General features: G+C 61.3%; 55 protein-coding genes (2 of these 55 running past the window's edge). 40 read left to right on the top strand and 15 right to left on the bottom strand.

Annotated features, from left to right (window positions below; translation table 11 throughout):
- The 3 genes from BW978_RS16120 to hemC form a co-directional block, all read right to left on the bottom strand.
- Positions 1-784, bottom strand: partial view of a mitofilin family membrane protein gene (locus BW978_RS16120; protein WP_076396845.1) — the 5' portion only. The gene continues 494 nt to the left of window position 1, outside the view; only the first 784 of its 1,278 coding nucleotides appear in the window; its start codon is at positions 782-784; the stop codon falls past the left edge of the window.
- 90 nt (positions 785-874) lie between these two features.
- Complete coding sequence (locus BW978_RS16115) at positions 875-1,594, bottom strand: uroporphyrinogen-III synthase (RefSeq protein ID WP_076396843.1); 720 nt, start codon at positions 1,592-1,594, stop codon at positions 875-877.
- A 3-nt stretch (positions 1,595-1,597) separates the two neighbouring features.
- Positions 1,598-2,527, bottom strand: a complete 930-nt coding sequence (hemC, locus tag BW978_RS16110; protein ID WP_076396841.1) for a hydroxymethylbilane synthase — start codon at positions 2,525-2,527, stop codon at positions 1,598-1,600.
- Between the two features lie 73 nt (positions 2,528-2,600).
- Here hemC and tsaD point away from each other — a divergent pair, with 73 nt between their 5' ends.
- Genes tsaD through BW978_RS16085 form a run of 5 tightly spaced genes read left to right on the top strand, consistent with a single transcriptional unit; the run spans position 2,601 to position 6,086 of the window.
- Positions 2,601-3,695: a tRNA (adenosine(37)-N6)-threonylcarbamoyltransferase complex transferase subunit TsaD gene (gene tsaD, locus BW978_RS16105; RefSeq protein ID WP_076396839.1), complete on the top strand. Its 1,095-nt coding sequence runs from the start codon at positions 2,601-2,603 to the stop codon at positions 3,693-3,695.
- Complete coding sequence (locus BW978_RS16100; RefSeq protein ID WP_076396838.1) at positions 3,692-4,681, top strand: NAD(P)H-dependent glycerol-3-phosphate dehydrogenase; 990 nt, start codon at positions 3,692-3,694, stop codon at positions 4,679-4,681. The genes tsaD and BW978_RS16100 overlap by 4 nt, the downstream gene beginning before the upstream one ends.
- A 22-nt stretch (positions 4,682-4,703) precedes the next feature.
- Positions 4,704-4,997: a YciI-like protein gene (locus BW978_RS16095; RefSeq protein ID WP_076396836.1), complete on the top strand. Its 294-nt coding sequence runs from the start codon at positions 4,704-4,706 to the stop codon at positions 4,995-4,997.
- Positions 4,998-5,002: 5 nt separating this feature from the next.
- Positions 5,003-5,434, top strand: coding sequence for an EVE domain-containing protein (locus BW978_RS16090; RefSeq protein ID WP_076396834.1), 432 nt, complete (start codon positions 5,003-5,005; stop codon positions 5,432-5,434).
- A 7-nt stretch (positions 5,435-5,441) separates the two neighbouring features.
- Complete coding sequence (locus BW978_RS16085; RefSeq protein WP_076396832.1) at positions 5,442-6,086, top strand: class I SAM-dependent methyltransferase; 645 nt, start codon at positions 5,442-5,444, stop codon at positions 6,084-6,086.
- Here the strand turns inward: BW978_RS16085 and BW978_RS16080 are convergent.
- A complete protein-coding gene (locus BW978_RS16080) occupies positions 6,083-6,421 on the bottom strand; it encodes a hypothetical protein (RefSeq protein WP_244551976.1) in 339 nt (112 codons plus the stop codon). The two genes, BW978_RS16085 and BW978_RS16080, sit on opposite strands and share 4 nt — an antisense overlap.
- A gap of 307 nt (positions 6,422-6,728) precedes the next feature.
- On the opposite strand from BW978_RS16080, the gene sdhC reads away from it, so the two are divergent.
- The 17 genes from sdhC to BW978_RS15995 all read left to right on the top strand — a co-directional run bounded on the left by sdhC (position 6,729) and on the right by BW978_RS15995 (position 24,077).
- Complete coding sequence (gene sdhC, locus BW978_RS16075) at positions 6,729-7,124, top strand: succinate dehydrogenase, cytochrome b556 subunit (RefSeq protein WP_076396829.1); 396 nt, start codon at positions 6,729-6,731, stop codon at positions 7,122-7,124.
- 11 nt (positions 7,125-7,135) lie between these two features.
- Positions 7,136-7,516, top strand: coding sequence for a succinate dehydrogenase, hydrophobic membrane anchor protein (gene sdhD / locus BW978_RS16070; protein WP_076396827.1), 381 nt, complete (start codon positions 7,136-7,138; stop codon positions 7,514-7,516).
- 6 nt (positions 7,517-7,522) lie between these two features.
- On the top strand, positions 7,523-9,367 hold the full coding sequence (gene sdhA / locus BW978_RS16065; protein WP_076396825.1) for a succinate dehydrogenase flavoprotein subunit: 1,845 nt from the start codon (positions 7,523-7,525) through the stop codon (positions 9,365-9,367).
- A gap of 15 nt (positions 9,368-9,382) precedes the next feature.
- Positions 9,383-10,162, top strand: a complete 780-nt coding sequence (locus BW978_RS16060; RefSeq protein WP_076396823.1) for a succinate dehydrogenase iron-sulfur subunit — start codon at positions 9,383-9,385, stop codon at positions 10,160-10,162.
- 182 nt (positions 10,163-10,344) lie between these two features.
- Entirely contained in the window at positions 10,345-10,872 is a 528-nt protein-coding gene (locus BW978_RS16055; RefSeq protein ID WP_076396821.1) for a protease inhibitor Inh/omp19 family protein, read from the top strand.
- 60 nt (positions 10,873-10,932) lie between these two features.
- Complete coding sequence (zapE, locus tag BW978_RS16050) at positions 10,933-12,108, top strand: cell division protein ZapE (RefSeq protein ID WP_076396819.1); 1,176 nt, start codon at positions 10,933-10,935, stop codon at positions 12,106-12,108.
- Positions 12,109-12,269: 161 nt separating this feature from the next.
- The gene (gene mdh, locus BW978_RS16045) at positions 12,270-13,232 is read left to right on the top strand and encodes a malate dehydrogenase (RefSeq protein ID WP_054150409.1); all 963 of its coding nucleotides are present in this window, start codon (positions 12,270-12,272) and stop codon (positions 13,230-13,232) included.
- A 31-nt stretch (positions 13,233-13,263) separates the two neighbouring features.
- The gene (sucC, locus tag BW978_RS16040; protein WP_076396817.1) at positions 13,264-14,457 is read left to right on the top strand and encodes an ADP-forming succinate--CoA ligase subunit beta; all 1,194 of its coding nucleotides are present in this window, start codon (positions 13,264-13,266) and stop codon (positions 14,455-14,457) included.
- A 17-nt stretch (positions 14,458-14,474) separates the two neighbouring features.
- Positions 14,475-15,377 (top strand): succinate--CoA ligase subunit alpha, encoded by a 903-nt coding sequence (gene sucD, locus BW978_RS16035; RefSeq protein ID WP_076396815.1) that lies wholly within the window; start codon positions 14,475-14,477, stop codon positions 15,375-15,377.
- Positions 15,378-15,541: 164 nt separating this feature from the next.
- Complete coding sequence (locus BW978_RS16030; protein ID WP_076396813.1) at positions 15,542-18,538, top strand: 2-oxoglutarate dehydrogenase E1 component; 2,997 nt, start codon at positions 15,542-15,544, stop codon at positions 18,536-18,538.
- A 57-nt stretch (positions 18,539-18,595) separates the two neighbouring features.
- On the top strand, positions 18,596-19,825 hold the full coding sequence (gene odhB / locus BW978_RS16025; RefSeq protein WP_076396811.1) for a 2-oxoglutarate dehydrogenase complex dihydrolipoyllysine-residue succinyltransferase: 1,230 nt from the start codon (positions 18,596-18,598) through the stop codon (positions 19,823-19,825).
- A 12-nt stretch (positions 19,826-19,837) separates the two neighbouring features.
- The gene (locus BW978_RS16020) at positions 19,838-20,251 is read left to right on the top strand and encodes an MAPEG family protein (RefSeq protein ID WP_076396809.1); all 414 of its coding nucleotides are present in this window, start codon (positions 19,838-19,840) and stop codon (positions 20,249-20,251) included.
- A 29-nt stretch (positions 20,252-20,280) separates the two neighbouring features.
- Complete coding sequence (locus tag BW978_RS16015) at positions 20,281-20,754, top strand: hypothetical protein (protein ID WP_244551975.1); 474 nt, start codon at positions 20,281-20,283, stop codon at positions 20,752-20,754.
- Positions 20,751-21,500, top strand: coding sequence for an SDR family oxidoreductase (locus tag BW978_RS16010; RefSeq protein WP_076396805.1), 750 nt, complete (start codon positions 20,751-20,753; stop codon positions 21,498-21,500). The genes BW978_RS16015 and BW978_RS16010 overlap by 4 nt, the downstream gene beginning before the upstream one ends.
- A 25-nt stretch (positions 21,501-21,525) precedes the next feature.
- Positions 21,526-22,932 (top strand): dihydrolipoyl dehydrogenase, encoded by a 1,407-nt coding sequence (gene lpdA, locus BW978_RS16005; RefSeq protein WP_076396803.1) that lies wholly within the window; start codon positions 21,526-21,528, stop codon positions 22,930-22,932.
- Between the two features lie 128 nt (positions 22,933-23,060).
- Positions 23,061-23,387 (top strand): cytochrome b, encoded by a 327-nt coding sequence (locus BW978_RS16000; protein ID WP_348529167.1) that lies wholly within the window; start codon positions 23,061-23,063, stop codon positions 23,385-23,387.
- A gap of 189 nt (positions 23,388-23,576) precedes the next feature.
- Entirely contained in the window at positions 23,577-24,077 is a 501-nt protein-coding gene (locus tag BW978_RS15995) for a DUF2867 domain-containing protein (RefSeq protein ID WP_076397105.1), read from the top strand.
- Here the strand turns inward: BW978_RS15995 and BW978_RS15990 are convergent.
- Positions 24,058-25,149: a TraB/GumN family protein gene (locus BW978_RS15990; RefSeq protein ID WP_076396801.1), complete on the bottom strand. Its 1,092-nt coding sequence runs from the start codon at positions 25,147-25,149 to the stop codon at positions 24,058-24,060. The two genes, BW978_RS15995 and BW978_RS15990, sit on opposite strands and share 20 nt — an antisense overlap.
- A gap of 90 nt (positions 25,150-25,239) precedes the next feature.
- Positions 25,240-26,163, bottom strand: a complete 924-nt coding sequence (locus BW978_RS15985; RefSeq protein WP_076396799.1) for a tyrosine recombinase XerC — start codon at positions 26,161-26,163, stop codon at positions 25,240-25,242.
- A 139-nt stretch (positions 26,164-26,302) separates the two neighbouring features.
- Between BW978_RS15985 and BW978_RS15980 the strand changes: the two genes are divergently transcribed.
- The 8 genes from BW978_RS15980 to BW978_RS15945 all read left to right on the top strand — a co-directional run bounded on the left by BW978_RS15980 (position 26,303) and on the right by BW978_RS15945 (position 35,205).
- Positions 26,303-27,202, top strand: coding sequence for a GNAT family N-acetyltransferase (locus BW978_RS15980; RefSeq protein ID WP_083697613.1), 900 nt, complete (start codon positions 26,303-26,305; stop codon positions 27,200-27,202).
- A 60-nt stretch (positions 27,203-27,262) separates the two neighbouring features.
- Entirely contained in the window at positions 27,263-29,476 is a 2,214-nt protein-coding gene (locus BW978_RS15975; RefSeq protein WP_076396797.1) for a primosomal protein N', read from the top strand.
- 113 nt (positions 29,477-29,589) lie between these two features.
- Positions 29,590-29,973 (top strand): AGROH133_08824 family phage infection protein, encoded by a 384-nt coding sequence (locus tag BW978_RS15970; RefSeq protein WP_076396795.1) that lies wholly within the window; start codon positions 29,590-29,592, stop codon positions 29,971-29,973.
- A 263-nt stretch (positions 29,974-30,236) separates the two neighbouring features.
- On the top strand, positions 30,237-30,803 hold the full coding sequence (locus BW978_RS15965) for a F0F1 ATP synthase subunit delta (RefSeq protein WP_076396793.1): 567 nt from the start codon (positions 30,237-30,239) through the stop codon (positions 30,801-30,803).
- On the top strand, positions 30,803-32,332 hold the full coding sequence (atpA, locus tag BW978_RS15960; protein WP_006724478.1) for a F0F1 ATP synthase subunit alpha: 1,530 nt from the start codon (positions 30,803-30,805) through the stop codon (positions 32,330-32,332). The genes BW978_RS15965 and atpA overlap by 1 nt, the downstream gene beginning before the upstream one ends.
- A gap of 29 nt (positions 32,333-32,361) precedes the next feature.
- A complete protein-coding gene (locus BW978_RS15955) occupies positions 32,362-33,240 on the top strand; it encodes a F0F1 ATP synthase subunit gamma (RefSeq protein ID WP_076396791.1) in 879 nt (292 codons plus the stop codon).
- 24 nt (positions 33,241-33,264) lie between these two features.
- The gene (atpD, locus tag BW978_RS15950; protein WP_076396789.1) at positions 33,265-34,728 is read left to right on the top strand and encodes a F0F1 ATP synthase subunit beta; all 1,464 of its coding nucleotides are present in this window, start codon (positions 33,265-33,267) and stop codon (positions 34,726-34,728) included.
- Between the two features lie 69 nt (positions 34,729-34,797).
- Positions 34,798-35,205 (top strand): F0F1 ATP synthase subunit epsilon, encoded by a 408-nt coding sequence (locus BW978_RS15945; RefSeq protein WP_076396787.1) that lies wholly within the window; start codon positions 34,798-34,800, stop codon positions 35,203-35,205.
- 67 nt (positions 35,206-35,272) lie between these two features.
- Here BW978_RS15945 and BW978_RS15940 read toward each other — a convergent pair whose 3' ends face one another.
- The 4 genes from BW978_RS15940 to BW978_RS15925 form a co-directional block, all read right to left on the bottom strand.
- Complete coding sequence (locus BW978_RS15940; protein WP_076396785.1) at positions 35,273-36,892, bottom strand: GMC family oxidoreductase; 1,620 nt, start codon at positions 36,890-36,892, stop codon at positions 35,273-35,275.
- A 10-nt stretch (positions 36,893-36,902) separates the two neighbouring features.
- Positions 36,903-38,120 (bottom strand): mandelate racemase/muconate lactonizing enzyme family protein, encoded by a 1,218-nt coding sequence (locus tag BW978_RS15935; RefSeq protein ID WP_076396783.1) that lies wholly within the window; start codon positions 38,118-38,120, stop codon positions 36,903-36,905.
- 42 nt (positions 38,121-38,162) lie between these two features.
- Complete coding sequence (gene aldA, locus BW978_RS15930) at positions 38,163-39,587, bottom strand: aldehyde dehydrogenase (protein WP_076396781.1); 1,425 nt, start codon at positions 39,585-39,587, stop codon at positions 38,163-38,165.
- A 101-nt stretch (positions 39,588-39,688) separates the two neighbouring features.
- The gene (locus BW978_RS15925; RefSeq protein ID WP_175616895.1) at positions 39,689-40,612 is read right to left on the bottom strand and encodes a LysR substrate-binding domain-containing protein; all 924 of its coding nucleotides are present in this window, start codon (positions 40,610-40,612) and stop codon (positions 39,689-39,691) included.
- A gap of 168 nt (positions 40,613-40,780) precedes the next feature.
- Here BW978_RS15925 and BW978_RS15920 point away from each other — a divergent pair, with 168 nt between their 5' ends.
- From BW978_RS15920 to BW978_RS15880, 9 genes are all read left to right on the top strand, one after another.
- Positions 40,781-41,731 carry an L-lactate dehydrogenase gene (locus tag BW978_RS15920; protein ID WP_076396779.1) on the top strand — a complete coding sequence of 317 codons (951 nt, stop codon included), beginning with the start codon at positions 40,781-40,783 and terminating at the stop codon, positions 41,729-41,731.
- Positions 41,732-41,798: 67 nt separating this feature from the next.
- Positions 41,799-42,164, top strand: a complete 366-nt coding sequence (locus tag BW978_RS15915) for an ArsR/SmtB family transcription factor (RefSeq protein ID WP_076396777.1) — start codon at positions 41,799-41,801, stop codon at positions 42,162-42,164.
- Between the two features lie 28 nt (positions 42,165-42,192).
- Positions 42,193-43,128 carry a LysR family transcriptional regulator gene (locus BW978_RS15910; protein WP_076396775.1) on the top strand — a complete coding sequence of 312 codons (936 nt, stop codon included), beginning with the start codon at positions 42,193-42,195 and terminating at the stop codon, positions 43,126-43,128.
- A 138-nt stretch (positions 43,129-43,266) separates the two neighbouring features.
- Positions 43,267-43,746 (top strand): formate dehydrogenase subunit gamma, encoded by a 480-nt coding sequence (locus tag BW978_RS15905; protein WP_076396773.1) that lies wholly within the window; start codon positions 43,267-43,269, stop codon positions 43,744-43,746.
- Complete coding sequence (locus BW978_RS15900; protein ID WP_076396771.1) at positions 43,743-45,299, top strand: formate dehydrogenase beta subunit; 1,557 nt, start codon at positions 43,743-43,745, stop codon at positions 45,297-45,299. Before BW978_RS15905 ends, BW978_RS15900 begins: the two co-directional genes overlap by 4 nt.
- Positions 45,300-45,521: 222 nt before the next feature.
- A complete protein-coding gene (gene fdhF, locus BW978_RS15895) occupies positions 45,522-48,404 on the top strand; it encodes a formate dehydrogenase subunit alpha (protein WP_076396769.1) in 2,883 nt (960 codons plus the stop codon).
- A 33-nt stretch (positions 48,405-48,437) separates the two neighbouring features.
- Positions 48,438-49,244, top strand: a complete 807-nt coding sequence (fdhD, locus tag BW978_RS15890; RefSeq protein ID WP_076397102.1) for a formate dehydrogenase accessory sulfurtransferase FdhD — start codon at positions 48,438-48,440, stop codon at positions 49,242-49,244.
- Positions 49,234-49,572, top strand: a complete 339-nt coding sequence (locus BW978_RS15885; protein WP_076396767.1) for a formate dehydrogenase subunit delta — start codon at positions 49,234-49,236, stop codon at positions 49,570-49,572. The genes fdhD and BW978_RS15885 overlap by 11 nt, the downstream gene beginning before the upstream one ends.
- Positions 49,573-49,650: 78 nt before the next feature.
- Entirely contained in the window at positions 49,651-51,303 is a 1,653-nt protein-coding gene (locus BW978_RS15880; protein ID WP_076396765.1) for an OFA family MFS transporter, read from the top strand.
- A 42-nt stretch (positions 51,304-51,345) separates the two neighbouring features.
- On the opposite strand, the gene BW978_RS15875 is transcribed toward BW978_RS15880, so the two are convergent.
- The 4 genes from BW978_RS15875 to rocF all read right to left on the bottom strand — a co-directional run bounded on the left by BW978_RS15875 (position 51,346) and on the right by rocF (position 55,762).
- Complete coding sequence (locus BW978_RS15875; protein ID WP_076396763.1) at positions 51,346-52,191, bottom strand: asparaginase; 846 nt, start codon at positions 52,189-52,191, stop codon at positions 51,346-51,348.
- Between the two features lie 157 nt (positions 52,192-52,348).
- Entirely contained in the window at positions 52,349-52,825 is a 477-nt protein-coding gene (locus BW978_RS15870; RefSeq protein ID WP_006724495.1) for a chemotaxis protein CheW, read from the bottom strand.
- Entirely contained in the window at positions 52,825-54,609 is a 1,785-nt protein-coding gene (locus BW978_RS15865; RefSeq protein ID WP_139330577.1) for a methyl-accepting chemotaxis protein, read from the bottom strand. The genes BW978_RS15870 and BW978_RS15865 overlap by 1 nt, the downstream gene beginning before the upstream one ends.
- Positions 54,610-54,826: 217 nt before the next feature.
- Positions 54,827-55,762, bottom strand: a complete 936-nt coding sequence (gene rocF, locus BW978_RS15860; RefSeq protein WP_076396761.1) for an arginase — start codon at positions 55,760-55,762, stop codon at positions 54,827-54,829.
- Between the two features lie 124 nt (positions 55,763-55,886).
- Between rocF and BW978_RS15855 the strand changes: the two genes are divergently transcribed.
- Entirely contained in the window at positions 55,887-56,312 is a 426-nt protein-coding gene (locus BW978_RS15855; protein WP_006724498.1) for an Lrp/AsnC family transcriptional regulator, read from the top strand.
- Between the two features lie 21 nt (positions 56,313-56,333).
- On the opposite strand, the gene BW978_RS15850 is transcribed toward BW978_RS15855, so the two are convergent.
- Positions 56,334-56,703 carry the final stretch of a translocation/assembly module TamB domain-containing protein gene (locus tag BW978_RS15850; protein WP_076396759.1) on the bottom strand. The gene runs 3,788 nt beyond the window's last position, so 370 of the gene's 4,158 nt are visible here — the last part of the coding sequence; the start codon falls outside the window, past its right edge; it ends in the stop codon at positions 56,334-56,336.

The following is a 56,703-nucleotide window of genomic DNA, read 5'->3' as shown; positions in this document are numbered from 1 at the left end:
CACGCGCCATTTCAACGTCGCTGCGTGGTTCGTCCAGCTTGCGCTCGGCTTCATCAAGTCGTGTGGCGCTCTGGTCGAGCGCTTGCTTGTTGCTGGCGATTTCCGCACGTAGGGACTCGATCGCCTGTTCTGCTGCGACCAGCTGCGTCTTGAGTGCTTCGACAGCGGCGGCATCGGCGGTCGGCTCTGAGCCCGCATTGGCGACGCTGGTTTCGAGCGCTGTGATGCGCTCGGCAAGGGCAGGGTCGGTGGCCGTCGCTGCCGGTTGTGCCGCCAGGCGCGCGACTTCGGCCTTCAACGCGTCAAGCTCTGCCGTGTCCACGGCTGGTGCCTGGACTGTCTGTTCCGGGCCAAGGCCCGGAACGATCCCGGCATATTGCATGCTGCCAGCCAGAGCGAGTGCTACGAGGCCGCCGAAGATGCCGGAGGCAACCAGGGTCGAGGTCGGAGGTGACTGGCGAACCGGTTCGCGGCTGGTGACCGTCTCGCTTTTCGCTGTCGTTTCAGCACGCGTTTCCGTGTCATCGACAGGGGCGGTTTCAGCCGTCGGCTCCGGCGTGGGCGTCCAGGGATCTGCTGGCGTTTCAGCCGGAGCGTCGTTCGACGCCGTATTGCTTGCGGTCGGCTCGTCAGCCACGGCAGACGAGGCAGGGGCATCCGATGGGACAGCATCGGCCTCGGCATTGCCGGAATCCGCAGCGGACTTGGTTTCCTTTGCGGTCAGATCGATCGTCACCGGATCATCGGTGGCTTTCGATCGACGGGGTGGCTTTCCGGAAACCATGGCAACCTCTTCATTTCGCGCGTGTGACTAAACCTAGTCAGTCCTCATGGCGAAGGGAAGGCCCGAGGTTCCATTTCACGCGGCACTGCATCAAAGCAGAAGAAGGAGCAGATCCTCGCGAGGTTCCATCGGCCAACGGCTTCTGGGCTGAAAATCTGCCGGGAGGGCGTCAGCAATCTTTTCACTCAGGCAGAGAAAACGTGTCTGTGGCCAGTCGAGCACTTCGCTCGTTCGTTCGTGCAGCTCCCTCAGACGCCTTGCCGTTTCGGAGGAGTAGACAAGAATTGCTTCCGGCATCGGGGTGAGCTTGTCGATTATCGTGGCGTCGGGATAGATGGACGGAACCATCCGGTAACATTCTCGTACGTCGACCATGCGTCCCGCCTCTCGCAGCTTGGCTTCAAAGTCTGGAGAGCGTGGAGTTCCCGTCAGATAGAGGATCAATGCGCCCGGATTCTGGTCCGACTTCGCGATGAGCAGTCCAGCCAGGGAGTGTCCATCACCGTCGGCAACCGATACATCCTTGAAGCCGGCCTCTCTTGCTGCCCGTGCGGTCGCGCGACCGACGGCGAAGAGGGGCAGGGCGCGGAAGAGGCGTCTTACATCGTCCGGCAGCGTTTTCAGCACGCGCATCGCTTCGGCACTGGTCACGGCAAGGAAACCTGCGTCGGGTGCGGGAGGGGCAGCGAGTGCCTCGGGTTGTTGCATCGCCTGCATCAGGGGCAGGAGCACGGGCTCATGACCGCGGCGTTCGAGTTCGGCGGCGGTTCTGGCCGAGGCCGGCTCCGGACGCGTCACGAGAACGCGCATGCCTCAACTCCAGCTGTCGAAGAAGTCGCTACCGGCCTTGGTTCGAACCGTGCCGCCGGCTCTCGCGCCGAGTATGGCAGCCTCCGTCCGGCTTCCCTCGATCTCCACGTCATGCCAGCGGCTGCCGTCGGGCGTCAGGATCATGCCGGCAAAGCGGATCGCGTCGCCCTGCACCGTTGCAAGGCCTGCAATCGGCGTGCGGCAGGAGCCATCGAGGGCGCCGAGAAAGGCGCGTTCGCAGCTGACAGCGTCAAAGGTATCGTGGTCATTGATCGCTTCGAGCAGGTCGTTGACCCTTGCATCGCCGATGCGGCTTTCGATGCAAATCGCGCCCTGGGCCGGTGCCGGGGGAAAGTCGCTCGGGTCGAGCAGTTCGGTCGGGATCTCGGGCTTGCCGAGCCGGCGTAGGCCGGCATAGGCGAGCAGCGTCGCATCCACCTCGCCATCGGCAAGCTTGCGCAGGCGGGTGTCGACCAGGCCGCGGAAGGTGATGACGTTGATATCGGGGCGGATACGGCGGATGAGGGCCTGGCGACGCAGCGAAGACGAGCCGACGGTTGCCCCTTCCGGAAGTTCCTTCAGCGTCGGAGCGGTGCGGCCAACGACGGCATCACGAACATCCTCGCGCGGCAGGAAGGCCGACAGGAACAGCCCTTCGGGCAATTTGGTCGGCATGTCCTTCGAGGAATGCACCGCGAAATCGAGATCGCCGGAGAGAAGTTGATCCTCCAACTCCTCGGTGAACAGTCCCTTGCCGCCGATTTCAGACAGCGCACGATCGGTGATGCGGTCGCCCTTGGTTGAGAGTACGACGATCTCGAACATGTCTTCGGGAAGGCCATGGACCACCATGAGGCGTGCCCGTGTCTCAGAAGCCTGGGCCAGAGCGAGCGGGCTGCCCCGCGTGCCGATGCGGAAAGGTTTTGTTTGCATCCGAACTTGTCCGTTGTTACCGACAGATTTCGTAGACCGGTTTCTCGGCGACCGCAATCAATGAACAGGTTCCATGACATCCAAACTGCGCATCCTCGGCATCGAAACCAGCTGTGACGAGACCGCGGCGGCTGTCGTCACGCGGCTTGCGGACGGCTCTGCTATCACCGAGGCTGATGTCGTGTTGAGCCAGCTCGACGAACACAGCGCCTATGGTGGCGTGGTGCCGGAGATTGCCGCTCGCGCCCATGTGGATGCGCTGGATACGCTGATCGAAGAGGCGCTGACCCGGGCAGGCATCACGCTGGCCGAGGTCGATGCGATCGCTGCCACGTCCGGCCCCGGCCTGATCGGTGGCTTGCTGGTTGGCCTGATGACCGGCAAAGCGATCGCAAGAGCGACAGGCAAGCCGCTTTACGCCGTCAACCATCTTGAAGGCCATGCGCTGACGGCGCGCCTGACGGATGGCGTTCCCTTTCCCTATCTGATGCTGCTTGTTTCCGGCGGTCACACGCAATTGGTTCTGGTCAAAGGCGTTGGCGAATACGAGCGCTGGGGCACCACGATCGATGACGCCCTGGGCGAGGCCTTCGACAAGACGGCGAAGCTTCTCGGGCTTCCCTATCCGGGTGGTCCCGCCGTCGAGCGGGCGGCGGCCACGGGCAATCCCAAGCGGTTTGCCTTCCCACGGCCTTTGGTCGGCGAAGCTCGCCTTGATTTTTCGTTTTCGGGCCTGAAGACCGCCGTGCGTCAGGCTGCGGAAGGCATCGCGCCTGTCACCGACCAGGACATCGCCGACATATGCGCCTCCTTCCAGCATGCCATCTCACGCACGTTGAAGGATCGCATCGGCCGTGGCCTGCAGCGGTTCAAAGAAGTATTTCCCGATGTGGCCGAGCCTGCGCTGGTCGTCGCCGGCGGTGTCGCTGCCAACAAGGAAGTGCGCCAGACGCTCGATACACTCTGCGCCGAGCACCGCTTCCGTTTTGTCGCGCCGCCGCATCATCTTTGCACGGACAATGCCGTCATGATCGCCTGGGCAGGGCTTGAACGCATGGCGCTCGGCATGCCCTCGGATGATCTTGCAGTCGCACCCCGGTCGCGCTGGCCGTTGGACCAGGATGCCAAGGCCTTGCTCGCTTACGGCAAGCGAGGAGCCAAGGCATGAGTGGGATGCAGCGTATCGCCGTCATCGGCGCGGGTGCTTTTGGTACCGCGCTTGCCGCTGTGGTCGCCCAGACGGGCAGGGCGCAGGCCCTGCTGATCGGTCGCGATGCCTCGGTCATGGCTGATCTCGCTGCACGCCGCGTGCATGAGTCCGCACTGCCGGGCATTCAATTGCCTGCGTCGCTGTCCTTTTCCGCCCGGGCGGAGGATCTCGGCGAGGCCGACATCGTGCTCTTCGCCATGCCGTCCCAGGCGCAGATCGCGGCTGCCGAAACCTACGGGCCGCATTTGAAGCCAGGTGCACCCGTTGTCATCTGCGCCAAGGGCATCGAGAAGCAGACGTCGCGGCTCCTCACGGATGTTATGGAAAGCGCCCTGCCGGGCCATCCGATCGCCATGCTGTCGGGTCCTGGCTTCGCGGCAGATATCGCCAAGGGCCTGCCGACGGCCATGGCGATCGCTGCAGAGGACCTGTCCCTTGCCGAACACCTGGCAAAGGCGATTTCCGGCCAGACCTTCCGCCTCTATGCCTCTGATGATCGGATCGGCGTCCAGCTCGGTGGTGCGTTGAAAAATGTGCTGGCGATTGCCTGTGGCATCGTCGAGGGCATGGGGCTTGGCGATTCGGCACGTGCTGCCCTGATCGCCCGTGGCCTTGCGGAGATGTCGCGGCTCGTCGATGCGATGGGCGGACGAGGTGATACGGTGCGGGGCCTGTCGGGTCTCGGCGACCTCGTTTTGACGGCAACCAGCCATCAGTCCCGCAATCTGCGCTTCGGCATAGCGCTCGGCCGTGGCGAACCCATCGGCTCCCAGCAAGGTTCGCTCGTTGAGGGTGCCTTTGCGGCTGCGGTCGCTGCCCGTCTCGCCGAAGGTCGCCAGATCGAGATGCCGATAACGGAAGCCGTTGCCGCGATCATCGACGGCAGGCTGGACATCCCGACCGCGATCACCCAACTGATGTCGCGACCGATCACCACCGAATAAGAGATCCCCTAGGAGAGACAAGATGCTGTTTGCCGTCATCTGCGCCGACAAGCCAGGCCACCTGAACCTTCGGATGGAAACCCGTCCGCCGCATGTCGAGTGGCTCAACGGGCTGAATGCAGCCGGCCAGCTCAAGATCGCCGGCCCGTTCCTCGATTCCGACGGCAAGCCTTGCGGTTCGATGCTGCTGATTGCCGCCGATGATATAGAGGCTGCCAAGGCGCTTGCCGCACAGGACCCCTATGCCAAGGCCGGCCTGTTCGAGACTGTCGAGATCAAGCCCTATAACTGGGTCTTCAATAATCCGGAGGCGTGACCGGCATGGCATTCTGGCTCTACAAGTCCGAACCCTTCAAGTGGTCCTGGGAAATGCAGAAGGCCAAGGGTGACGTTGGGGAAGAGTGGACCGGCGTTCGCAATTATCTCGCGCGCAACAACATGCGGGCGATGAAGATCGGCGACAAGGGGTTCTTCTACCACTCCAACGAGGGGCTGGAAGTCGTCGGGATCGTCGAAGTCTGTGCGCTCTCGCATCCGGATTCGACCGCCGAGGGGGATGCCCGCTGGGACTGCGTCGACATTCGCGCCGTCTGCGACATGCCGAAGCCTGTCAGCCTTAAAGACGTCAAAGCGAACGAGAAGCTCGCGAAGATGGCGCTTGTCACCTCGATGCGGCTCTCGGTCCAGCCGGTGACGGATGACGAATATTTCGAGGTCTGCCGCATGGGCGGTCTCGACAATCCGCCCGTCTGATCTCCTCGTGAAGACAGATCCTGATCGATTCATCCTCGAAAACACCAGCGTGTTGTCGCCGCCGCATGTGCCGGAGATCCGACTGCACCTTGCAAGCGAGGTGCATGATCTCTGGATGAAAACCGAGGAGGATCTGGAAGCGATCGGTCTGCCGCCGCCGTTCTGGGCCTTTGCCTGGGCGGGCGGCCAGGGGCTCGCGCGCTACATCCTCGATCATCCGGAAACGGTAAGGGGGAAACGCGTTCTCGATTTTGCCAGCGGTTCGGGAATGGTGGCGATTGCAGCTGCCCTTTCGGGAGCCGCCGCCGTGGTGGCCGCCGATATCGATCCCTGGGCGAAATGTGCGGTGCGGCTGAATGCCGCTCTCAATGGCGTGAGCATCGATTTCACCAATGACGACCTGATCGGCCGATCCGTCGATGTCGACGTGATCCTTGCCGGCGATGTCTTCTATGAGAGCGATTTTGCCAAGGCGCTGGTCGCCTGGTTCAGCGCTATTGCGAAGGATGGATGTCTCGTCCTGGTCGGAGATCCCGGACGCAGCTATCGCCCGATTGACAATCTCGAGCCGCTGGCGACCTATGAGGTGCCAGTCACGCGCGTTCTGGAAGACAGCGAGATCAAGAAGACGACCGTCTGGAAATTTCTCTAGTTCTTCGGCCTGATCACACAGACACCGGCTTCGAACGAGCAAGCCTCATCCGGATTTTCTGCAGAAATTTCAATGATTTTTGCCTTGGGCGGGCGATAGGTAATGACTTGCGGCCTCAAGCCCCTGTCGATGGCCAGGAACACGCCGTTGCCTTTGATGCGCAGGCCCGAGACGCTGCCGACGAAGGTGCCGATGCCGGGGATGACAGAGGGAAGACCGTTGCTGCCGATCACCGCCTGGCCCTGGGATTTGTAATGGCCATGGCCTCGGTCATGCCGCTCCCCGGCGAGGCCGCCGTCGGCGGTGGAGATGAGCGCGATGCCCGCAGCTGTCAAAACGGAACCATACTTTAGCATGCGGCAACCTCCGGAACGCAGTTAACAAATCGTTAACGCAACATGCCGCAACTGGTTGCTAAAGTCATCCATCTCAACGCTTTTTTCGTATGGAGGAATGCGGTTCGCATGGACGCTAAAGGTCTGTTCACGCGAATCGATTAAATTGAAATCGTCAAGCGAATGTGCTTGTCGTCCGGGGTTTCGAGGATTAAACGTCCCCCTGATGCAATGCCACAAACGCTATGACGCATTGCAAACAATATGTCCGAACACTCGGACCGCATCGAGACGCCGCGAGGTTTAGATGGCGAATGTGACTAAAAACCGGCCCCTGTCGCCGCACCTGCAAATCTACAAGCCTATCCCCACAATGATCATGTCGATTCTGCACCGCATCACCGGTGCCGCGCTCTATTTCGGCACGATCTTGGTCGCGTGGTGGCTGGTGGCCGCTTCAACGGGTGCTGACTACTTCGAGTGGGTCAACTGGTTCATGGGAACCATCATCGGCCGCCTGATCCTGTTCGGCTATACCTGGGCACTCATCCACCACATGCTTGGCGGATTGCGCCATCTGATGTGGGATGTCGGCTACGGCTTCGACAAGCATTTCTCGACGAAGCTCGCCAAGGCGAACATCATCGCATCCGTCGTCCTGACGATCCTCGTCTGGGTCGTTGCCTATATCATTCGCACCTGAGGCACCATTCCATGGATATGCGCACTCCGCTCGGCAAGGTCCGCGGTCTCGGCTCGGCCAAGGAAGGCACCGAGCATTTCTGGCGTCAGCGCGTCACGGCCGTCGCCAACATTCCTCTGATCTTCTTCTTCGTCGGCTTTCTGGTCATGTACAACGGCGCGCCTTACGCCGAGGTGGTTGGCGCATTGTCGCACCCGCTCGTCGCCGTCGTCATGGCTCTGGTCGTGCTGTCGGCCCTGATCCATATGAAGCTGGGCATGCAGGTGATCATCGAGGACTATGTCCATGCCGATATCGCCAAGCTTTTGCTTCTGATGCTGAACACGTTCTTTGCAATCCTGATCGGTGGCCTCTGTCTTTTCGCCATCTTGAAGATCGCATTCGTAGGGTAAATCAACATGGCAACCATTCATAACTTCGCCCAGACCGGCAAGGCCTACACCTATGTTGACCATTCCTACGACGTCGTGGTCGTCGGTGCCGGTGGCGCCGGCCTGCGCGCGACGCTCGGCATGGCCGAACAGGGCTTCAAGACGGCTTGCATCACCAAGGTTTTCCCGACCCGTTCGCACACGGTCGCGGCTCAGGGCGGTATCGCCGCCTCGCTGAACAACATGACGCCTGACTGCTGGCAGTGGCACCTTTATGACACCGTCAAGGGCTCCGACTGGCTCGGTGACGTCGACGCCATGCAGTATCTCGCTATGGAAGCGCCGAAGGCGGTTTATGAGCTTGAGCATTACGGCGTGCCGTTCTCGCGTAACGAGGAAGGCAAGATCTATCAGCGGCCGTTCGGCGGTCACATGCAGAACTACGGCGAAGGCCCGCCGGTGCAGCGCACCTGCGCCGCGGCCGACCGTACCGGCCACGCCATCCTGCACACGCTCTACGGCCAGTCGCTGAAGAACAACGCGGAATTCTTCATCGAGTATTTCGCGCTCGACCTGATCATGTCTGACGATGGCAGCCGCTGCACCGGTGTCGTCGCCTGGAACCTCGACGACGGCACGATCCATCGCTTCTCGGCCAAGATGGTCGTTCTGGCGACCGGCGGTTATGGCCGCGCCTACTTCTCGGCAACGTCTGCTCACACCTGCACCGGTGACGGCGGCGGCATGATTGCCCGCGCGGGTCTTCCGCTGCAGGATATGGAGTTCGTCCAGTTCCACCCGACCGGTATCTACGGTGCCGGCTGTCTGATCACCGAAGGTGCGCGCGGCGAAGGCGGTTATCTCGTCAACTCCGAAGGCGAGCGCTTCATGGAGCGTTACGCTCCATCGGCAAAGGACCTTGCCTCGCGTGACGTCGTCTCGCGCTGCATGACGATGGAAATCCGTGAAGGCCGCGGCGTCGGCAAGAACAAGGATCACATCTTCCTGCATCTCGACCACCTCGATCCGGCGGTCCTGCACGAACGCCTTCCAGGCATCTCGGAATCGGCGAAGATCTTTGCCGGCGTCGACGTGACCCGCGAACCGATCCCGGTTCTGCCGACCGTTCACTACAACATGGGCGGCATTCCAACGAATTACTGGGGCGAAGTGCTGAATGCCGACTCCAACAATCCCGAACGCATCATCCCGGGTCTGATGGCTGTCGGTGAGGCTGGTTGCGCCTCGGTGCACGGTGCGAACCGTCTAGGCTCCAACTCGCTGATCGACCTCGTGGTCTTCGGGCGTGCGGCTGCGATCCGGGCTGCTGAAGTCATCGACCGCACCTCGCCGATTCCGGCACTCAATGTCGCCGCCTGTGACAAGATCATAGACCGCTTCGACAACACGCGTCACGCTTCGGGCCAGACCCCGACCGCCGTGCTGCGTGACAAGATGCAGCGCGCCATGCAGGAAGACGCGGCGGTCTTCCGTACGCAGGAATCGCTCGAAAGCGGCTGCCAGCGCCTGTCGGCGATCTGGAAGGAGCTGCCGGATATCAAGGTCACCGACCGTTCGATGATCTGGAACTCTGATCTCGTCGAGACGCTCGAACTGCACAACCTCATGGCCAACGCCATCACCACGGTCTATGGCGCCGAGGCCCGCAAGGAAAGCCGTGGTTCGCATGCGCGCGAAGACTACACCTCCGGTCCGTTTGGCGGTCGCGACGACGAGAACTGGCGCAAGCATACGCTGGCCTGGGTTTCGGAAGCGGGCGACGTCAAGCTCGACTACCGTCCTGTCCATACCGAGCTCATCGCTGAAGGCATTGATCTGAATAAGATCGCGCCCAAGGCTCGCGTCTACTGATTTGAGGACCTCATCATGGTAGAACTCGCTCTTCCCAAGAACTCCCAGGTCACCGAAGGCAAGGTCTGGCCGAAGCCGGCCGGCGCCAAGAACGTCCGCGAATACCGGGTCTATCGCTGGAGCCCCGACGATGGCGCCAATCCGCGCATTGATACCTTTTATATCGACGTCGACGACTGCGGTCCGATGGTTCTGGATGGTCTCCTGTACATCAAGAACAATATCGACCCGACGCTGACGCTGCGCCGGTCCTGCCGTGAAGGAATCTGCGGTTCCTGCGCGATGAACATCGACGGTACCAATACTCTGGCCTGCACAAAAGGCATGGAGGAGGTGAACGGTACGGTGAAGGTTTATCCTCTGCCGCATCTGCCGGTCGTCAAGGATCTCGTGCCGGATCTGACGAACTTTTATGCCCAGCATCGTTCGATCGAACCGTGGCTGAAAACCGTTTCCCCGGCGCCCGCCAAGGAATGGAAGCAGAGCCATGAGGACCGCCAGAAGCTCGACGGTCTCTACGAGTGCATTCTTTGCGCATGCTGCTCGACCTCCTGTCCGAGCTACTGGTGGAACGGCGACCGCTATCTCGGTCCGGCCGTCCTGCTGCAGGCCTATCGCTGGCTGATCGATAGCCGCGATGAAGCGACCGGCGAACGCCTCGACAATCTTGAGGATCCCTTCCGCCTTTATCGCTGCCACACGATCATGAACTGCGCGCAGGCCTGCCCGAAGGGTCTGAACCCTGCCAAGGCGATCGCCGAGATCAAGAAGATGATGGTCGAGCGTCGCGCCTGAGCCACATTGTCAAAAGAATGCGAGGCCGCTCGGAACTGTTTCGGGCGGCCTTAATTTATCCTTATAGTGCCGGCTATCGATCGAACGTGATATGGAACTTGATTAACCATATTCACGTAACGTATTTAAAACCCAGTTGTACGGCAGGTTGCGACGCAGGTCGCGAGAGCGGGAGTATAATGATGAAATTCAGCCATGCAGTCACCGGAGCAGCCATCCTTCTGGCGCTCGCGGGGTGCCAGCGTACATCCTACAGCAACATGAATTCCGCCAACAGCGCACTTCCGCCGCTGCAGGCCCAGCCTGTTCCTTCGGTCCAGTCCGGCCAGCTCCCGCCGCCCGGTGCGACTGATCCAAACCAATTCCCGGCTGCTCCGGCGATGAATACGGCTGCTGCCGTCGGCGCTGCCGGTGCACCGGCCACCGCGCTCGACGTCACCAAGGAATCGATGGTCGGCAACTGGCGCGTCCAGAGCGCTGGCGCAAGCTGCGACATGTTCCTGACGCTCACCAATCTCGGCAGTGGCTCGCGTGGTGGTACCCGTGGCTGTGCCGGCGAACTGACGGCCATGGGGTCCTGGGAAGTGTCCGGCAAGCAGGTTGTGCTCAAGGACCGCAACGGCAATACGATCGGCAGCCTCTACAAGACGGCCGATGCCCGCTTCGACGGCAGCACCGCGTCCGGCCAGCCGGTCAGCCTGAGCCGCTGATCCTCCTCTCATTCCTGCGGTGGCCCGCCTTGGGCCACCCTCCCGGCGGGACATTCATTCATGCAGCCAGTTCCTGACTACGGCTTGAGCGTCGTCGAGCAGTTGCGCGCGATGACGGAGGCGGGAACACTCCAGCCCGACCGCCATCAGTTCGGTGTTGCCGAGAAGCTCGACCGCATCCTGACGGAGTTCAAGGCGCGCAAACCGGCTGCAAAGAAGAGCGCGCTTGGCTGGATGTTTGCCCAGAGGCGCAAACAGGAAATCCCCATCAAGGGTCTCTACATTCATGGCAGCGTCGGTCGCGGCAAGACCATGCTTATGGACCTGTTCTTCAGGCTTGCACCCGTCGAGAAGAAACGTCGCGCGCATTTTCACGAGTTCATGGCCGATGTGCATGCTCGTATCCATGCCCACCGCCAGAAACTAAAGGCCGGCGAAACGAAGCAGGCCGATCCTGTGCCGCCTGTCGCGGCAGCGCTTCGTGAAGAGGCGCAGCTTCTCTGCTTCGACGAATTCACGGTGACCGATATCGCCGATGCGATGATCCTTGCCCGCCTGTTCACCGAACTTTTCGCGCGGGGTTGCACGCTTGTGGCAACCTCGAATGTCCAGCCTGATAATCTCTACCGCGACGGTCTCAACCGAGGGCTCTTTCTGCCCTTCGTCGATCTCTTGAAAAAGAACGTCGATGTCTCGACGCTCGATTCTCCCACCGATTATCGTCTGGAAAAGATGGAGAGTTTGCCGGTCTACATTGCGCCGCTCGACGACGCGCCGAAGATGATGGACATTGCCTGGAAGCGGGTGACCGAAGGCGCGCCCGAGGTCGCGGTCACCATCGAGATGAAGGGGCGAACCATCGAGATCCCACGTGCGGCAGGCCGGGCTGCGCGGTTCAACTTCCGCGAACTCTGCGAACGTCCCCTCGGCGCATCCGACTATCTGGCGATCGCCAAGCGCTTCGATGTGGTCTTTGTCGAGGGTATCCCGCACCTCGCCCCGGAAAAACGAAATGAGATGAAACGCTTCATCATTCTGATCGATGCGCTCTACGACGCCAGTGTACGGCTGTTCGCATCTGCAGCTGCGATGCCGGAAGCCCTCCTGACTGAAAAGAAGGGCACCGAAGGCTTTGAATTTGACCGAACAGTTTCGCGGCTTTTCGAAATGCGGAGCGCGGATTATCTAGAGCTGCACCAGTCAAAACGTCAAAAACATGACGCCTCGGTGACATAATATTTGACGTTTACGTAAGAATTTTATGTTCTAACCGATTGAAATTGATACACTGAAAATTATCGTTTGCGATCTACACCCTTTGGAGCTATGCGGTTTGTCCTCAAGGGCAGGCTAAAACTTGTCTCGACCTTGGTCGCGGATCCAAAAGGAAGTCTACAATGGCGCGCAAAAAGATCGCTCTTATCGGTTCTGGAATGATTGGTGGAACGCTGGCGCATCTCGCCAGTCTGAAGGAACTGGGCGATATTGTCCTGTTCGACATTGCTGACGGCATCCCCCAGGGTAAGGGTCTCGACATTGCCCAGTCCGGTCCGGTCGAGGGCTTCAATGCCAAGCTTTCCGGTGCGAGCGACTATGCCGCGATCGAAGGTGCCGACGTCTGCATCGTCACCGCCGGTGTAGCCCGCAAGCCAGGCATGAGCCGCGATGACCTGCTCGGCATCAACCTCAAGGTCATGGAACAGGTTGGCGCCGGCATCAAGAAGTATGCCCCGAACGCATTCGTCATCTGCATCACCAACCCGCTCGACGCGATGGTCTGGGCTCTGCAGAAGTTCTCGGGCCTGCCGACCAACAAGGTCGTCGGCATGGCCGGCGTTCTCGACTCCGGTCGTTTCCGCCACTTCCTGTCTGAAGAATTCAACGTTTCCGTCCAGGACGTCACCGCATTCGTTCTCGGCGGCCACGGCGACACCATGGTGCCGCTCGCTCGCTATTCGACCGTCGGCGGCATCCCGCTCACCGACCTGGTCAAGATGGGCTGGGTCACAAAGGAACGCCTCGAAGAGATCATCCAGCGCACCCGTGACGGCGGCGCCGAAATCGTTGGCCTGCTGAAGACCGGCTCGGCGTACTACGCCCCGGCCGCCTCTGCCATCGAGATGGCTGAGTCCTACCTCAAGGACAAGAAGCGCGTCCTGCCTTGCGCTGCCTACCTCACCGGCCAGTACGGCGTGAAGGACATGTATGTCGGCGTTCCCGTCGTCATCGGTGAAGGCGGCGTCGAGCGCATCATCGAAATCGACCTGAACAAGGCCGAGGAAGAGGCCTTCCAGAAGTCCGTCGGCGCCGTTGCCGGCCTCTGCGAAGCCTGCATCAACATCGCGCCGGCTCTCAAGTAATTGCCATTTCGCCCAAAACAGGGACACGACAATGAACATTCATGAATATCAGGCCAAGGCTCTTCTGAAGAGCTTTGGTGCACCGGTCGCCGAAGGTGTGGCGATCTTTTCCGCGGAAGAAGCCGAAGCTGCTGCAAAGCAACTGCCGGGCCCGCTTTACGTGGTCAAGAGCCAGATCCATGCTGGCGGTCGCGGCAAGGGCAAGTTCAAGGAACTGTCGCCGGAAGCCAAGGGCGGCGTTCGCCTCGCCTTCTCGATCGACGAAGCCAAGGCGCATGCCAAGGAAATGTTCGGCAACACGCTGGTAACGGCCCAGACCGGCGACGCCGGCAAGCAGGTCAACCGCCTCTACATCGAAGATGGCGCCGATATCGCTCGCGAACTCTATTGCTCGCTGCTCGTCGACCGCTCGGTTGGCCAGGTTGCCTTCGTCGTTTCGACGGAAGGCGGCATGGACATCGAAGCTGTTGCCCACGACACGCCTGAGAAGATCCATACGATCGCGATCGATCCGGAAGCCGGCGTTACCGACGCCGACATCGCCAAGATCTCGGCTGCCCTGGAACTGTCGGGTGCCGCTGCTGAAGACGCCAAGTCGCTCTTCCCGATCCTCTACAAGGCCTTCGTCGAAAAGGACATGGCGCTGCTCGAGGTCAACCCGCTGATCGTCATGAAGAATGACCATCTGCGCGTACTCGACGCCAAGATGTCCTTCGACGGCAACGCGCTGTTCCGCCATGACGACGTTCGTGCGCTGCGCGACGAGACAGAAGAAGACGCCAAGGAAATCGAAGCCTCCAAGTGGGACCTCGCTTACGTGGCCCTCGACGGCAATATCGGCTGCATGGTCAACGGTGCCGGTCTCGCCATGGCGACGATGGACATCATCAAGCTCTACGGCAAGGAGCCGGCAAACTTCTGCGACGTCGGCGGTGGCGCTGGCAAGGAGAAGGTCGCGGCTGCCTTCAAGATCATCACCGCTGACCCGAAGGTCGAGGGCATCCTCGTCAACATCTTCGGCGGCATCATGAAGTGCGACGTCATCGCGGAAGGCGTCGTTGCCGCCGTGCAGGAAGTCGGCCTGAAGGTTCCGCTCGTCGTGCGCCTCGAAGGCACCAATGTCGAACTTGGCAAGAAGATCCTGAACGAATCCGGCCTCGCGATCACCGCGGCCGACGATCTGGACGACGCTGCCAAGAAGATCGTCGCGGCGATCAACGGCTAATCTGAGGAACCTATTCGATGTCAATTCTTGTAAACAAGAACACCAAGGTCCTCGTACAGGGCCTGACCGGCAAGACCGGCACCTTCCACACCGAACAGGCGCTCGCTTACTACGGCACGCAGATGGTCGGCGGTATCCATCCGAAGAAGGGTGGCGAAAACTGGACCGGCTCCAAGGGTGAAAGCCTGCCGATCTTCGCGACCGTTGCCGAAGCCAAGGAAAAGACCGGTGCAGATGCATCCGTGATCTACGTTCCGCCGGCAGGCGCTGCCGACGCCATCATCGAGGCGATCGACGCCGAGATCTCGTTCATCACCTGCATCACCGAGGGTATCCCGGTCATGGACATGGTGCGGGTCAAGGCGAAGCTCGACAAGTCGAAGTCGCGCCTTCTCGGTCCGAACTGCCCGGGTATCCTGACGCCGGAAGAATGCAAGATCGGCATCATGCCGGGCTCTATCTTCCGCAAGGGTTCGGTCGGTATCGTCTCGCGCTCGGGAACATTGACCTACGAAGCGGTGTTCCAGACTTCGAACGAAGGTCTCGGCCAGACGACGGCTGTGGGTATCGGTGGTGACCCGGTCAAGGGTACCGAGTTCATCGACGTGCTCGAAATGTTCCTCGCTGACGAAGCCACGACCTCGATCATCATGATCGGCGAAATCGGCGGCGCTGCCGAAGAAGAAGCTGCTCAGTTCCTCATCGACGAAGCCAAGAAGGGCCGCAAGAAGCCGATGGCAGGCTTCATCGCTGGCCGGACTGCACCGAAGGGCCGCACCATGGGTCATGCCGGTGCTGTCGTTTCCGGTGGCAAGGGCGACGCAGAATCGAAGATCGAAGCCATGGAAGCCGCCGGCATCAAAGTTTCGCCGTCCCCGGCGCGCCTCGGCAAGACGCTGGTCGAAGTCCTCAAGGGCTGAGACCTGACGAAGAATAAGCCAGGCGAAGGGTTGGTCCGCCATCCCTTCGCCTGGACTTTCGCATATCTGAGACGATTCGCGCTTCACTGCGATCGCGAGCGGCAGGCCGGGCATCCGGCCATCAATTCAAGTCGGGAGGCGAGCCGAGACGCTCGCGAAACATCATGGGTAGGCAAGAAGCCAACGAGCAGTTTCTGATCACGTCCTTCCTCGACGGATCGAATGCGGCCTATATCGAACAGCTTTACGCGCGCTACGAGGAAGATCCCTCATCGGTGTCCGATGAGTGGCGAGCCTTCTTCAAGGCGCTGGCCGATAATCCGACCGATGTGACGAAGGCTGCAAAGGGCGCTTCCTGGCAGCGCAAGAACTGGCCGATCGCCGAAGGCGGCGACCTCGTCAACGCGCTCGACGGCAATTGGGGCGTGGTCGAGAAAGCCATTGAAAAGAAGGTCCAGACCAAGGTTGAGGCGACCGCCGCTTCGGCAGGCAAGACCGTTTCCGAAGCTGAAGTTCTGCAGGCGACGCGCGACAGCGTTCGCGCCATCATGATGATCCGCGCGTACCGCATGCGTGGTCACCTGCATGCCAATCTCGATCCCCTTGGCATTGCTGCACCTGTTGACGACTACAACGAGTTGTCGCCGGCCGCCTATGGCTTCACCGAAGCCGATTACAGCCGCAAGATCTTCATCGACAACGTGCTGGGTCTGGAATACGCCACGATCCCGCAGATGCTCGACATCCTGCAGCGCACCTATTGCTCGACGCTCGGCGTCGAATTCATGCACATCTCCAATCCGGAAGAAAAAGCCTGGATCCAGGAGCGTATCGAAGGCCCCGGCAAGGGCGTCGAATTCACGCCGAACGGCAAGAAGGCCATCCTTCAGAAGCTGATCGAGGCCGAGGGCTTCGAGCAGTTCATCGACGTCAAGTACAAGGGTACCAAGCGCTTCGGCCTCGATGGTGGTGAGTCGCTGATCCCGGCGCTGGAGCAGATCATCAAGCGCGGCGGCCAGGAAGGTCTCGAGCAGGTTGTTCTCGGCATGGCCCATCGCGGTCGCCTGAACGTCCTGACCAACGTCATGCACAAGCCGCATCGCGCGGTCTTCCACGAGTTCAAGGGCGGTTCCTTCAAGCCCGACGAAGTCGAAGGTTCCGGTGACGTGAAGTACCATCTCGGCGCTTCCTCTGACCGCGAGTTCGACGGCAACAAGGTTCACCTGTCGCTGACGGCCAACCCGTCGCATCTGGAAATCGTCAACCCTGTCGTCATGGGCAAGGCGCGCGCCAAGCAGGACCAGCTCGCCAAGGTCTGGGACGGCGATGTCATACCGCTGAAGGAGCGCGCCAAGGTTCTGCCGCTTCTCCTGCATGGTGATGCAGCCTTTGCCGGCCAGGGTGTGACTGCAGAAATTCTCGGCCTGTCGGGCCTGCGCGGTCACCGCGTTGCCGGCACGCTGCACGTGATCATCAACAACCAGATCGGTTTCACCACGAACCCGGCCTTCTCGCGTTCGTCGCCCTATCCGTCCGACGTCGCCAAGATGATCGAAGCGCCGATCTTCCACGTCAACGGTGACGATCCGGAAGCCGTCGTCTATGCGGCCAAGGTCGCGACCGAATACCGGATGAAGTTCCACAAGCCTGTCGTCGTCGACATGTTCTGCTACCGCCGCTTCGGTCACAACGAAGGCGACGAGCCGAGCTTCACCCAGCCGAAGATGTACAAGGAAATCCGTGCCCACAAGACGGTGGTCAACATCTACGGCGAGCGTCTGATCGCCGAGGGCCTGATCTCGGAAGGCGAATTCGAGAAGATGAAGGCCGACTGGCGCGCCCATCTCGAACAGGAGTTCGAGGCCGGCCAGAGCTACAAGCCGAACAAGGCCGACTGGCTGGACGGCGTTTGGTCGGGTCTCCGGACCGCCGACAATGCCGACGAGCAGCGTCGCGGCAAGACCGCAGTGCCGATGAAGCAGCTCAAGGAGATTGGCCGCAAGCTGTCGACCATTCCGGAAGGCTTCAAGGCGCACCGCACGATCCAGCGCTTCATGGAAAACCGGGCGCAGATGATCGAGACCGGCGAAGGCATCGACTGGGCCATGGGCGAAGCACTCGCCTTCGGTTCGCTCTGCCTCGACGGCCACAAGATCCGTCTCTCCGGCCAGGATTGCGAACGCGGCACCTTTTCGCAGCGTCACTCGGTTCTCTACGATCAGGAGACCGAAGACCGCTACATCCCGCTCGCCAATCTCGCTCCGAACCAGGCCCGCTACGAAGTCATCAACTCGATGCTGTCGGAAGAGGCCGTGCTCGGTTTCGAATACGGCTATTCGCTGGCTCGTCCGAATGCGCTGACGCTCTGGGAAGCCCAGTTCGGTGACTTTGCCAACGGTGCACAGGTCGTGTTCGACCAGTTCATCTCGTCGGGCGAACGCAAGTGGCTGCGCATGTCCGGCCTCGTCTGCCTTCTGCCGCATGGCTATGAGGGCCAGGGTCCGGAACACTCTTCCGCCCGCCTCGAGCGCTGGCTGCAGATGTGCGCCGAAGACAACATGCAGGTTGCCAACGTCACGACGCCGTCGAACTACTTCCATATTCTGCGCCGTCAGATGAAGCGTGACTTCCGCAAGCCGCTGATCATGATGACGCCGAAGTCGCTGCTGCGTCACAAGCGTGCCACGTCGAGCCTTGCCGAGATGGCCGGTGAATCGTCGTTCCACCGCCTGCTGTGGGACGATGCCGAAGTCATCAAGGACGGTCCGATCAAGCTGCAGAAGGATGCGAAGATCCGTCGCGTCGTCATGTGTTCCGGCAAGGTCTATTACGATCTTCTGGAAGAGCGCGAAAAGCGCGGCATCGACGACATCTACCTGCTGCGTATCGAACAGCTCTATCCCTTCCCGGCCAAGGCGCTCATCAACGAGCTCTCGCGCTTCCGCAATGCGGAGATGGTCTGGTGCCAGGAAGAGCCGAAGAACATGGGCGCCTGGTCGTTCATCGATCCGTATCTGGAATGGGTACTTGCCCATATCGACGCCAAGTACCAGCGCGTGCGCTACACCGGCCGTCCGGCTGCCGCTTCGCCGGCAACAGGCCTGATGTCCAAGCACCTCGCTCAGCTCGAAGCCTTCCTCGAGGACGCACTGGGCGGTTGATCCGCCCAGTCTTTCCCTCGCAGACCGAAACGTTCTCTGACCAACGGAATTGAGATCATGGCCACTGAAATCCGCGTACCCACCCTCGGCGAATCCGTCAGCGAAGCCACTATTGGCACCTGGTTCAAGAAGGTCGGTGACACCGTCAAGGCCGACGAGCCCCTCGTCGAACTGGAAACCGACAAGGTGACTGTCGAAGTCCCGTCGCCGGTCTCGGGCGTTCTGACTGAAATCGTCGCCCAGAACGGCGAGACCGTCGGTCTCGGCGCGCTGCTCGGCCAGATCGCTGAAGGTGCTGCCGGTTCTGCTGGTGCCGCTGCTCCGGCCCCTGCCGCAGCACCGGCTCCTGCTGCTGCGCCTGCTCCGGCCGCCGCTGCTCCGGCTGCTCCCTCGGCCATGCCGGCCGCTCCGGCCGCCGCCAAGCTCGCTGCCGACAACAATCTCTCGACCGCTGACGTCGACGGTTCCGGCAAGCGTGGCCAGGTGCTGAAGGGCGACGTGATCGCCGCCATCGCCAAGGGCACGGCTGCTCCGGCTGTTGCCGCAGCCCCTGCTGCTCCGCGTCCGGCCTCTTCCGGTGACGACGCATCGCGCGAAGAGCGCGTGAAGATGACCCGTTTGCGCCAGACGATCGCCAAGCGCCTCAAGGACGCCCAGAACACGGCCGCCATGCTGACCACCTATAACGAGGTGGATATGTCGGCCGTGATGGCCCTGCGCAACCGCTACAAGGACATCTTCGAGAAGAAGCATGGCGTGAAGCTCGGTTTCATGGGCTTCTTCACCAAGGCCGTCACGCATGCGCTGAAGGAACTGCCGGCGGTCAACGCCGAGATCGACGGTACCGACATCATCTACAAGAACTACTGCCACATCGGCGTTGCCGTCGGCACGGACAAGGGTCTGGTCGTTCCGATCGTGCGCGATGCCGATCAGATGTCTATTGCCGAAATCGAGAAGGACATCGGTCGTCTCGGCAAGGCTGCCCGTGACGGTCAGCTCTCCATGGCCGACATGCAGGGCGGTACCTTCACCATCTCCAACGGTGGCGTCTACGGTTCGCTGATGTCTTCGCCGATCCTGAATGCACCGCAGTCGGGTATCCTCGGCATGCACAAGATCCAGGAGCGTCCGGTCGTTGTCGGCGGTCAGATCGTCATCCGCCCGATGATGTATCTCGCGCTCTCCTACGATCACCGCATCGTCGACGGCAAGGAAGCAGTCACCTTCCTCGTCCGCGTCAAGGAAAGCCTTGAGGATCCGGAACGCCTGGTTCTCGACCTCTAAGGAAAACGCACGATGGAGCCGGTATCCGCTTCCGCCTCTCCGCTGGTCCTGCTCCTTGCCTGGAGCGTGGTACTGCTGGTGGCGCATGTTCTCCTGCAGGGCATGCTGGCCACCAAGGAGCTGGGCACGGAGTGGAATGCCGGCCCTCGTGATGAAGGCAAACAGCCGGCGAGCAAGCTCGCCGGCCGTGCTGCGCGGGCGTCGTCGAACTTCCGTGAGACCTATCCCGCCTTCGTGGCCCTTGCGGCAGGGTTGCTGTTCACCGGTGAGACCTCGGGCCTCGGCCTGACCGGTGCCATCGTCTGGTTTGTCGGGCGCATCGTCTATTATCCGCTCTATCTGGCGGGCATTCCCTATATCCGCTCGCTTGTCTGGACTGGCGCCACGGCCGGCCTCGGCTTGATGTTCCTCGCACTGGCGTTTTGAGGTGAGACATGGGCGCGTCGTCGAGAGCAATGGTTCTTCTTGCCGCGCTCGCGCTGTCTGATGCGGCTATGGCCGCCGATTGCCGGATTGAAAAAGCCACCTACCGCGAAGCCGAAACCGGTGTCGAACTGGTCTTTGCTGCTGCCAGCGGCGAGAATACGCCTGTTTCCCATGGGTTCAGCACCGAAATCGGCACTTTCAAGCTCAATGGTCACGTCATGTTCGATCCCGAAATCGAGCGTCCCATCGGCATGCTGATGAACAATTGCCCAGACGGCGACGTGACTGGTGCAACGATTGCTGCCTGCACGGTCTGGAAGGGTATCGTCTACGGCGTCGAGGAGACGACCGGCCATGTCGATCTCCTACCGCCGGAAGGCGCCGACGCGCCCGATGCACTTCTCCTGCCCGGCTTCGGCCCGGCCATCCTGTCGTCTGCTGTCGGCAAGGGCATGGAAAGCGCCCCATGGGATGTCTTCGAGTTCAAGGGATGCGCCTCATGACCAGCCGTCCTCTCCTTCTCGTCACCGGCGGCAGCCGCGGCATCGGCGCTGCCGTCTGCCGCAAGGCCGCAGCGCAGGGTTATGACCTGCTGGTAAACTATCGCTCGGACCAGACTGCTGCCGAGGCCGTTGCGGCCGATTGCCAGACGCTCGGCGCCAGGGCCGAGATTGTGCAGGGTGATACCGCCACCGAAGAGGGCATCGCCGCGATCTTCGCCGCCGCCGATCTCCTTGGACCGCTCCATGGTCTGGTCAACAATGCCGGCGTCGTCGACGTCACGGCGCGGGTCGAGGAATTCGACCGGGCGCGGCTCGACCGGATGTTTGCCGTCAACGTCATCGGCAAGATCCGCTGTGCCACGGAAGCCGTGAAGCGCATGTCGACAAAACACGGCGGGCAGGGTGGCGTGATCGTCAACATCTCGTCCATGGCGGCCGTCATCGGCAGTTCAGGCCAGTACGTCGACTATGCCGCCGCCAAGGCCGCGGTTGATACCTTTACTGTGGGCTTGTCCCGCGAAGTCGCGACCGAGGGCATCCGGGTCAATGCCATCAGGCCCGGGATCATCGATACCGAAATTCATGCATCCGGCGGATTGCCGGACAGGGCGCGCGATCTGGCTCCCATCGTTCCGATGCAAAGGCCCGGAACGGCGGACGAAGTGGCCGACAGCGTTCTTTATCTCCTCTCGCCTCAGGCATCCTATGTGACGGGTGCCATCTTGAATGTCAGCGGCGGTCGGTAACCGTCGAAAACGAAGGAAGCTTCCCATGTCTTATGATGTCATCGTTATCGGCTCCGGCCCCGGCGGCTATGTCTGCGCCATCAAGGCAGCCCAGCTCGGCATGAAGGTCGCCGTCGTCGAGAAGCGCGCCACCTATGGCGGCACCTGCCTCAACATCGGCTGCATCCCGTCCAAGGCCCTGCTGCACGCGTCGGAAGTCTTCCACCACGCCGCCCATGGCATGGCCGATCTCGGCGTCGAAGTCGGCGCACCGACGCTGAACCTGTCGAAGATGATGGCGCACAAGGACGCGACCGTGAAGTCGAACGTCGAGGGCGTCGCTTTCCTGTTCAAGAAGAACAAGATCGACGGCATCCAGGGCACCGGCAAGATCCTTTCGGCCGGCAAGGTTGAAGTCACCAACGACGCGGGTGAAGTCCAGGTTCTCGAAACCAAGAACATCGTCATCGCCACCGGTTCCGACGTCGCCGGCATTCCGGGTGTTGCGGTCGAGATCGATGAGAAGATCATCGTGTCCTCGACCGGCGGTATCGCGCTGGACAAGGTCCCGGCCAAGATGATCGTCGTCGGCGGCGGTGTCATCGGCCTCGAGCTCGGCTCGGTCTGGTCGCGCCTCGGCGCCAAGGTCACCGTCATCGAGTACCTCGACACGATCCTCGGCGGCATGGACGGCGAAGTCTCCAAGCAGTTCCAGCGCATCCTTGCCAAGCAGGGCATGGAGTTCAACCTCGGCGCCAAGGTCACCGGCGTTGAAAAGTCGGGCGATGGCGCCAAGGTCACGTTCGAGCCGGTCAAGGGCGGCGAAGCCCAGACGCTCGACGCCGACGTCGTGCTCGTTGCCACCGGCCGCAAGCCCTACACCGCAGGCCTCGGCCTCGAAGAATCCGGCGTTGCGCTGGACAATCGTGGCCGCGTCGAGATCGATGGCCACTACCGCACCAATGTTGCCGGCATCTATGCCATCGGTGACGTGGTCAAGGGTCCGATGCTCGCGCACAAGGCAGAAGACGAAGGCGTCGCGCTCGCCGAAATCCTCGCTGGTCAGCATGGCCATGTGAACTATGACGTCATCCCTGGCGTCGTCTACACCCAGCCGGAAGTCGCTTCCGTCGGCAAGACCGAGGAAGAGCTCAAGGCTGCGGGTGTATCTTACAAGGCTGGCAAGTTCCCGTTCACGGCCAATGGCCGCGCGCGCGCCATGCAGGCCATGGACGGCTTCGTGAAGGTTTTGGCCGACAAGGACACGGACCGCGTTCTCGGCGTACACATCATCGGTCTCGGCGCCGGCGAAATGATCCACGAAGCTGCCGTGCTGATGGAATTCGGTGGTTCGTCGGAAGATCTCGGCCGCACCTGCCACGCCCACCCGACCATGTCGGAAGCCGTCAAGGAAGCCGCACTCGCGACCTTCTTCAAGCCGCTGCACATGTAAGGCGCCAGACCTAACATAGGTCAATTATTATATTTCGGTAAGGTTGAAGGCTGTCGCTTGTACCCCAGGCGGCGGCCTTTATCATGTGTGGTCAGTGCCTCCCTTTGCACCTCCCGAAAGGCAAGACCATGGCCCCTGCTGCACCTGCCTCCTATTCCATCCCGCAGAAGGCCCTTCACTGGCTGATGGCCCTACTCATTCTCTTCAATCTCATCTTCTCCGATGCAATGGGGGAGGTTGCCGAAGCCTATGAACGTGGGAAGGTCCCTTCTCCCGGAGACCTGACCTTTGCCAATATCCATGCCGATGTCGGGATCGCCGTGCTCTGTCTGGGGCTCGTTCGCCTCGCGATCCGCTTCACCCGAGGTGCACCGCCGGCGCCCGCCGAGAGCCTCCGATCCTGGCACTCGCTGCGAATCTGGCGCATGGTACCTTCTATGCCTTGTTCTTCCTGATCCCGCTCAGTGGTATCGGCGCCTACTACTTCAGCAACGAGACGGCGGCTTCGTACATGGCGGTCCGCTGAAGAACCTGATGTGGCTTTTGATCGCAGTGCACATCCTGGCGCTTCTGGTACATCAGTTCTACTGGAAGACGCCGGTTGCCACGCGCAGGACGCGGGGGTGATCGCCAAGGGGGGCAGGATGGGTGTTGTCGTCGAACAGCGTGTCGTGCTCCCGCATCCTGACCTTGCCAATGCCGATTGGGCTGACAGCTACAGCGTCCGCCTCGATCGGAACGATCTCGTTCCGATGGAGGTTGCGAACGAGCTCATGGGGCGGGCGCCGCGCTGGGTCGGGGCTCTGCTCAAGATCCGGAACCTGATCGTCGGTCTCTTCGGCTTGAAATCAGCAGAGCTAGAGTTGACTGGTCAGGATCGCATCGGCGGCTTTCCGGTTCTGGCGCAGGATGAGCAGCATGTGCTGCTGGGCTTCAACGATAAGCATCTCGACTTCAGGATCATCGTCGCGGTAGAGCCTGAGGGCGCCGGGCATCAGCATGTGTCGCTGACGACGCTCGTCAAGCGGCACAATCTTTTCGGCCGGATCTACATCTTCGTTGTCACGCCGTTTCACAGGCTGATCGTGAAGACCTTCCTGAAGCGCTTTGCCGCTACAAGGGGTGTCAGCCGTCGACCCTCGTGACGGTGTAGCCCTGTTTCCGGATCAGCTCGACGAGACCTTCCTCACCTGGCAGATGCAGCGCGCCGACCGCGATAAAGGCATTACCCTTTTCCAGGTGCTGCTTGCTGCCTTCTGCCATCACCAGATTGCGATCCCGGACGATGCGGGTCTCGAAAGCGGCATAGGCGCTCTCGTCTTCACCGGCGGCGGTGGGGGCGACGACTTTCAGCAAGGGCATGGTCATGCCGATGTCACCGGCGAGATAGAGCTCCGTCATGGTTTCAATGACATCTTCCATCTTGTCGCCGAGTTCGATCGTTTCGATCAACGCCTTGAAATGGAAATCGACCGGCAGGTCAGCCATGGCTTCCAGTTGCTCGACCAGCGTTTCGAGACCGGCCACCGGCTTGTCCGCAGCCACGGCATCCTCGGCGATCTTCTTGTCAAGGAATGAGGCGCCGGCTGCCTTGCGGGAAAGTTCGCAGGCTGGCAGCGCCACAAAGCTCGCCAGGATCCATGGCTTCATCTTGGCAACGGCGCCGAGCGCCAGGCCGCGCTCTTTCAGCCCGACTTCCAGGCGCTGAAGTTCTTCAGCGTCAAGATGGTCCTTCACCGACTTGCCATCGGTAAACATGGTCAGTTCGGGATGCATGAGAAGCGAGGCTGCTGCTTTCTTCTCGTCGAGGATCTCGTCCGACTCGATCACGACCACATCGGCGGCGGATGCCGCTTCGCGGGCGCCGTTCGGCATGGTCAGAACGCGGGGATCGGTGACATGCATGGTGCCGAGCAGGTAGGAGGGCTGCAGGCCTGCCTTCTCAACCTTCCAGAAGATCCCCTGGCCATTCGGTATTTTGGCCGCTTCGGCACGGATCTTCGCCAGCTCTTCCGGCTTTTCCTTCTCCATCGCGACGAGCAGGTTCTCGCCGTGGCAGGCGACATCGGAAGCGCGGGCGGGGCTGACTGTAAGGAGGGTGGCGAGCAGGAGGACGACGAGGGCGAGCGGCAGCACGCCTGCGATCCAGAGGCCGATTTCAGACGGCGAAAGGCGCGGCAGGTGGGGCCGCAGCGAAAAAAGGCGATGCGCGTTCATGTCGTCTCCTGTCAGAAGTCCGGAGAATAGAAGCGATCGCCCTCACGTTCGATTAAGGATCTTGGTTAATGCGGGTGCGATCCGGGCGCGTCAGGCGCGGGGATGGGCGCGGTCGTAAATGTCCAGAAGCCGAGCACTGTCGACGCCGGTGTAGATCTGCGTGGTCGAAAGACTGGCATGGCCCAGCAGTTCCTGGATCGTCCGCAGGTCGCCACCGCTGCCCAGAAGATGTGTCGCGAAGGAGTGGCGCAGGGCATGGGGTGTGGCCGAATCCGGCAGGCCGAGGGCCGAGCGCAGCTTCTGCATCTCGCGCTGGATGATCGCCGGCTGAAGCGGGCCGCCCCGGGCGCCTCGGAAAAGCGGTGCGCCGGGTTCCAGATGATAGGGGCAGAGCTTGTAGTAGGTTTCCACCGCTTCCATCACCACGGGAAGCAGGGGCACCAGCCGCGTCTTGCCGCCCTTGCCGGTGATGCGCAGGCTCTTCGGCCTTCCCTCGAATACCTCGGGCGTCAGGCCAAGGGCCTCGGAGATACGCAGACCGCAGCCGTAGAGCAGGGAAAGCACCGCCGCGTCGCGCGCTGCGATCCAAGGCTCCTCGTGCATCTGCGTATCGACCGCGACGACGGCTAAAGCCTGACGTCCACTGAGCGGCTTGGGCAGGGATTTCGGCTGTTTCGGCGAGCGGATCGCGCTCGCACCCGCTGCATTCACCAGGCCCTTGCGTTCCAGATGACGCAGGAAGGATCGCAGCCCGGCGAGATGCCTACCAAGCGAACGGGCACCGTCCCCCTCCTTGCGGCGATGAGCGAGGAAGCCGCGCAGGTCGGCCGGGCGCAAGGCCTTGATGTCGTCGATCTTCACGGTCCCGCCGACATGGGCGGATAGGAATTGCAGGAATTGCCGCGTGTCGCGCTCATAGGCGTCCAGCGTGTTACCGGCCAGGCGACGCTCTGCCCCCAAGCTCTCCAGCCAGGCCGCACGTTCGCCGAGAAGTTTTTCGTCTGCCGGGATCAATTGCGCACCTGTTGCGTTATTGGCTGTTGGCCACCCGGCTCACGATGGCGCGGGAGGGTTAACGAAGGACGAATATCGGGGCTGTCATGAACGGATCACAAATCGCTGCCAGAACCCCTCTGGAACTCTGGCGAGGTAAATGCTGATGCGCCGATCTCCCGTCTCCACTTTCGCGAGCGTCACCGACACCCTGTCGCTCTTGTCTCATGGGCGCCCCGGACATATCGTCGACACGCTGATCGCCGAGCGCGGTCAGAAGCTCGTCGAGCATCCCCTTTGGCCTGCCATGAGGCCCTTTCTTTATAGCGTTCTCCGTTACGACAAGGCGATCCAGTTCGCCAATGATGTCGCCAACCTGCCGGGTCCGCAGGTATTTGACTATTTGAGTGCTGCTCTTGGCCTCGATATCCAGGTCCGTCACGCTGACCGCATCCCGTCATCAGGCGGCTTCATCCTGGTCAGCAATCATCCGACCGGCATTGCAGATGGGGTCGCGATGTATGACCTGCTGAAAGACCGTCGCCCCGACATGACCTTCTTCGCCAACCGGGATGCGGTCAGGGTCAATCCGCGGCTTGCGGAAATCATCATTCCGGTCGAATGGCGCGAAGAACACAAGTCGAAGCTCAAGGCGCGCGAAACGCTGAAACTTACGACGCGCGCGGTGGAAGAGGGCAGGGCGACCGTGCTCTTTCCCTCGGGCCGCATCGCCTATTGGGACGAAGGCAAGCTCAACGAGCGGCCGTGGAAGACGTCTGCCATCTCGCTTGCGCGCAAATACAATCTGCCGATCCTGCCGGTGAACATGAAGGCGCGCAATTCCGGCCTGTTCTACTGGTTCGCCCGCTGGTCGACAGAACTGCGTGACATGACCGTCTTCTACGAGCTTCTCAACAAGCGCGGCGGTCGTTTCGATTTCACCGTCGGCAGTCTGATTCCGGTCGAGGCTCTCGAAGGTGATCCTGCCGAGGTGACCAAGGCGCTGGAAGACTTCACGGTCCATCGGCTGCCGGCCGATCCCGACCGCAGTTTCCGCTGATCTCCCCCGTCACATAAAGCCTGTTTTCTTTCCGATCCTCAGGGGGCAAGTTGCAGCCCGATGAAGGACGATTCGAAAAGCCTGTTCGGGGAACTGTTCGAAACACCGCGCCGCAAGGTGGTGCCGGTGCTCGTGCCCATGCCAGCACCAACCGCCTACAGCTACGCGGTGCCCGATGAGCTGACGGTGGAGCCGGGCGCGATCGTGCAGGTGCCGCTTGGGCCGCGACAGGTGATAGGTGTGGTCTGGGACGGCGGCGAGGGCACATCAGTTGATCCGAAGAAGCTTAGGGAAATCACCAAGATCTTCGATTGCCCGCCGCTTGACCAGGACATGCGCACCTTCCTCGACTGGGTGGCTGCCTACACGCTCTCTCCACCGGGTTATGTGGCCCGCATGGCGCTTCGGGCGCCTGCGGCCTTCGATCCCGAACCGATGATCGAGGGGCTGCGCTATGCCGGATATGAGCCGGAGCGTCTGACGCCTGCGCGCCAGAAGGTGCTGGAGATGGCGGCCGATGGCCTCTCCTGGACAAAGAGCGGGCTTGCTCATGCGAGCGGCGTCTCGACCAGCGTCATCGACGGTCTCGTCAAGCAGGGTGTGTTCGAACAGGTCTTCCTGCCGCCGCCGCCTCTGGTCGCCGCTCCTGACCCCGACTATGCGGAGAACCGGCTCGCCGGTCCGCAGAAGGAGGCAGCCGAAGAGATCCTCGACAGCCTGCGCAAGGGCGGTTTCGCCGTTTCCCTGATCGATGGCGTGACGGGCTCCGGCAAGACGGAGGTCTATTTCGAGGCGATTGCCGAGACCTTGAAACAGGGCAAGCAGGTGCTGATCCTGCTGCCGGAAATCGCGCTTACCGCCAACTTCCTCGAGCGCTTTCAGGATCGCTTCGGCTCCAAGCCCGGGGAATGGCATTCGGATCTTGCGACCCGCACCCGCGAAAAGGTCTGGCGTCAGGTCGCGACAGGCGAGATCCGCGTGGTTGCCGGCGCACGCTCCGCACTCTTCCTGCCGTTCGAGAACCTCGGGCTCATTATCGTCGACGAAGAGCATGACCCGGCCTTCAAGCAGGAAGACCGCGTCTTTTATAACGCGCGCGACATGGCCGTTGTCCGGGCGCGCATCGCGGGCTTCCCGGTCGTGCTGGTCTCGGCCACGCCGTCGGTCGAGAGCCAGGTCAACTGTATCGCTGGCCGCTACACACGCATCCATCTGCCGACGCGTTTTGCCGATGCCGCAATGCCGGACCTGCATCTCATCGACATGCGGCGTGCGCCGCCCGAACGGGGCGGCTTTCTGTCGCCGATCCTGTTGCGCTCCGTCGGCAAGGCTGTCGAACGCGGCGAACAGGCGCTGCTCTTCCTCAATCGGCGCGGTTATGCGCCGCTGACGCTCTGCCGCGTCTGCGGTCACCGCTTCCAGTGCCCGCAATGTTCAAGCTGGTTGGTCGAGCACCGCTTCCGTGGCCAGATCCAGTGCCACCAGTGCGGCTATCACGAGCCGACGCCGAATGCCTGCCCGGAATGTGGCACCCTCGACCATCTTGTCGCTTGCGGCCCGGGTGTCGAGCGCATCGCCGAAGAAGTGGAGAAACACTTTCCCGATGCCCGAACGCTGGTGCTCTCGTCGGATATTGGCGGGGTCAAGCGATTGCGTCTCGAACTCGAGGCAATCGCGAACGGCGAGGCCGACATCGTCATTGGTACGCAGCTCGTGGCGAAGGGGCATAATTTCCCGCTGATGACGCTGGTTGGCATTATCGATGCGGATATCGGTCTGTCCAACGGCGATCCGCGTGCTGCCGAACGGACCTTCCAGCTGCTTTCCCAGGTAACCGGTCGTGCCGGCCGCACGGGACGCAAGAGCCTCGGCCTGCTGCAGACCTTCCAGCCGCAGCATCCCGTCATGCAGGCGATCATCTCAGGCGATGCCGCCGCTTTCTATGAGCGCGAAATTCTGGAGCGAGAGCGCGCACAACTGCCACCCTTCGGTCGTCTCGTCTCGATCATCGTCTCAGCCGACAGCCGCGCCGAGGCCGAGGGGCATGCGCGCGGGCTGCGACAGGCCGCGCCCCATGAGAGCGGCATCATGATCCTTGGCCCTGCCGAAGCGCCGCTTGCGCTCATCCGTGGACGGCACCGCTTCCGACTGCTTGTCCATGGGCGCCGCAACAGCGACATGCAGGCGTTCGTCCGAATCATGCTGGAGCGGGGGCCGAAAGAACGAAGATCGATCCAGGTACAGGTGGATGTCGATCCGCAGAGCTTCCTCTAAGGCGATCGTCGGCATTTTCCGGCGCCGCGCCTGTGAAATAGGATGCGAGCCCATACCCCGACCCTGCATTTCATGCCATAAGCCCCGCGGTTTCCTTCATCGCGGGTTGATCCATGGAATTCTACTTTCCCATCGAACTCGGCGAGCAGCTCGCCTTTCTTGCGGCTTCTGTCGCAGCGCTCATCGGATGCTTTGTGCTCTTTGCCCCAGGCCTCACCCTGAAGGCGCTTGCCCTTGTCCCGGCAGAAGGCCGCCCGGAAGGGCTCGGAGCCGTGCGATCCATCGGCGGCTTGATCGTCGGCTTTGCCGGGACCGCACTGCTGCTTGCCCAGCCAACGGTCTATCTGGCGTTTGGCGCCGCTGTCGGGCTGTCCGCCTTCGGCCGGGTCCTGTCCATCATGTCCGATCAGGGCAACACCTGGCGCAACCTTCTCCTCCTGGTTGTGCAGACGGTCATCGCTTCCCTCACCCTCGCCTATGTCTTTGGTCTGACTTGATCTTCGCTTTTCGAACGGGCTCAGCCGATATCTCGTCAATTTGACGCAGTTTCGGACAAAAAAAGCTCCAAGGCCTTGCTCTGAAGGATCAAACCGTTAATACGCGTGTTGCGAGTCTAGACCTGCTATGCTAGACGAACCGCGAAATTCGGAAAACGCAAGTGCAGCATGCTTGTGTTTTTGGGGAAAAACAAAACGATATCAGGAGCTTGAGAGGCCTCAATCGAGGTGTCCGGCCAACTGGATCAAGATCAGGGAATTTTTTGCCCGTGGCAGACGCATCCCAAGTGATTTCAGGCGTGGCGGAGCGTTATGCATCGTCGCTTTTCGAGCTTGCGCTCGAAGCCGGCGTGCTTGACGCCGTCGCCGCCGATCTCAACCGTTTCCAGGCGATGATCGACGAAAGCGCCGATCTGAAGCGCCTGGTTCAGTCGCCCGTCTTCACGGCCGAAGATCAGGTGAAGGCCATCAGCGCGATCGGCGAAAAGGCCGGTTTCAACGCGCTGGTGTTGAACTTCCTGAAGGTCGTCGCAAGCAATCGCCGCCTGTTTGTCGTACCCGGCATGGTGGCTGCCTATCGCCAGATCCTCGCCCGTCACAAGGGTGAGATGACGGCTGACGTCACGTCTGCTCATGCCCTTTCGGCGGAGCAGGAAACCGAACTGAAAGCGGCGCTGAAGGGCGTTACCGGCAAGGAAGTTTCGATCTCCGTCACGGTCGATCCGTCTTTGCTCGGCGGCCTGATCGTCAAGATCGGCTCCCGCCAGATCGACACGTCCCTTCGCACCAAACTTTCCACCCTTAAGCTTGCACTGAAAGAGGTTGGCTGATGGATATCCGCGCCGCGGAAATTTCCGCAATTCTTAAAGATCAAATCAAGAACTTCGGCAAAGAGGCAGAAGTCTCTGAAGTTGGCCAGGTTCTGTCCGTCGGTGACGGTATCGCCCGCGTCTACGGCCTCGACAACGTTCAGGCCGGCGAAATGGTCGAGTTCCCGGGCGGCATCCGCGGCATGGCGCTCAACCTCGAAGCCGACAACGTAGGTGTGGTTATCTTCGGTGCCGACCGTGGCATCAAGGAAGGCGACATCGTCAAGCGGACCGGCGCCATCGTTGACGTTCCGGTTGGTCCGGAACTGCTCGGCCGCGTCGTTGACGCGCTCGGCAACCCGATCGACGGCAAGGGCCCGATCAACGCGACCCGCCGTTCGCGCGTCGACGTAAAGGCTCCGGGCATCATTCCGCGCAAGTCGGTTCATGAGCCGATGTCGACCGGCCTCAAGGCCATCGACGCCCTCATCCCGGTTGGTCGTGGCCAGCGCGAGCTCGTAATCGGTGACCGCCAGACCGGCAAGACCGCGATCATTCTGGACACCTTCCTGAACCAGAAGCCGATCCACGACAACGGCCCTGATAACGACAAGCTCTACTGCGTCTACGTCGCTGTTGGCCAGAAGCGTTCGACTGTTGCCCAGTTCGTCAAGATCCTCGAAGAGCGTGGTGCTCTTCAGTACTCGATCATTATCGCTGCTACCGCATCCGACCCGGCTCCGATGCAGTATCTCGCACCGTTCGCCGGCTGCGCCATGGGCGAATACTTCCGCGACAACGGCCAGCACGCCCTGATCGCTTACGACGACCTGTCGAAGCAGGCTGTTGCTTACCGTCAGATGTCGCTCCTGCTGCGTCGTCCTCCGGGCCGCGAAGCTTATCCGGGCGACGTTTTCTATCTCCACTCCCGTCTGCTCGAGCGCGCTGCCAAGATGGGCGACGCTGCCGGTGCCGGCTCGCTGACCGCTCTGCCGGTTATCGAAACTCAGGGTAACGACGTTTCGGCCTTCATTCCGACCAACGTCATCTCGATCACCGACGGTCAGATCTTCCTTGAAACCGACCTGTTCTATCAGGGTATTCGTCCGGCCGTTAACGTCGGTCTGTCGGTTTCGCGCGTTGGTTCTGCCGCGCAGATCAAGGCGATGAAGCAGGTTGCCGGCTCGATCAAGGGCGAGCTTGCCCAGTATCGCGAAATGGCCGCCTTCGCCCAGTTCGGTTCCGACCTCGACGCCGCCACCCAGCGCCTGCTAAACCGTGGTGCCCGTCTGACGGAACTCCTGAAGCAGGCTCAGTTCTCTCCGCTCAAGACGGAAGAGCAGGTTGCTGTGATCTTCGCTGGCGTGAACGGCTACCTCGATAAGGTTCCGGTCAACCAGGTTGGCAAGTTCGAACAGGGTCTCCTCTCCTACCTCCACTCGGAAGGCAAGGCGATCCTGGACGCGATCCGCACCGACAAGGCGATCAGCGACGACACCAAGGGCAAGCTCAAGGCCGCCCTCGATAGCTTCGCGAAGAACTTCGCCTAATTCAGGCTCAAGCCAAGGACGGATAACGGATGCCTTCACTAAAGGATCTGAAAAACCGGATCGCCTCCGTCAAGGCGACGCAGAAGATCACCAAGGCGATGAAAATGGTCGCCGCGGCGAAGCTGCGTCGTGCGCAGGAGGCGGCCGAGGCTGCTCGCCCGTACTCGCAGCGCATGGGTGTCGTCCTGGCCAACATCGCGCAAGCCGTGGGTTCGGACGACAGCGCACCCCGCCTGATGACCGGCACCGGCAAGGACGACGTGCATCTGCTCGTCGTCTGCACTGCCGAGCGTGGTCTGTGCGGCGGTTTCAACTCGTCGATCGCCCGTTTCGCCCGTGACCATGCGCGCAAGCTCCTGGCTCAGGGCAAGACGGTCAAGATTTTCTGCGTCGGCAAGAAGGGCTACGACAGCCTGCGCCGCGAGTTCGCCGGCCTGATCGTCGAACGGACGGATCTGCGCGACGTGAAGCGTGTTGGCTTCACCAATGCGGATGCCATCGGTCGCAAGGTCATCGGCATGTTCGACCGCGGCGAGTTCGACGTTTGCACGCTGTTCTATTCCGAATTCAAGTCGGTGATCAGCCAGATCCCGACCGCCCAGCAGATCATCCCGGCCGCTCCGGCCGAGGCTGCCCCGCAGGGTGGTGCATCTGCGCTCTACGAATACGAGCCGGATGCGGCCGGGATCCTCGAAGATCTGATCCCGCGCAATATCTCGGTTCAGATTTTCCGGGCCCTGCTCGAAAACGTCGCGGGTGAAATGGGCGCCAAGATGAGCGCCATGGACAATGCGACACGCAATGCCGGTGAGATGATCAATAAGCTGACGCTTTCGTATAACCGCCAGCGTCAGGCGCAGATCACCAAGGAACTCATTGAAATCATTTCGGGCGCGGAAGCGCTCTGAGGTTAAGGAAAGAGGGTAAGATAAATGGCTAAGGCAGCTACCCCCAAGTCTAAGGCGGTGAAGTCCGCAGCCGGCGCTCTCGGCAAGGTCACGCAGGTCATCGGCGCCGTCGTCGACGTCTCGTTCGAAGGCGAACTGCCCCCGATCCTGAACGCGCTGGAAACCGATAACGGCGGCAACCGCCTCGTTCTCGAAGTTGCGCAGCACCTCGGCGAAAACCAGGTCCGCACGATCGCCATGGACTCGACCGAAGGTCTCGTCCGCGGCCAGCCGGTCAGCGACACGGGCGCTCCGATCACCGTTCCGGTTGGTCCGGAAACGCTCGGCCGCATCATGAACGTCATCGGCGAGCCGGTTGACGAAGCTGGTCCGCTCGTCACCGAAGGCCGTCGCTCGATCCACCAGGAAGCACCTTCCTACGTCGAGCAGTCGACGGAATCGCAGATCCTCGTCACCGGCATCAAGGTCGTCGACCTGCTTGCTCCTTACGCCAAGGGCGGCAAGATCGGCCTGTTCGGCGGCGCCGGCGTTGGCAAGACCGTTCTGATCATGGAACTGATCAACAACGTCGCCAAGGCGCACGGTGGTTACTCCGTATTTGCAGGCGTGGGTGAACGTACCCGCGAAGGCAACGACCTTTACCACGAAATGATCGAGTCCGGCGTTAACAAGCACGGCGGCGGCGAAGGCTCCAAGGCTGCGCTCGTGTACGGTCAGATGAACGAACCGCCGGGCGCCCGCGCTCGCGTTGCACTGACCGGTCTGACTATCGCTGAAGACTTCCGCGACAAGGGTCAGGACGTTCTGTTCTTCGTCGACAACATCTTCCGCTTTACCCAGGCAGGTTCCGAAGTGTCGGCTCTGCTCGGCCGTATCCCGTCGGCCGTTGGTTATCAGCCGACGCTTGCTACCGACATGGGTCAGATGCAGGAACGCATCACCACTACGACCAAGGGTTCGATCACCTCGGTTCAGGCCATCTACGTTCCCGCCGACGACTTGACCGACCCGGCTCCGGCCACTTCGTTCGCCCACTTGGACGCAACGACGGTTCTGTCGCGCTCGATCGCCGAAAAGGGCATCTACCCGGCTGTTGACCCGCTCGACTCGACCTCGCGCATGCTTGACCCGCTGGTTGTCGGCGAAGAGCACTACGAGATCGCTCGTAAGGTTCAGACGACGCTGCAGCGCTACAAGTCGCTTCAGGACATCATCGCCATCCTCGGCATGGACGAACTGTCCGAAGAGGACAAGATGACGGTTGCCCGCGCCCGTAAGATCGAGCGCTTCCTGTCCCAGCCGTTCTTCGTTGCTGAAATCTTCACCGGCTCGCCGGGCAAGCTGGTCGCACTCGAAGACACGATCAAGGGCTTCAAGGGCCTGGTCAACGGCGACTACGACCACCTGCCGGAAGCCGCCTTCTACATGGTAGGCTCCATCGAAGAAGCCATCGAAAAGGCCAAGCGCCTGGCTGCTGAAGCTGCCTAAGTACAGGGACTGCCGGCACGCGGGATGACCCGCGTGCCGCTCCATCCTTCATCAGAGAAGTGAACGACCATGGCCGACAATTTCAACTTTGAGCTCGTTTCGCCCGAGCGTCTTCTGCTCTCCGAACTGGTGATCGAAGTCGTCATTCCGGCAACGGAAGGCGAAATGACCGTCATGGCCAATCATGCGCCGACCATGACGACCATCAAGCCGGGCGTGGTGACTGTGAAGCTCGCTTCCGGTCAGGTGTCCAAGTATGTGGTCTTCGGCGGTTTTGCCGACGTCCTGCCGACCGGCTGCACGCTGCTCGCCGAATCCGCCGTTCCGCTTTCGGAAATCTCGCCCGACACGCTGACCAAGCGCATCGACGAAGCCCGCAAGGAACTGGAAGGTGTCGAGCATCACGAGCACCGCACCAAGCTCGAGCAGTATCTCGCCGAGCTCACCAACCTGAACGGCGTTCTCGTTGCCGCCTGATCGGCTGCTGACGGCTGACAAAGATTGAAGCCGGGCCCTTAGGTCCGGCTTTTTTCATGCCCTGATGTCAGGCTGAGACGGCGTCTTCCAGGATCATCGCCGCACCTTTTTCGGCAACCATCATCGTCGGCGCATTGATGTTGCCAGCGGTGATGTTCGGGAAGATGGAGGCATCGACGATGCGCAGGCCTGGGACACCATGGACCCTGAGGCGGGTATCCACCACAGTCTCGTGTGGATCTGTCCCCATCGCGCAGGTGCCGCACAAGTGGTAGATCGAGCCGCTGTTGAGCCTAAAATAGTCGAGCAGCTTGTCATCTGTATCGGCAGCCTTGGATGGCGACACTTCCTCCTCGACCCAACCATCGAGCGCCCGCGCGTTCGCGATGCGGCGCATCAACCGGCTCCCTTGCAAGACTTCCTCTATATCGCGATCCGTCGAGAGGTAGTTTGGTCGAATGAGCGGAGTGTCGGAAGCGTCGGGCGAGGCGATCGAGATCGTGCCCTTGCTGGTCGGGCGGCAGGCGTTGAAGGCGATCAGGAAACCGGGATAGGGCTCCGGTGTCAGGCCTGCGCGCGGACTATCCGGGATCCGATAGGACAGCGGGTTGAAATAGACCTGGATGTTCGGGCGCTTCTCCTCATGCGATCCGCGGAAGAAGCCCCCGGCCTGGTTGACGCTCATCGCGAAGGGACCGGTACGCTTCAGGAGCCACGTCAGTCCGAAGCGGGCCTGGCCGATGAGACTTGCGAATTCACCATTCAGCGTGGGCTGTTTCGAGCGGTAGTAGAAGCTGGCGCAGAGATGGTCCTGCAGGTTCTTGCCGACGGCCGGCAGATGTTTGCGGGTCTCGATGCCATGCGCAAAGAGCATCGATCCATCGCCAAAGCCTGAAAGCTGCATCAGCTTTGGCGTATCGACGGCGCCGGCTGCCAGTATGAGCTCGCGGCGCGCGTTGAAAGTTCTCACCCGGCCATGCTGCATGAGCTCGATACCCGACACCCTGCCATCCGCCTCGACCAGCAAACGCCGCGCATGTGCCTCGCGCTCGATCGTCAGGTTTGGTCGTTTGAGCGCCGGGCGCAGATATTCGGCGCTGGAATGCGAACGCTGGCCGCGCCTTGTATTGACGTCGTAGACGCCGGCCCCTTCAAGCGTCTCGCCGTTGAAATCCTCGTTGAGCGGGATGTCGAGCTCGTTACAGGCATCGAGGAACGCGTCACTCACCGGATGCGTGGCGCCACGCATCGGCGTCACATGGATCGGGCCGGTTCCGCCATGCCAGCGGCTTTCACCCCGGGCGTGGGTCTCCAGCTTGCGGAAATAGGGCAGCACGTCATCGAAGCCCCAGCCCGGGTTTCCGGCGTCGCGCCAGTCGTCGAAATCCTGACGCGCGCCGCGTACGAAGACCATGGCATTGATCGAGCCGGAGCCACCCTGCACCTTACCGCGTGGGGCGTAGATCCGCCGACCGCCGAGGTTTGCCTCCGGCTCCGTGCGGTACATCCAGTTGACCTTCGGATTGTAATAGCTCTTGGCGTAGCCCACCGGAATCTTGAACCAGAAGGACTTGTCCTCGCCACCGGCCTCGATGAGCAGCACCGTATGGCGTCCGCTCTCGCTCAGGCGGCTCGCCACGATGCAGCCAGCCGAGCCTGCACCGACCACGATGAAATCAAAGATCATGGGGTGTTCCTCAGCCCTTGGCCGGCATGAAGTCTTTCACGTCGGCATGCTCGGCCGCCATCTGCAGATGCAGCCTTTCGCCGGTGTAGGGCGTGTGCCTGGCGATGACGTCGTGGTTCAATTCGATGCCCAGCCCCGGCTCGCGTGACGGGATCAGATAGCCGTCGTCGAAGCTCAGCTTCGTCTTTAGCACATCGGCATGGAAACCGCCGAAATCCATGATCGCCTCATGGATGAGGAAGTTCGGGCAGGTGGCTGCCAGCTGGATCGAGGCGGCTGCCCCGACCGGGCCGTTGTAGAGATGCGGCGCAATCTGCGCATAAAAGGCCTCGGCCATCCCGGCGATCTTCTTCGCCTCCAGCAAGCCGCCGACACGCGCGACATTCATCTGCAGGATGGAAGCAGCGCCAAGCTGCAATACTCTCTGGAATTCGTATTTCGTCGTCAGGCGCTCGCCCGTCGAGACGGGGATCGAGGTCGCGCGCGCGACTTCCGCCATCGCGGCTTCCTGGCCGGGCGGTACGGGCTCTTCGAACCAGAGCGGGTCATACTTTTCGAGACGCTTGGCGAGACGGATCGCCGACGACGGCACCATCTGGCCATGGGTGCCGAAGAGGATGTCGGCGCGGTTGCCGATCGCATCGCGGATCTTGCGGCAGAACTCTTCGCAGCGATCCATGACGGGCAGGGAGAGCTGGTGACCGGAATAATTGGTGTAGGGCCCGGCTGGATCGAATTTCAGCCCGGTGAAGCCGGCCTCAACCATGCGGACCGCCTCTTCGGCGGCGAGATCCGGATCGTTGTAGTCGTAGTCTCCGGCCGCGTTCTTCGGATAGAGATAGGTGTAAGCGCGCAGCTTGTCATGCACAGGGCCGCCGAGCAGATCGGCGACCGACCGGCCCGCCGCCTTGCCGATGATGTCCCAGCAGGCGATTTCGAGACCGGAGATGATCCCGACCATGGTCGGGTCGGGCCGCTGGGTGAAGCCGCTCGAATAGGCCGCGCGCCAGAAGCGCTCGATCTGATGTGGATCGTGACCTTCGAGATAACGGGTGAAGACGTCTTCAACGAGGACCGCGATGCCCGAGGGGTGGAAGGCGGTCGAATAGATTTCACCGACGCCCGTGATACCGCAGGCTGTCTCCAGCTCGACAAAGATCCAGTACATGCCGCCGATATGCGGCGCGGGCGTTGCGACGACGTGTGTCTTGAGCGAAGCGACTTTCATGGATGCCCCCGATGAAGAATTCTTGAGCCGGCTAATTGGTGATCAGTGTTTGAGAATGACGAGGCGCGTCTGGGTGAATTCCAGCATGCCGTGTTTGCCGTCGTCGCCGCCGAGGCCAGAGCGCTTCCAGCCGGCGTGGTAGCCCTGATAGGGATCGGCCGGAAAGCGGTTGATGTAGAGTTCGCCCGCCTCGATCTCGTTCGCGGCCTTCATCACCTTGCGGTAGTTCTCGGTAAAGACCACCGAGGCGAGGCCGAACTGGTGGTCGCTCGCCATGGCCAGCGCCTCGTCGAAATCGGTATAGGGGATCACGGCCAGCACCGGCCCGAAGACTTCTTCCTGGACGATCTCCATGTCCTGGCGGCAGTCGGAGAGCAGTGTCGGCGGATAGAAATAGCCGTCGCCAGGCGGAAGGAAGCCACCCGTCTCGATCACGGCGCCATCGGCCTTGGCGCGTTCGACCATGTGATGGACGCGCAGGCGGGCTGCGGCATTGGCGAGCGGTCCCATTCGGGTCGGCTCCTCGGCCCTATCGCCATAGTGACGGCGTTCGAAGGCACCCTTGAGCCTGGCGAGAAGCGTGCCATGCACGGAGGCATGCACGTAAAGGCGCTCGACGGAGGTGCAGACCTGGCCGCAATGGGCGGTCTTGGCTGAGAGCACGCTTTTCGTGACCACGTCGAGATCGGCGTCCGGCTCGACGATCACGGGCGTCTTGCCGCCGAGTTCGAGCGAGGGCTTGGCGATGTTGGCCTTGCAGTATTCGAGAACCGTCTGGCCTGCGGCGACACTGCCGGTCAGGGTGATCATGCCCACTTCGCGGCGGGTTGCCATCACCTGGGCCACCTCGTGGCTCATGGCCATGATGCTGACGAGACCTTCTGGAATATCCGCTTCCTTGATTGCCTCGGCGAAGACGAAGGCCGAGGTCGGCGTATTATTGCTGGGTCTGACGACTACGGCATTGCCGGTGATCAGCGCCGGCGCGATCTTGCGGACGAGCGTGTAGATCGGAAAGTTGAAGGGGATCAGACAGGCGACGACGCCGATCGGGGCACGCTTCAGCATCAGGGTTTCGTCCGGCGTGTCGCTCTCGATCACCTCGCCTTCGACGCGGCGCGCCCATTCGGCATGGTAGCGCATCAGCTCAACACCGTAGCCGGTTTCGGCCACGGCATCCTCAAGGCTCTTGCCGGATTCCAGCGCCAGGGCCGCTCCGATCTTCTGTTGATGGCGCTCGACGGCGTCGGCAAGCCTGCGGAGTGCATTGCCGCGTTCGATGGCCGGTAGGCGGCCCCAGGGCTTCTGGGCTAAAGCGGCCGCATCCACCGCCTCGATGACATCGGCTTCGGTCGCCGATGTCACGGATGCGAAGACCCGACCATTGGCGGGGTTCTTCACCTCGATCGTCTGGCGTGGCCCCGTCTCGCGAAACGATCCGGCAATGAAGTTCTGGAAGGTAGGCATGGCAGGCACTCCGACAACGGACAGTCTGCCCAAGTAGGAAGCCGGGCTTGTCTCTTCGCAAGCGACTTATTGTCGGGGTGAACATTCCAAAATGGAATGTTTCAGGCGTTCGCTTGTCTGAGTGCCAGCATCGAGCCCATGCCGAGTTCCTGGCTCAGCCAGCGTCTGAACGCCTCGACATGCGGCGACAGAGACCTATCGCTTCGCGTCACGAGCCAGTAGGATTCGTGGCCCTCGACCTCGACATCCAGCACCTGGGTGAGCGCGCCCGTCTGCATCAGCGGCGCCACCATGGAGCGGTCCGCCACCGCGACCCCCAGCCCGTTGCAGGCGGCTTCGATGACGAGATCGAGCAGGTCGAATTCCAGTCCGCCTTGCGTGTCGGTTTCGGTGAGGCCCGCTGCATCCAGCCAGCGTTGCCAGGTGAGATACCGCTGGTCGGCGGAGGCGAGCACATGCAGGAAGGTGAAGCGGGAAAGGTCGATCGCCTCGCCGTCCCGCAGCCCTTGCATGAGATGTGGCGCGCAGACGGCGATATGGCGTTCGGTAAACAGCCGTTCCGATTTGAGGCTTGGCCATTCGCCGTCGCCGAAACGGATCGCACAGTCCAGCATGCCGCGTTCCGAGAGGTTGTCCTCAAGATCGGTGGTAATGCTCAAATCAACGTCGGGCAGGAAGGCTCTGAGGCGCATCAGCCGCGGCATCAGCCAGCGCTTGGCAAAGGTCGGCGGCACGTTGATCCGGAGACGGAGATTGCTCTTCTCGCGGATATTGCGAACCGTCGTCTCCACCGTGTGGAAGGCCTGCTGCAGCGAGGCCAGCAGTTCGGCGCCCGAGGCGGTCAGTTCCAGGTGATGGTGCCTGCGGATGACGAGTGTTTCGCCCAGCTGTTCCTCGAGATTGCGCACCTGGCGGCTGACAGCACTCTGGGTCAGGTTCAGCAATTCCGCTGCACGCGTGAAGCTGCGGGTCTGACCAACCACCTCGAATACCTTCATCGCGGACAGCGCCGGCAGTCGTCTCATGATCCCTCGTGATGCCCCGATGAGCCTGTGATGATTAAATCAGAGGCTAGAGACCTGCGCCATGCAGTTTTGACGCGAATGTGTCATGCTTTCCGTTATAGCTGATTGAAGGTGTTGGGCGACCGATGACATCAGGGCTCAGGATTTTGTGCTTTGGGGGGAATTGGCATGAAGGTCGGTATCGTGGGTGCGGGAATGGTCGGCAGCTCGGCAGCTTATGCGCTGGCGCTGATGGGGCTTGCCAGCGAGATCGTGCTCATCGATCGCAATGAGGCACTCGCCATCGCGCAGGCGGAAGACATTGCCCATGCGGTTCCGTTCATGTCCTCGACCATGGTGAATGCCGGACAGTACCGGGATCTTGAGGGCGCGAGTGTGGTCATCCTCTCCGCCGGTGTCAGCCAGAAGCCGGGCGAAACGCGTCTTGAGCTTCTGGAGCGCAATTCCGCCGTCTTCCGCTCCGTGCTTGCCGAGGTTCTGCCGGTCGCGCCGGATGCGATCCTGCTGATTGCCTCCAACCCCGTCGACATCATGACCCAGATCACCACACGGCTTTCGGGGCTCGATCCCCGCCGGGTGATCGGCTCGGGGACCATTCTCGACACGGCACGTTTCCGCAGCCTTGTCGGGCGGCATCTGGGGATTTCGCCGCAATCGGTGCATGCCTATGTGCTGGGTGAACATGGTGATAGCGAGGTTCTCGCCTGGACGAGTGCGCGAGCCGGTTCCGTGCCCCTGTCCTCCTTTGCCGCGCAAGTCGGATCGCCGCTGACGGAGGACGTGCGCGCGCAGATCGATGACGGTGTGCGCAACGCGGCCTACAAAATCATCAACGGCAAGGGCTCCACCTATTACGGGATCGGCGCTGGCCTTGCCCGCATCGTCAAGGCGATCGCGCGTGATCAGCGCGATGTGCTCTCCGTTTCCATTGCAACGCCAGAGGTGGCGGGCGTGCGGGATGTCGCGCTGTCGATCCCGCGCGTGGTTGGTGCCGAAGGTGTCGTCGCCGATCTGTTTCCCGATCTCGACGACGAAGAATTCGCCGCATTGAACCGCAGCGCGTCGCTTTTGAAGGAACGAGCCGACGCCATTCCTTTAAAGGCAGTAATGCCTATATAGTTGCAGGATATGCAGGTGCAGCAGCGCCCACCTGTCAGATATAGCGCCCCGATTTCTGGATCATTTGATGAACGAAATGCCGCCACTTACCCCTGAGGCTCTCGATGATTTCCTGCTGAAGGCGCGCGCTGCCAGCGGGCTGTTGAAGGCGCTGTCGCACGAGACGCGTCTGTTGATGCTGTGCATGCTCTGCCAGGGCGAGAAGACGGTCACCGAAATCGAACAGTTCCTCGGCATCCAGCAAGCCGTCGTCTCCCAGCAGCTCGCGCGTCTGAGGAGCGAGAAGGTGGTCCATACCCGCCGCGAAGGACGCCAGATCTACTATCGGATCGCCGATCCACAACTCGCCGAACTGATCTCCGTGCTCTACAAGATGTATTGCGGCCCGACACCCGTCACGATCAGCCAGGCGGCGGCGCTCACCGAGGCGTAAGCCCGAGAGGGCATCGAAAGGGCAGGGCATGATCGACAAGCTGGAATTCTTCATCGCGCTCGCCCGCCAGCAGCATTTCGGTCGCGCAGCCGAGGAATGCGGCGTGACACAGCCGACACTGTCGGCCGGCATCCGGCAACTCGAAGAGCAGCTCGGCGTCATGCTGGTGCAGCGCGGTTCGCGCTTCCTCGGACTGACGCCGGAGGGACAACGCGTGCTAGAATGGGCGCGACGGATCGTCGGTGACACGCGCACAATGCGCGAAGAGATGCGCGCGGCTCGCACGGGTCTTGGGGGTCATATCCGGATAGCAGCCATACCCACTGCTCTTGCGATGGTGCGCAAGCTGACGGAGCCGTTTCAGAAGCGCCATCCGGATGTCACCTTCACCATTCTCTCGCGCAATTCACTGCAGGTTCTCAGCATGCTGGAGGATCTGGAGATCGATGCAGGCATCACCTATCTCGACAACGAGCCCTTGGGGCGCGTCACGAGCGTGCCGCTCTATTCCGAGCGCTATCACCTGATCAGCGCTGCAGGATCGCCGCTCGCCGATCGTGAAACCGTCACCTGGAAGGACGTTGCTGAGATTAAGCTCTGTCTCTTGACGCCCGATATGCAGAACCGGCGCATCATCAACCTCCACATGTCTGAGGTCGGGGTCACGCCCAAGTTGATGATGGAGTCGAATTCGATGATCGTGCTCTTTTCCCACATCCGCACCGGTCAATGTGCCTCTATCATGCCGCGCAACGTAGCGGAATCATTCGGTTTTCCCGAAGAGATACGGATGATCCCAATTACCGAACCGCATGCGGAGCATTCGGTCGGCCTTGTTGCTGCCTATCGTGAACCGCATACTCCTTTGGTATCGGCCCTTCTGCATGAAGCCCGCGCCCGCGCGGCAGCACGGGATTTTGATAGAAATCTTCTATCGTCCGACGGAAGTGCGATATTGACCTGATTGGTCCAACCCACCCATTCTTGACACGACGCAAATGCGGCGGGCCTGCAGCAAGCGGTTAAGCTGGGCATGGATCCGCTGCACAGGGTCGTTCGATACGAGTAACGACTCGGCTGCGTCGGTTTGGGAGGACTGACAATGAACATACGGGCGATGGTGGATGACGAGGTCACTCGGATATCCGAAATCATTGATCACTGTCGATCGATGGAAGGGCCGATGCTGCCCATTCTGCACAAGGTGCAGGAGGAGTTCGGCTTCATTCCGGAAGCCGCCAAACAAATCATCGCCAATGCGCTCAATCTGTCTCGCGCCGAAGTGCATGGCGTTGTCAGTTTCTATCATGATTTCCGTGCCCAGCCGGCCGGGCGCCATGTGCTGAAGCTCTGTCGCGCCGAGGCTTGCCAGTCGATGGGTGGTGAGCCTCTTGCTGACAAGATCAAGGCAGCACTCGGCATCGACTGGCATGAGACGACGCCTGACGGTGCTGTCACCCTCGAACCCGTCTTCTGTCTCGGCCTTTGCGCCCAAGCGCCGGCCGCCATGCTGGATGGTAAGTTGCACGCCCGCATCGATGAACACTGTCTCACCGACATTCTGGCGGAGGCGCGCTCATGAGCATTACCATCTTCGTTCCCCGCGATGCGGCAGCCCTTGCCGTTGGCGCTGACAAGGTGGCCGCAGCGATCGAGCGCGAAGCCAGGGCTCGCGGCCAGGATGTCACCATCGTTCGCAACGGCTCGCGCGGAATGCTGTGGCTTGAGGTGCTGGTCGAAGTCCGCACGGAGCACGGCCGCGTCGCCTATGGTCCGGTAAAGGCCTCCGACGTGCCGTCGCTCTTTGACGCAGGTTTTCTGACAGGTGGCGATCATCCGCTCGGCCAGGGCCTCACCAAGGATATCCCGTTCCTCAAGGGCCAGACGCGGCTCACCTTTGCTCGTTGTGGCGTCACCGATCCTTTGTCGCTCGACGATTACCGGCACTATCAGGGCCTCAAGGGTCTCGCCAATGCCATCGCCATGGCACCGGCCGACATCGTCAAGCAGGTCACCGATAGTGGCTTGCGTGGCCGTGGTGGCGCCGGCTTCCCGACTGGGATCAAGTGGAAGACGGTCGCGGACGCGAGTGCCGACCAGAAGTACATCGTCTGCAATGCGGATGAGGGCGATAGCGGCACTTTTGCCGACCGGATGATCATGGAGGGGGATCCCTTTGTCCTGATCGAGGGCATGGCGATTGCCGGTATCGCTGTCGGCGCGACCAAGGGTTACGTCTACACGCGCTCCGAATATCCGCATGCGATCGCCGTCATGGAAGAGGCGATCCAGATCGCCCGACGCGAGGGCATCCTCGGTTCGTCGGTCATGGGCTCGGTTTATGCCTTCGACATGGAAGTCCGCATGGGCGCCGGCGCCTATGTCTGTGGTGAGGAAACCTCGCTGCTGAACAGCCTTGAGGGCAAGCGCGGGATCGTGCGCGCCAAGCCGCCGCTGCCGGCACTGCAGGGCCTGTTCGGCAAGCCGACCGTCGTCAACAACGTCATGTCGCTCGCCTCCATTCCTGTCATCATGGATCGCGGCGCGCAGTTCTACCGGGATTTCGGTGTCGGCCGCTCGCATGGCACGATCCCGATCCAGCTCGCTGGAAATCTCAAGCATGGCGGCCTCTACGAGACCGCCTTCGGCCTGCCGCTCGGCCAGCTGATCAACGAGATCGGCGGCGGCACGATTTCCGGGCGTCCGGTCAAGGCAGTGCAGGTTGGTGGACCGCTGGGGGCCTATTTCCCGCCTTCGATTTTCAACACGATCTTCGACTATGAGGCCTTCACGGCTGCCGGCGGACTGATCGGCCATGCCGGTGTCGTCGTCTTCGACGATACGGCCGACATGCTGAAGCAGGCGCGTTTTGCCATGGAGTTCTGCGCGGTCGAAAGCTGCGGCAAGTGCACGCCCTGCCGTATCGGCTCAACGCGCGGCGTCGAGACCGTCGACAAGATCGCGCAAGGCATAGAGCCGGAGAAGAACAAGGTGCTGCTGGAGGATCTCTGCAACACCATGAAGTTCGGCTCGCTCTGCGCGCTGGGCGGCTTCACGCCCTATCCTGTCATGAGCGCCATGACGCATTTCCCGCAGGATTTCGCGCCGGCTCCGGTTCGGGAGGCGGCGGAATGAGTTGTCTTCGAGAAACTTGCGAGGCTGCCGAATCTGGTTCCCTCTTCTCCCCAGCGGGGAGAAGTGCCGAACGCAGTGAGGTGATGAGGGGGCCGCTTGCGCTAACGCTTACCCCCTCATCCGGCGTTACGCGCCACCTTCTCCCCGCTGGGGAGAAGAGATCACGCCAGCGCTTTGCCCGTCAGTGTCATCACGTCATGCACGCACTCCAGGAGGCCATCCATGCCCCTCGTTCCTGAAATCGATTACGGCACGCCCGCCTCGCGCTCAGAAAAACTGGTGACGCTCACCATCGATGGTCGCGAGATCACGGTGCCCGAGGGCACGTCGATCATGCGCGCCTCGATGGAGGCCGGCATTCAGGTGCCGAAGCTCTGCGCCACAGACATGGTCGATGCCTTCGGCTCCTGCCGCCTCTGTCTGATCGAGGTGGAGGGTCGCAACGGCACGCCCGCCTCCTGCACCACACCGGTCGCACCCGGCATCGTCGTCCACACCCAGACGGAGCGGTTGAAGGCCATCCGCAAGGGCGTGATGGAACTCTACATCTCCGACCACCCGCTCGACTGTCTGACCTGCGCTGCCAATGGCGACTGCGAATTGCAGGACATGGCAGGCGCTGTCGGCCTTCGCGATGTGCGCTACGGCTATGAAGGCGAAAACCACGTCAAGGCGCGGTCCACGGAAGGCGGCATCAATGCCCAGTGGATGCCGAAGGACGAGAGCAATCCTTACTTCACCTATGACCCCTCGAAATGCATCGTCTGCTCGCGCTGCGTTCGGGCCTGCGAAGAAGTGCAAGGCACGTTTGCGCTGACGATCGAAGGTCGTGGCTTCGACAGCCGCGTCTCGCCTGGCGCGCATGAAGCTTTCCTATCATCGGAATGCGTCTCGTGCGGCGCCTGCGTCCAGGCCTGCCCGACAGCGACGCTCACCGAAAAGTCCGTCATCGCCATCGGTCAGCCGGAACATTCCGTTGTCACAACCTGCGCCTATTGCGGCGTTGGCTGCTCGTTCAAGGCCGAGATGCGCGGCGAAGAGCTGGTGCGTATGGTGCCGTGGAAGGATGGCCAGGCGAACCGTGGCCATTCCTGCGTCAAGGGCCGCTTTGCCTATGGCTATACCAGCCACAAGGACCGCATCGTCAATCCGATGATCCGCGAAAAGATCACCGATCCCTGGCGCGAAGTCTCCTGGGACGAGGCCTATGCCTATGTCGCCTCTGAGTTCAAGCGCATCCAGTATCAGTATGGTCGCGAGTCGATCGGCGGCATCACCTCGTCGCGCTGCACCAACGAGGAAACCTTCCTCGTCCAGAAGCTGATCCGCGCCGGCTTTGGCAACAACAATGTCGACACCTGCGCCCGCGTCTGCCATTCGCCGACCGGCTATGGTCTCGGTCAGGCCTTTGGCACCTCCGCCGGCACGCAGAACTTCGACAGTGTCGAGCACTCCGACGTCGTCATGATCATCGGCGCCAACCCGACGGATGGCCACCCGGTCTTCGGTTCGCGTCTGAAGAAGCGCCTGCGCCAGGGCGCCAAGCTGATCGTCGTTGATCCGCGCCGGACCGATATCGTCCGCAGCCCGCATATCGAGGCAGCCTTCCATCTGCCCTTGAAGCCCGGCACCAACGTGGCGGTCATGACAGCTCTTGCGCATGTCATCGTCACTGAAGGCCTGTTTGCCGAAGCCTTCATCCGTGAGCGCTGCGACTGGTCAGAGTTCGAAGATTGGGCAGCTTTCGTAGCCGAGCCGCAGCATTCGCCGGAAGAAACCGAAAGCTTCACTGGCGTTCCGGCAGCCGATCTTCGCGGTGCGGCTCGCCTGTTTGCCACCGGTGGCAATGGCGCGATCTATTACGGCCTCGGCGTTACCGAGCACAGCCAGGGTTCGACGACCGTCATGGCGATTGCCAACCTCGCCATGGTGACTGGTAATCTCGGTCGTCCGGGTGTCGGCGTGAACCCCTTGCGCGGCCAGAACAATGTTCAGGGCGCCTGCGACATGGGCTCTTTCCCACACGAGCTACCGGGCTATCGACACATCTCCGACGATGCCACCCGCGAAACCTTCGAGAAGCTCTGGGGCGTAACCCTTCACAATGAACCGGGCTTGCGCATTCCCAACATGCTGGATGCGGCCGTCGAAGGCTCGTTCAAGGGCATCTACATCCAGGGCGAGGATATCCTGCAATCCGACCCGGATACCAAACATGTGTCTGCCGGTCTCGCTGCGATGGAATGCGTCGTCGTGCACGACCTCTTCCTCAACGAGACCGCCAACTACGCCCATGTCTTCCTGCCGGGCTCGACCTTCCTCGAGAAGGACGGCACCTTCACCAATGCCGAACGTCGTATCAACCGCGTTCGCAAGGTCATGACGCCGAAGAACGGGTATGCCGACTGGGAAGTCACGCAGAACCTCGCCAAGGCCATGGGGCTTTCCTGGAACTACACCCACCCATCGCAGATCATGGATGAGATTGCCGCATCGACACCAAGCTTTGCCGGTGTCTCCTACGACTATCTCGAAAAGATAGGCTCGGTGCAGTGGCCCTGCAACGAGAAGTTCCCGCTTGGTTCGCCGATCATGCATGTCGACGGCTTCGTGCGCGGCAAGGGCAAGTTCATCCGCACGGAATATGTGGCGACCGACGAACGCACCGGTCCGCGCTTCCCGCTGCTGCTGACAACCGGCCGTATTCTCAGCCAGTACAATGTCGGCGCCCAGACACGGCGGACCGAGAATGTCGTCTGGCATGAAGAGGACCGTCTGGAAATCCATCCGCATGATGCCGAACAACGCGGCGTCAAGGACGGCGACTGGGTGAAGCTCGCCAGCCGCTCCGGCGATACGACGCTTCGCGCGTTGATCACGGATCGTGTGGCGCCGGGTGTGGTCTATACGACCTTCCACCATCCGGGCACGCAGGCGAATGTCATCACGACGGACTTTTCGGATTGGGCGACCAACTGCCCGGAATACAAGGTCACCGCCGTGCAGATCTCGCCGTCCAACGGTCCAACCGAATGGCAGGAAGAATACGACGATCTGTCGAAACGGTCGCGCCGCATCGTCGGCAAGCTTGAAGCTGCGGAGTAACGCCGGGTGTCCGGAAGGCTCCCAGCCGTCGCCATAAGCTTCCCCTCGGTTGTCGTCAGGCATGGCCTGGTGTCCGAGGGCGAGCGCGCCATCCCGGAGGAGGTGCCCATTGCCTTCTCCTATAGTGGCTCGACCCATGCTGTGATGATGGCAACGCCCGACGATCTCGAGGACTTTGCCGTCGGCTTCTCCTTGTCGGAAGGCATCGTGCAGTCGGCAGTCGAAATCACCTCCGTCGAGGCTGTCGAAGCGGGGGATGGCATCGATCTTCAGATCGCATTGCAGGACGAGAATGCCGAAGCCTTGACGGCCCGCCGGCGGCAGATGGCAGGGCCCGTCGGCTGTGGCATGTGCGGCATCGAATCCATCGAACAGGCCATGCGCGTCGTTCCACATCTGGACGAAACCCATCTCCAGCTGTCGCTTCAGGACATCGCCTCGGCGGTCTGCGAGCTGCAGAACCATCAGGCGCTGAACCGCAAGACCCGGGCAGTCCACGGGGCCGGCTTCTATCTGCCGGGGCAGGGGGTTGTGGCCGTGCGTGAGGATGTCGGTCGCCACAATGCGCTCGACAAGCTCGTCGGCGCCATCGCCCTTGGCGGATGGCAGGCCTCAGAGGGCGCTGTGGTCGTGACCAGCCGGCTCTCCGTTGAGATGGTGCAGAAGGCCGCGATTGCCGGTAGCGCGATCCTTATCGCCATTTCAGCCCCGACGGCACTTGCTGTTCGCACCGCGCGAGACGCCGGCATGACATTGGTTGCGATTGCCCGTGATCAGGATTGCGAGGTCTTCAGCCGCCCTGATCGGCTTAATCTGAAAGGAATATCCGATGTCGCTTAGCCACACCGACGAAAAGCTGGTTCGCATGGCCAACCAGATTGCCGTTTTCTTCCTGTCGCAGCCGGAAACGGTGCGTGTGGAGGGCGTGGCGACGCATATCAACAAATTCTGGGAGCCGCGCATGCGGCGCCGCTTTTTCGAAATGATCGATCAGGGCCTGGGGGAGTTCCAGCCGCTCGTTGTCTCCGCATCCGCTGTCATCAAGCGTCCGGGTATGTCGGATAGCAATGCCGTCGGCCTTGGGGCAGATGCAGCTGAAGGTGCGCCCGGCGGCAAGGGACAGGTGGCAGGGGAGTCGCTGTCGGAACCGAGCATTCCGGAGGCCTGATCGGCACACAGATTCTGGTCGCTTGCCCGCGACGAGAGGGGTTCTTTTTTTAAAGGCTATTTTAGAGGAGGTACGGGCATGGCAGTAACAGGTGTAACATCGAAAGATTTTCAGGGGGCGGGTTTCCTGGACCGGGAGCGCATTGTCGCGCAGCCCGGATTTAATCGCTGGCTGGTCCCGCCGGCCGCCTTGGCCATCCATCTTTGCATCGGCATGGCCTATGGCTTCAGCGTCTTCTGGCTGCCGCTGACAAAGGCAATCCCGACTGCCGATCCGTCATGCTCCACCCTGACGCTGATCGGCGCCTTGTTCACCACGGACTGCAACTGGCGCGTGGCCGATCTTGGCTGGATCTACACCCTGTTCTTCGTCCTTCTCGGCTGTTCGGCAGCCATGTGGGGTGGCTGGCTGGAGCGGGTTGGCCCGCGAAAGGCCGGTTTCGTTTCGGCTTGCTGCTGGTGCGGTGGCATTCTCGTGGCCGCTGTGGGCGTCATGACCCACCAGCTCTGGCTGATGTGGCTCGGCGCTGGTGTCATCGGCGGCGTGGGCCTTGGTCTCGGCTATATCTCCCCGGTCTCGACCCTCATCAAGTGGTTCCCGGACCGTCGCGGCATGGCGACCGGCATGGCTATCATGGGCTTTGGCGGCGGTGCGATGATTGGCGCGCCCCTGGCAAACCTTTTGATGAACACCTTCAAGACCGACGTCACTGTCGGCGTCTGGCAGACCTTCGTCGTCATGGCGGTCATCTATTTCGTCTTCATGCTCGGCGGTGCCTTCGGCTATCGCATCCCGCCGGCTGGCTGGCGCCCTGAGGGCTGGACCCCGCCGGTTGCCAAAAGCTCGATGATCACCACCCGTCACGTTCATCTGCGCGATGCCCATAAGACCAAGCAGTTCTGGCTGATCTGGGCCGTACTCTGCCTTAACGTCTCTGCCGGTATCGGCGTTATCGGCATGGCCTCGCCCATGCTGCAGGAAATCTTTGCCGGCTCGCTGATTGGCGTTCCCGGTGTTGCATTTGCTGAACTGGACGCGAGCCAGAAGGCGCAGATTGCGGCAATTGCCGCTGGCTTTACCGGCCTTCTGTCGCTCTTCAACATTGGTGGACGCTTCTTCTGGGCGTCGATGTCGGACAAGATCGGTCGCAAGAACACTTACTTCTGCTTCTTCATCCTCGGCATCATCCTCTATGCACTGGCCCCGACACTGGCCGAAATGGGCTCCAAGGCCTTCTTCGTCATCGCCTTCGGCATCATTCTGTCCATGTATGGCGGTGGTTTCGCAACCATCCCGGCCTACCTCGCAGATATCTTCGGCACACAGTTCGTCGGTGCGATACACGGTCGTCTTCTGACCGCCTGGGCCACTGCCGGCATCGTCGGGCCTGTCGTCGTCAACTACATCCGCGAAGCACAAATCGCGGCTGGCGTGGCGCCGGGTCCGGAGCTCTATACGAGCACGATGTATATTCTGTCGGGTATGCTGGTGCTTGGTCTTGTTGCCAACGCCTTTGTCCGTCCCCTTTCCGACAAGTGGTTCATGTCGGATGAGGAAGTGGCCTCGCTTCAGGCAAAGACCGCTGCGGCAACGGCTGGCCCTACCGGCTCCTTCGGCATCGGCAAGGGCGGCCTCGATGCCAAGGCGGCTCTCGCCTGGGCCGTGGTCGGCCTGCCGCTCCTCTGGGGCGTCTGGGTCACGTTGAAGAGCAGCTTTGCTCTCTTCGGATAAGATCGGAAAGCCGGCCTCAGGGCCGGCTTTTTTCATGGGTGATCAATTCAGCCAGAGGTGGATGAGCGCCGCCTCTGGCGTCTGCTTTCCGCCGTTTTCGACGCCCGCCCCCCAAAGGCCGGCACCAGCGGCATAGCTGCCGGGCATGAGACCGCCGGCCTCGCACTGGCTGACACCCCGAATGCGTTTCCCAGCCGCAACTGCTTCAGCCAGAACCGAGATCAGCGCGGAGTCATCCATCGCCGTGCCTGAGCCGAAGAGCCTCAGCACGGCACCATCCAGCTTTGACAGGATGGCTTCAATTCCGTCTGCCGGCATGCCGGGGGAGAGCGTCAGTATGGCGAGTTTCTTCTCTTCAAACCGGCGGCGGCGCGGCGCAGACAAAGGATCTTGCGGTTGCGCCCTGAAGGCATCCGCCTCATGGCTGTTGTGCTTCACGAGGCCTGCTGCCTCCATCACCTTGTAGGCGAAGGCGAGATGAACACCCGGATCAGCCTCTAGTGCCGTTGCAATCGCAAGATCCAGATTGCCGTCGGCATCGCCCTCTTGGCCCAAGGGCACCATTGAGCCACACAGCACCACCTTCCGGTTCTCACCCGCCAGCGCTTGAGACAGGGCGGCGCCTGTAAAGGCCATGGTGTCGGTGCCATGGGTTATGATGACGGAAGCCTGCGGGTGGCTGCTGATCGCATCCAGCATGGCGTTCCAGTGCGTGGGGCCGACATCGGCACTGTCGAGCAGCGGCGCAAAGACCTGCGTTCGCAAGGTCACATGCTCTGGCAGACGTTCAGCGATGGCTGCTTCTACCAGGCCCGCTTTGGGTGCAAGCCCTGCCGGCGTCTCCGCCATTCCGATGGTTCCGCCGGTGTGGATCAGCAAAAGCTCCATGCGCTCATTCCTTCGTGCAATCGATGCGATCCCTTGCCGGATCTGCCTGTGCCCAACGCCTAAGCGAGGAGGGGCCCAATATCAACGGTCACCCGCACAGCAAAAAGGACAGCACGTTTCCGCACTGCCCTTTAATGAATTTAAGCTGTCCTAGTAATCAGGCGGCCAGGTCTTCCAGATCGCTGCCCTTGAACATCTTGGCGAGGTTCAGGAAGCAGATCATGCCGTTTTCATTGGCGATGATGCCTTCAGAGAAGGTCTTGTCGAAGGAAGCGGAGACTTCCGGAACCGGCTGAACCTGGCTCGACGGGATGGTCAGGATGTCCGATACGCGATCGACCAGCATGCCGATGACCATGTTGTGGACTTCGGCCACGACGATGGCCGAACGCTCGTTGGCAACCGTGCTTTTCATGCCGAGCTTGTAGGCAAGGTCGATGATCGGAATAACTGATCCGCGCAGGTTCATGACACCGATGACATCGGCCGGCGCATGCGGGATCGGCGTGGACGGCGCCCAGCCGCGGATTTCGCGGATAGTGGTCGTCTTGACGCAGAATTCCTGATCATGGAGCCGGAAGGCGATGATCTCGAGGGTCTCACTGCCGAAGCTGGTGGAGCTGATAGTTGCCATTAGAAATCTTCCCAACCTTCCTGTACCTTGGCCGCAGCGGCGCCACTTGTGGCGCGAGCGACACTCGCCATGAGTTTGCGTGCCGGTGATGCCACAGGTGAAGCATCTGGACGCGCTGACGTGACTTTATGCGAAGAGTATTGCCCAATTCTAAACTGTGACACGAGTTCGCGCAGGGATGCGGCCTGTTTTGCGAGGCTATGGCTCGCCGCAGTCGCTTCTTCCACCATGGCGGCATTCTGCTGGGTGTTCTGGTCCATGGCGTTGACCGCCTTGTTGATCTCGCAAAGGCCGGTCGACTGTTCGCGCGAAGCTTCGACGATCGCGGCGACATTGATATTGATGTCCTTGACCTCGATGACGATCTGCTCGAGCGCCTTGCCTGTCTCGCCGACCAGCTGGACACCGGTCTTTACCTGATCCGTGGAGGTGCTGATCAGCGTCTTGATTTCCTTGGCGGCGGTTGCCGAACGCTGCGCCAGTTCCCGCACTTCTTGGGCAACGACAGCAAAGCCCTTGCCGGCTTCCCCTGCGCGGGCGGCCTCCACGCCGGCATTCAGGGCCAGGAGGTTCGTCTGGAAGGCGATGTCGTCGATCACGCCGAGAATGTTGGAGATCTGCTTGGACGAGTTTTCGATCTGGCTCATCGCCTCGATGGCGTTCCTGACCACGAGCCCCGACCTTTCGGCGCCCTCCTTGGTGCGGGCAACGAGCTTGCCGGCTTCGCTGGCGCGCTTGGAGCTGTCGGCTACGGTCTGGGTAATCTGCTCCAGGGCCGCTGCCGTTTCCTCCACCGCTGCAGCCTGCTGCTCGGTTCGCTTGGAAAGACTGTCGGAGGCTTCGCGGATCTGCGACGATCCGGACGCGATCGCGTCGGTGTTGCAGCTGACGTTCTGCATCGCGGCTGCAACGCGTGCCATGGCGGCGTTGAAGTCGGTGCGAATCTGTTCGAGCGACGGGATGAAGGGCTTGTCGATCGTCGCCGTCAGGTCACCATGGGCAAGCGCCGTCAAACCCTTGGCGATCTCGTCGACGGCGTTGACGCGTCCGGTGATATCGGTCGCGTATTTGACGACCTTGAACACCCGTCCACTGGCATCGAAAATCGGGTTGTAGGATGCCTGGATCCAGACCACCTTACCGCCCTTGCCGACGCGCTTGAACTCTTCAGAGACGAATTTCCCCGCGGCGAGCGTCTTCCAAAAGTCGCGATAGGCCTCCGAGCGCGTATAGTCCGCCTCGCAGAACATGGAATGATGCTTCCCGGCGATTTCACCCAGCGAATAGCCGAGAGTCGAGAGGAAGTTCTCATTGGCCGTCAGGATCTCGCCTGTCGGCGTGAATTCGATTGTCGCCTGGACGCGGGAGATCGCCTCAAGCTTGCCCGCGTCTTCCGCCGCCCTCAGCTTCGCGGCCGTGATGTCGGTCGCAAACTTGACGATTTTCCAGAGCTTGCCGTTCTTAAAGATCGGGTTGTAAGAAGCCTGGATCCAAACCTCGCTCCCGTCTTTGCGGATGCGTTTGTATTCGCGGCTCTCGAACTGGCCGCGATTGAGCATGCTCCAGAAACCTCGGTAGTCAGCGGTCGCGGTATAGGCGGGATCACAGAAGATGCGGTGATGCTTGCCCTTTATCTCTTCCAGGCCATAGCCGAGCGCACGACAGAAATTCTCGTTTGCGGTTATGATGGTGCCGTCCAGTTTGAACTCGATGACGGCCTGCGAGCGACCGAGTGCATCCAGCACCGCCTTCGACTCCAGTCCGGGAAATGCAATCAGCGCCATATTGGCCCTCCAGAATGAGCTTGCACCGCAACCGGTGCTCCAGAGCCAATATTAGTCTTGTCGGCTTAAACAATGGTCAATGCTCGACAACCTGAGCATATACCGATGAACGAAATTCAGTCATTTCCCACATTTTTCAGGGGGTGAAATCCGACGAATTACAATTTATGCGTTAAATTTCGCTCATTTTTTTATATCTAGATATACAGGTATCATTTTAGCCACCCCTGGTCGGACGATCCAGGATCCGCCGGCCGAAGAGGCTCGCAGCCAGTTCTACCATGACGCGGGCGCTGCGGCCTCGGTCATCGAGAAACGGGTTGAGTTCAACGAGGTCGAGGGAGGAGACAAGCCCGCTGTCGTGCAGAAGCTCCATGATCAGATGCGCCTCGCGGAAGGTCGCACCGCCCGGAACCGTGGTGCCGACGCCGGGTGCAACCTCGGGATCGAGGAAGTCGACATCAAGGCTGACATGCAGCAGCGCGTTGGCCTCGCGGACATCAGCCAGGATGTGTTTGACGATGCTGCCCATCCCCTCTTCATCAATGGCGCGCATGTCATAAACATTGACGGCATTCTCCGAGATCAGTCGACGTTCCTCCTCGTCGACCGAACGAATGCCAACTTGATAGACATGGCGTGGATCGACGAAAGGCCGTTCTTTGGGAAGGATCGGGGCAAATTCAGCCTTGCCGCAGAAGAACGCGACGGGCATGCCATGGATATTGCCTGACGGAGAGGTCTCAGGCGCATTGAAGTCCGAATGGGCATCCAGCCAGAGCACGTAGAGCGGTCGGCCCACCTCACTTGCATAACGTGCCATGCCGGAAACGCTGCCCATGGAGAGGCTGTGATCGCCGCCGAGCAGGATCGGGACGGCACCGCCTGCCGCCGCCTCGTAGGTGGCAGCCTCGATCGCACGGGTGAAGGCTCCAACAACAGGCAGGTTCTTGGCGCGTGGCATGTCCGCCAGATCCGATGCGGGCTCCGGCCGAAGATCGCCGCGATCCTCGACGGTATAGCCGAGGTCACGCATGGCCGGACCGATCCCGGCAATGCGATAGGCTGCCGGCCCCATGGCACAGCCGCCGCGGCCCGATCCTTCCTCGAGCGGTACCCCGATGAGGGCGACAGTCTTCTGTTGCATGGCCATGTCTCGTCCTTCTCTTTTTTGACCCGCATGATCGGGCAAAGCGACGTTCTCAAAAAGGTGGAACTTCGTCACAAAGCGCTATAGTTTGCGCAGATCGCAACCATCATGTGACAGTTTGTAAAAAATGGACGACCTCGATCGCACCATCCTCGGCGCTCTACGCCAGAACGCCCGCCTGCCAGTCGCCTCGCTTGCGGCGATGACCGGGGCTTCGCGCGCGACGATTTCGGCCCGTATCGACCGGCTGGTGGCGAACGGCACGATTGCGGCCTTCACTATCCTGACCGGCAGCGAGATTCAGCCCAGCGGTGTCAGGGCGATCATCATGATCGAGGTTGTCGGGAAGTTTCACGACCGGGTGGCCCATCAGCTGCGCGGCATGCCCCAGGTGCGTTCCCTGCATAGCACGAACGGCAAGTGGGACTTCATTGCCGAGCTGGAGGAGCGGGATCTTGCGAGCTTCGATGAGACACTGCGACGGATCCGGCTGATCGAGGGGATCAACTTCACCGAAACCAACATTCTCCTCAAGACCAGCAAGGTCGCCTGATCGTTTCGACTGGCGACCGGCTCAGTATTCCTTCTCGTAGAAGATGCCGCCGCCGGCTCCGGATCCTCCGGCTTCCCCCTTCAGCTTCAATCCCCGGCCGATATCCAGGTTGATCGTCGCCTTGGCGCCGCCGGTGCCGCCCTGTTCCAGCTCGATATAGGTCCGGTCGTTCAGATACTTGCCGGCACTGATGCTGGTGCCCCCGGTCTCATCGGTCGAGATGTCGAGATCATCGATGCCGAGCGTGTTGCGCAGTGACTGGAAGAGCGAGGTGCCCTGTCCGCCGGCCAACTGCGCAGCCGCATCGGCGAGCTGGGCGATCTGCAGCGGCGACAGGCGCGACAGGGACTGGCCGAAGATCAACTGGGCGAGAATTTCGTCCTGGGGCAGA

The sequence above is a fragment of the Rhizobium sp. RU33A genome (assembly GCF_900156055.1).
Lineage (GTDB): Bacteria > Pseudomonadota > Alphaproteobacteria > Rhizobiales > Rhizobiaceae > Allorhizobium.
This window is presented reverse-complemented; position numbering and strand designations above follow the sequence as displayed.

Bases quoted from the DNA above. Each gene is read 5' to 3' on its own strand.
- BW978_RS16115 (WP_076396843.1), bottom strand. From the start codon at position 1,594: ATGCGCGTTCTCGTGACGCGTCCGGAGCCGGCCTCGGCCAGAACCGCC.
- hemC (WP_076396841.1), bottom strand. From the start codon at position 2,527: ATGCAAACAAAACCTTTCCGCATCGGCACGCGGGGCAGCCCGCTCGCT.
- tsaD (WP_076396839.1), top strand. From the start codon at position 2,601: ATGACATCCAAACTGCGCATCCTCGGCATCGAAACCAGCTGTGACGAG.
- BW978_RS16100 (WP_076396838.1), top strand. From the start codon at position 3,692: ATGAGTGGGATGCAGCGTATCGCCGTCATCGGCGCGGGTGCTTTTGGT.
- BW978_RS16095 (WP_076396836.1), top strand. From the start codon at position 4,704: ATGCTGTTTGCCGTCATCTGCGCCGACAAGCCAGGCCACCTGAACCTT.
- BW978_RS16090 (WP_076396834.1), top strand. From the start codon at position 5,003: ATGGCATTCTGGCTCTACAAGTCCGAACCCTTCAAGTGGTCCTGGGAA.
- sdhC (WP_076396829.1), top strand. From the start codon at position 6,729: ATGGCGAATGTGACTAAAAACCGGCCCCTGTCGCCGCACCTGCAAATC.
- sdhD (WP_076396827.1), top strand. From the start codon at position 7,136: ATGGATATGCGCACTCCGCTCGGCAAGGTCCGCGGTCTCGGCTCGGCC.
- sdhA (WP_076396825.1), top strand. From the start codon at position 7,523: ATGGCAACCATTCATAACTTCGCCCAGACCGGCAAGGCCTACACCTAT.
- BW978_RS16060 (WP_076396823.1), top strand. From the start codon at position 9,383: ATGGTAGAACTCGCTCTTCCCAAGAACTCCCAGGTCACCGAAGGCAAG.
- BW978_RS16055 (WP_076396821.1), top strand. From the start codon at position 10,345: ATGAAATTCAGCCATGCAGTCACCGGAGCAGCCATCCTTCTGGCGCTC.
- zapE (WP_076396819.1), top strand. From the start codon at position 10,933: ATGCAGCCAGTTCCTGACTACGGCTTGAGCGTCGTCGAGCAGTTGCGC.
- mdh (WP_054150409.1), top strand. From the start codon at position 12,270: ATGGCGCGCAAAAAGATCGCTCTTATCGGTTCTGGAATGATTGGTGGA.
- sucC (WP_076396817.1), top strand. From the start codon at position 13,264: ATGAACATTCATGAATATCAGGCCAAGGCTCTTCTGAAGAGCTTTGGT.
- sucD (WP_076396815.1), top strand. From the start codon at position 14,475: ATGTCAATTCTTGTAAACAAGAACACCAAGGTCCTCGTACAGGGCCTG.
- BW978_RS16030 (WP_076396813.1), top strand. From the start codon at position 15,542: ATGGGTAGGCAAGAAGCCAACGAGCAGTTTCTGATCACGTCCTTCCTC.
- odhB (WP_076396811.1), top strand. From the start codon at position 18,596: ATGGCCACTGAAATCCGCGTACCCACCCTCGGCGAATCCGTCAGCGAA.
- BW978_RS16020 (WP_076396809.1), top strand. From the start codon at position 19,838: ATGGAGCCGGTATCCGCTTCCGCCTCTCCGCTGGTCCTGCTCCTTGCC.
- BW978_RS16015 (WP_244551975.1), top strand. From the start codon at position 20,281: ATGGTTCTTCTTGCCGCGCTCGCGCTGTCTGATGCGGCTATGGCCGCC.
- BW978_RS16010 (WP_076396805.1), top strand. From the start codon at position 20,751: ATGACCAGCCGTCCTCTCCTTCTCGTCACCGGCGGCAGCCGCGGCATC.
- lpdA (WP_076396803.1), top strand. From the start codon at position 21,526: ATGTCTTATGATGTCATCGTTATCGGCTCCGGCCCCGGCGGCTATGTC.
- BW978_RS16000 (WP_348529167.1), top strand. From the start codon at position 23,061: ATGGCCCCTGCTGCACCTGCCTCCTATTCCATCCCGCAGAAGGCCCTT.
- BW978_RS15995 (WP_076397105.1), top strand. From the start codon at position 23,577: ATGGGTGTTGTCGTCGAACAGCGTGTCGTGCTCCCGCATCCTGACCTT.
- BW978_RS15990 (WP_076396801.1), bottom strand. From the start codon at position 25,149: ATGAACGCGCATCGCCTTTTTTCGCTGCGGCCCCACCTGCCGCGCCTT.
- BW978_RS15980 (WP_083697613.1), top strand. From the start codon at position 26,303: ATGCTGATGCGCCGATCTCCCGTCTCCACTTTCGCGAGCGTCACCGAC.
- BW978_RS15975 (WP_076396797.1), top strand. From the start codon at position 27,263: ATGAAGGACGATTCGAAAAGCCTGTTCGGGGAACTGTTCGAAACACCG.
- BW978_RS15970 (WP_076396795.1), top strand. From the start codon at position 29,590: ATGGAATTCTACTTTCCCATCGAACTCGGCGAGCAGCTCGCCTTTCTT.
- atpA (WP_006724478.1), top strand. From the start codon at position 30,803: ATGGATATCCGCGCCGCGGAAATTTCCGCAATTCTTAAAGATCAAATC.
- BW978_RS15955 (WP_076396791.1), top strand. From the start codon at position 32,362: ATGCCTTCACTAAAGGATCTGAAAAACCGGATCGCCTCCGTCAAGGCG.
- atpD (WP_076396789.1), top strand. From the start codon at position 33,265: ATGGCTAAGGCAGCTACCCCCAAGTCTAAGGCGGTGAAGTCCGCAGCC.
- BW978_RS15945 (WP_076396787.1), top strand. From the start codon at position 34,798: ATGGCCGACAATTTCAACTTTGAGCTCGTTTCGCCCGAGCGTCTTCTG.
- BW978_RS15940 (WP_076396785.1), bottom strand. From the start codon at position 36,892: ATGATCTTTGATTTCATCGTGGTCGGTGCAGGCTCGGCTGGCTGCATC.
- BW978_RS15935 (WP_076396783.1), bottom strand. From the start codon at position 38,120: ATGAAAGTCGCTTCGCTCAAGACACACGTCGTCGCAACGCCCGCGCCG.
- aldA (WP_076396781.1), bottom strand. From the start codon at position 39,587: ATGCCTACCTTCCAGAACTTCATTGCCGGATCGTTTCGCGAGACGGGG.
- BW978_RS15925 (WP_175616895.1), bottom strand. From the start codon at position 40,612: ATGAGACGACTGCCGGCGCTGTCCGCGATGAAGGTATTCGAGGTGGTT.
- BW978_RS15920 (WP_076396779.1), top strand. From the start codon at position 40,781: ATGAAGGTCGGTATCGTGGGTGCGGGAATGGTCGGCAGCTCGGCAGCT.
- BW978_RS15915 (WP_076396777.1), top strand. From the start codon at position 41,799: ATGAACGAAATGCCGCCACTTACCCCTGAGGCTCTCGATGATTTCCTG.
- BW978_RS15910 (WP_076396775.1), top strand. From the start codon at position 42,193: ATGATCGACAAGCTGGAATTCTTCATCGCGCTCGCCCGCCAGCAGCAT.
- BW978_RS15905 (WP_076396773.1), top strand. From the start codon at position 43,267: ATGAACATACGGGCGATGGTGGATGACGAGGTCACTCGGATATCCGAA.
- BW978_RS15900 (WP_076396771.1), top strand. From the start codon at position 43,743: ATGAGCATTACCATCTTCGTTCCCCGCGATGCGGCAGCCCTTGCCGTT.
- fdhF (WP_076396769.1), top strand. From the start codon at position 45,522: ATGCCCCTCGTTCCTGAAATCGATTACGGCACGCCCGCCTCGCGCTCA.
- BW978_RS15885 (WP_076396767.1), top strand. From the start codon at position 49,234: ATGTCGCTTAGCCACACCGACGAAAAGCTGGTTCGCATGGCCAACCAG.
- BW978_RS15880 (WP_076396765.1), top strand. From the start codon at position 49,651: ATGGCAGTAACAGGTGTAACATCGAAAGATTTTCAGGGGGCGGGTTTC.
- BW978_RS15875 (WP_076396763.1), bottom strand. From the start codon at position 52,191: ATGGAGCTTTTGCTGATCCACACCGGCGGAACCATCGGAATGGCGGAG.
- BW978_RS15870 (WP_006724495.1), bottom strand. From the start codon at position 52,825: ATGGCAACTATCAGCTCCACCAGCTTCGGCAGTGAGACCCTCGAGATC.
- BW978_RS15865 (WP_139330577.1), bottom strand. From the start codon at position 54,609: ATGGCGCTGATTGCATTTCCCGGACTGGAGTCGAAGGCGGTGCTGGAT.
- rocF (WP_076396761.1), bottom strand. From the start codon at position 55,762: ATGGCCATGCAACAGAAGACTGTCGCCCTCATCGGGGTACCGCTCGAG.
- BW978_RS15855 (WP_006724498.1), top strand. From the start codon at position 55,887: ATGGACGACCTCGATCGCACCATCCTCGGCGCTCTACGCCAGAACGCC.